Source organism: Trinickia dinghuensis (assembly GCF_003367175.1).
In the GTDB taxonomy this organism is placed as follows: Bacteria; Pseudomonadota; Gammaproteobacteria; order Burkholderiales; family Burkholderiaceae; genus Trinickia; species Trinickia dinghuensis.
In genome coordinates this window covers 288358-343431 of sequence record NZ_QRGA01000008.1, presented here as the reverse complement: position 1 = coordinate 343431, position 55074 = coordinate 288358, and the positions used below count along the sequence as shown (strand labels likewise).

General features: G+C 63.0%; 58 protein-coding genes and 1 tRNA gene (1 of these 59 only partly in view). 35 read left to right on the top strand and 24 right to left on the bottom strand.

Annotated elements, in window-relative coordinates; translation table 11 throughout:
- The first annotated feature begins 47 nt into the window (after positions 1–47).
- From DWV00_RS16230 to DWV00_RS16195, 8 genes are all read left to right on the top strand, one after another.
- Positions 48–527, top strand: a complete 480-nt coding sequence (locus tag DWV00_RS16230) for a hypothetical protein (RefSeq protein ID WP_115534595.1) — start codon at positions 48–50, stop codon at positions 525–527.
- Between the two features lie 77 nt (positions 528–604).
- On the top strand, positions 605–1378 hold the full coding sequence (sctJ, locus tag DWV00_RS16225) for a type III secretion system inner membrane ring lipoprotein SctJ (protein ID WP_115534594.1): 774 nt from the start codon (positions 605–607) through the stop codon (positions 1376–1378).
- A 43-nt stretch (positions 1379–1421) separates the two neighbouring features.
- The gene (locus DWV00_RS16220; RefSeq protein ID WP_115534593.1) at positions 1422–2147 is read left to right on the top strand and encodes a bcscK; all 726 of its coding nucleotides are present in this window, start codon (positions 1422–1424) and stop codon (positions 2145–2147) included.
- On the top strand, positions 2129–2776 hold the full coding sequence (gene sctL / locus DWV00_RS16215; protein ID WP_115534592.1) for a type III secretion system stator protein SctL: 648 nt from the start codon (positions 2129–2131) through the stop codon (positions 2774–2776). Before DWV00_RS16220 ends, sctL begins: the two co-directional genes overlap by 19 nt.
- Entirely contained in the window at positions 2773–4170 is a 1398-nt protein-coding gene (locus DWV00_RS16210) for a FliI/YscN family ATPase (protein WP_115534591.1), read from the top strand. Before sctL ends, DWV00_RS16210 begins: the two co-directional genes overlap by 4 nt.
- Positions 4133–4627 carry a hypothetical protein gene (locus tag DWV00_RS16205; protein WP_115534590.1) on the top strand — a complete coding sequence of 165 codons (495 nt, stop codon included), beginning with the start codon at positions 4133–4135 and terminating at the stop codon, positions 4625–4627. Before DWV00_RS16210 ends, DWV00_RS16205 begins: the two co-directional genes overlap by 38 nt.
- Before the next feature lie 2 nt (positions 4628–4629).
- The gene (gene sctT, locus DWV00_RS16200; RefSeq protein WP_245964904.1) at positions 4630–5418 is read left to right on the top strand and encodes a type III secretion system export apparatus subunit SctT; all 789 of its coding nucleotides are present in this window, start codon (positions 4630–4632) and stop codon (positions 5416–5418) included.
- Between the two features lie 39 nt (positions 5419–5457).
- Entirely contained in the window at positions 5458–6498 is a 1041-nt protein-coding gene (locus DWV00_RS16195; RefSeq protein WP_115534589.1) for an EscU/YscU/HrcU family type III secretion system export apparatus switch protein, read from the top strand.
- A gap of 121 nt (positions 6499–6619) precedes the next feature.
- On the opposite strand, the gene DWV00_RS16190 is transcribed toward DWV00_RS16195, so the two are convergent.
- Complete coding sequence (locus DWV00_RS16190; protein ID WP_115534588.1) at positions 6620–7516, bottom strand: helix-turn-helix transcriptional regulator; 897 nt, start codon at positions 7514–7516, stop codon at positions 6620–6622.
- A 299-nt stretch (positions 7517–7815) separates the two neighbouring features.
- Between DWV00_RS16190 and imuA the strand changes: the two genes are divergently transcribed.
- The 3 genes from imuA to DWV00_RS16175 are packed head-to-tail and all read left to right on the top strand — an operon-like array spanning position 7816 to position 13079.
- A complete protein-coding gene (gene imuA, locus DWV00_RS16185) occupies positions 7816–8520 on the top strand; it encodes a translesion DNA synthesis-associated protein ImuA (protein WP_115534587.1) in 705 nt (234 codons plus the stop codon).
- Positions 8450–9925, top strand: a complete 1476-nt coding sequence (locus tag DWV00_RS16180; RefSeq protein ID WP_115534586.1) for a Y-family DNA polymerase — start codon at positions 8450–8452, stop codon at positions 9923–9925. The genes imuA and DWV00_RS16180 overlap by 71 nt, the downstream gene beginning before the upstream one ends.
- Before the next feature lie 4 nt (positions 9926–9929).
- Positions 9930–13079, top strand: coding sequence for an error-prone DNA polymerase (locus DWV00_RS16175; protein ID WP_115534585.1), 3150 nt, complete (start codon positions 9930–9932; stop codon positions 13077–13079).
- Positions 13080–13103: 24 nt separating this feature from the next.
- Here DWV00_RS16175 and DWV00_RS16170 read toward each other — a convergent pair whose 3' ends face one another.
- Complete coding sequence (locus DWV00_RS16170) at positions 13104–14027, bottom strand: dTDP-4-dehydrorhamnose reductase family protein (protein WP_115534675.1); 924 nt, start codon at positions 14025–14027, stop codon at positions 13104–13106.
- 16 nt (positions 14028–14043) lie between these two features.
- Positions 14044–14259, bottom strand: coding sequence for a heavy-metal-associated domain-containing protein (locus DWV00_RS16165; protein WP_115534584.1), 216 nt, complete (start codon positions 14257–14259; stop codon positions 14044–14046).
- Positions 14260–14401: 142 nt separating this feature from the next.
- On the opposite strand from DWV00_RS16165, the gene cueR reads away from it, so the two are divergent.
- From cueR to DWV00_RS34605, 3 genes are all read left to right on the top strand, one after another.
- Positions 14402–14833, top strand: coding sequence for a Cu(I)-responsive transcriptional regulator (gene cueR, locus DWV00_RS16160; protein WP_115534583.1), 432 nt, complete (start codon positions 14402–14404; stop codon positions 14831–14833).
- Between the two features lie 204 nt (positions 14834–15037).
- Positions 15038–15184 carry a DUF3563 family protein gene (locus DWV00_RS16155; protein ID WP_115534582.1) on the top strand — a complete coding sequence of 49 codons (147 nt, stop codon included), beginning with the start codon at positions 15038–15040 and terminating at the stop codon, positions 15182–15184.
- A gap of 351 nt (positions 15185–15535) precedes the next feature.
- Positions 15536–15859 (top strand): hypothetical protein, encoded by a 324-nt coding sequence (locus DWV00_RS34605; protein WP_342766985.1) that lies wholly within the window; start codon positions 15536–15538, stop codon positions 15857–15859.
- 51 nt (positions 15860–15910) lie between these two features.
- On the opposite strand, the gene DWV00_RS16145 is transcribed toward DWV00_RS34605, so the two are convergent.
- The gene (locus DWV00_RS16145; protein ID WP_115534581.1) at positions 15911–16756 is read right to left on the bottom strand and encodes a 23S rRNA (adenine(2030)-N(6))-methyltransferase RlmJ; all 846 of its coding nucleotides are present in this window, start codon (positions 16754–16756) and stop codon (positions 15911–15913) included.
- A gap of 191 nt (positions 16757–16947) precedes the next feature.
- On the bottom strand, positions 16948–17919 hold the full coding sequence (locus tag DWV00_RS16140; RefSeq protein WP_115534580.1) for a potassium channel beta subunit family protein: 972 nt from the start codon (positions 17917–17919) through the stop codon (positions 16948–16950).
- Positions 17920–18127: 208 nt separating this feature from the next.
- Between DWV00_RS16140 and DWV00_RS16135 the strand changes: the two genes are divergently transcribed.
- Both DWV00_RS16135 and DWV00_RS16130 read left to right on the top strand, forming a co-directional pair.
- On the top strand, positions 18128–18925 hold the full coding sequence (locus tag DWV00_RS16135) for a 3-hydroxybutyrate dehydrogenase (RefSeq protein WP_115534579.1): 798 nt from the start codon (positions 18128–18130) through the stop codon (positions 18923–18925).
- A gap of 23 nt (positions 18926–18948) precedes the next feature.
- Positions 18949–20199: a DUF3734 domain-containing protein gene (locus DWV00_RS16130; RefSeq protein WP_115534578.1), complete on the top strand. Its 1251-nt coding sequence runs from the start codon at positions 18949–18951 to the stop codon at positions 20197–20199.
- 190 nt (positions 20200–20389) lie between these two features.
- On the opposite strand, the gene DWV00_RS16125 is transcribed toward DWV00_RS16130, so the two are convergent.
- Positions 20390–21589 (bottom strand): amino acid aminotransferase, encoded by a 1200-nt coding sequence (locus DWV00_RS16125; protein WP_115534577.1) that lies wholly within the window; start codon positions 21587–21589, stop codon positions 20390–20392.
- Between the two features lie 332 nt (positions 21590–21921).
- On the opposite strand from DWV00_RS16125, the gene uvrB reads away from it, so the two are divergent.
- The 5 genes from uvrB (at position 21922) to DWV00_RS16100 (ending at position 27497) form a co-directional block, all read left to right on the top strand.
- Positions 21922–24012, top strand: a complete 2091-nt coding sequence (gene uvrB, locus DWV00_RS16120) for an excinuclease ABC subunit UvrB (protein WP_115534576.1) — start codon at positions 21922–21924, stop codon at positions 24010–24012.
- Positions 24013–24283: 271 nt separating this feature from the next.
- The gene (locus tag DWV00_RS16115) at positions 24284–24832 is read left to right on the top strand and encodes an iron transporter (protein WP_115534575.1); all 549 of its coding nucleotides are present in this window, start codon (positions 24284–24286) and stop codon (positions 24830–24832) included.
- Positions 24833–24863: 31 nt separating this feature from the next.
- Positions 24864–25196 (top strand): cupredoxin domain-containing protein, encoded by a 333-nt coding sequence (locus DWV00_RS16110; protein WP_115534574.1) that lies wholly within the window; start codon positions 24864–24866, stop codon positions 25194–25196.
- 49 nt (positions 25197–25245) lie between these two features.
- The gene (locus DWV00_RS16105) at positions 25246–26088 is read left to right on the top strand and encodes an FTR1 family iron permease (RefSeq protein ID WP_115534573.1); all 843 of its coding nucleotides are present in this window, start codon (positions 25246–25248) and stop codon (positions 26086–26088) included.
- Positions 26085–27497 carry a 4Fe-4S binding protein gene (locus tag DWV00_RS16100; RefSeq protein ID WP_115534572.1) on the top strand — a complete coding sequence of 471 codons (1413 nt, stop codon included), beginning with the start codon at positions 26085–26087 and terminating at the stop codon, positions 27495–27497. The genes DWV00_RS16105 and DWV00_RS16100 overlap by 4 nt, the downstream gene beginning before the upstream one ends.
- Positions 27498–27775: 278 nt before the next feature.
- On the opposite strand, the gene hemP is transcribed toward DWV00_RS16100, so the two are convergent.
- The 4 genes from hemP to DWV00_RS16080 form a co-directional block, all read right to left on the bottom strand.
- Positions 27776–28039: a hemin uptake protein HemP gene (gene hemP, locus DWV00_RS16095; RefSeq protein WP_115534571.1), complete on the bottom strand. Its 264-nt coding sequence runs from the start codon at positions 28037–28039 to the stop codon at positions 27776–27778.
- 213 nt (positions 28040–28252) lie between these two features.
- Positions 28253–28735, bottom strand: coding sequence for an SRPBCC family protein (locus DWV00_RS16090; RefSeq protein ID WP_115534570.1), 483 nt, complete (start codon positions 28733–28735; stop codon positions 28253–28255).
- A 39-nt stretch (positions 28736–28774) separates the two neighbouring features.
- On the bottom strand, positions 28775–29200 hold the full coding sequence (locus tag DWV00_RS16085) for an OsmC family protein (protein WP_115534569.1): 426 nt from the start codon (positions 29198–29200) through the stop codon (positions 28775–28777).
- 251 nt (positions 29201–29451) lie between these two features.
- Positions 29452–30324, bottom strand: coding sequence for a pirin family protein (locus DWV00_RS16080; RefSeq protein ID WP_115534568.1), 873 nt, complete (start codon positions 30322–30324; stop codon positions 29452–29454).
- Positions 30325–30450: 126 nt separating this feature from the next.
- On the opposite strand from DWV00_RS16080, the gene DWV00_RS16075 reads away from it, so the two are divergent.
- Positions 30451–31455: a LysR family transcriptional regulator gene (locus DWV00_RS16075; protein ID WP_115534567.1), complete on the top strand. Its 1005-nt coding sequence runs from the start codon at positions 30451–30453 to the stop codon at positions 31453–31455.
- 428 nt (positions 31456–31883) lie between these two features.
- Here the strand turns inward: DWV00_RS16075 and DWV00_RS16070 are convergent, their stop codons facing one another.
- From DWV00_RS16070 to DWV00_RS16040, 7 genes are all read right to left on the bottom strand, one after another.
- A complete protein-coding gene (locus tag DWV00_RS16070; RefSeq protein WP_115534566.1) occupies positions 31884–32303 on the bottom strand; it encodes an ExbD/TolR family protein in 420 nt (139 codons plus the stop codon).
- Between the two features lie 17 nt (positions 32304–32320).
- Positions 32321–33049 (bottom strand): MotA/TolQ/ExbB proton channel family protein, encoded by a 729-nt coding sequence (locus tag DWV00_RS16065; RefSeq protein ID WP_115534565.1) that lies wholly within the window; start codon positions 33047–33049, stop codon positions 32321–32323.
- 33 nt (positions 33050–33082) lie between these two features.
- Entirely contained in the window at positions 33083–33913 is an 831-nt protein-coding gene (locus DWV00_RS16060) for an energy transducer TonB (protein WP_245964902.1), read from the bottom strand.
- A 177-nt stretch (positions 33914–34090) separates the two neighbouring features.
- Positions 34091–34333, bottom strand: coding sequence for a (2Fe-2S)-binding protein (locus DWV00_RS16055; protein WP_115534563.1), 243 nt, complete (start codon positions 34331–34333; stop codon positions 34091–34093).
- Positions 34334–34494: 161 nt separating this feature from the next.
- Positions 34495–35397: a glutamate racemase gene (gene murI, locus DWV00_RS16050; RefSeq protein WP_115534674.1), complete on the bottom strand. Its 903-nt coding sequence runs from the start codon at positions 35395–35397 to the stop codon at positions 34495–34497.
- A gap of 48 nt (positions 35398–35445) precedes the next feature.
- Positions 35446–35928, bottom strand: coding sequence for a bacterioferritin (gene bfr, locus DWV00_RS16045; RefSeq protein WP_115534673.1), 483 nt, complete (start codon positions 35926–35928; stop codon positions 35446–35448).
- A gap of 170 nt (positions 35929–36098) precedes the next feature.
- The gene (locus DWV00_RS16040) at positions 36099–37634 is read right to left on the bottom strand and encodes a fumarate hydratase (protein ID WP_115534562.1); all 1536 of its coding nucleotides are present in this window, start codon (positions 37632–37634) and stop codon (positions 36099–36101) included.
- Positions 37635–38082: 448 nt separating this feature from the next.
- Here DWV00_RS16040 and acs point away from each other — a divergent pair, with 448 nt between their 5' ends.
- The 10 genes from acs (at position 38083) to DWV00_RS15990 (ending at position 48676) form a co-directional block, all read left to right on the top strand.
- Positions 38083–40065, top strand: a complete 1983-nt coding sequence (acs, locus tag DWV00_RS16035; protein WP_115534561.1) for an acetate--CoA ligase — start codon at positions 38083–38085, stop codon at positions 40063–40065.
- 138 nt (positions 40066–40203) lie between these two features.
- A complete protein-coding gene (locus DWV00_RS16030) occupies positions 40204–40563 on the top strand; it encodes a DUF4212 domain-containing protein (RefSeq protein WP_115534560.1) in 360 nt (119 codons plus the stop codon).
- The gene (locus DWV00_RS16025; protein ID WP_115534559.1) at positions 40560–42578 is read left to right on the top strand and encodes a sodium:solute symporter family protein; all 2019 of its coding nucleotides are present in this window, start codon (positions 40560–40562) and stop codon (positions 42576–42578) included. The genes DWV00_RS16030 and DWV00_RS16025 overlap by 4 nt, the downstream gene beginning before the upstream one ends.
- A gap of 454 nt (positions 42579–43032) precedes the next feature.
- The gene (locus DWV00_RS16020; RefSeq protein WP_115534558.1) at positions 43033–43545 is read left to right on the top strand and encodes a gamma-glutamylcyclotransferase; all 513 of its coding nucleotides are present in this window, start codon (positions 43033–43035) and stop codon (positions 43543–43545) included.
- Positions 43546–43599: 54 nt separating this feature from the next.
- On the top strand, positions 43600–44802 hold the full coding sequence (locus DWV00_RS16015; RefSeq protein ID WP_115534557.1) for a pyridoxal phosphate-dependent aminotransferase: 1203 nt from the start codon (positions 43600–43602) through the stop codon (positions 44800–44802).
- Between the two features lie 63 nt (positions 44803–44865).
- The gene (locus DWV00_RS16010; RefSeq protein ID WP_115534556.1) at positions 44866–45468 is read left to right on the top strand and encodes a LysE family translocator; all 603 of its coding nucleotides are present in this window, start codon (positions 44866–44868) and stop codon (positions 45466–45468) included.
- A gap of 53 nt (positions 45469–45521) precedes the next feature.
- Complete coding sequence (locus tag DWV00_RS16005) at positions 45522–47324, top strand: NAD(P)/FAD-dependent oxidoreductase (protein ID WP_115534555.1); 1803 nt, start codon at positions 45522–45524, stop codon at positions 47322–47324.
- Complete coding sequence (locus tag DWV00_RS16000) at positions 47300–48019, top strand: GNAT family N-acetyltransferase (RefSeq protein ID WP_220274707.1); 720 nt, start codon at positions 47300–47302, stop codon at positions 48017–48019. Before DWV00_RS16005 ends, DWV00_RS16000 begins: the two co-directional genes overlap by 25 nt.
- A 12-nt stretch (positions 48020–48031) precedes the next feature.
- Positions 48032–48122, top strand: a tRNA-Ser gene (locus tag DWV00_RS15995).
- Between the two features lie 116 nt (positions 48123–48238).
- Entirely contained in the window at positions 48239–48676 is a 438-nt protein-coding gene (locus tag DWV00_RS15990; RefSeq protein WP_115534553.1) for a GNAT family N-acetyltransferase, read from the top strand.
- Between the two features lie 258 nt (positions 48677–48934).
- Here DWV00_RS15990 and DWV00_RS15985 read toward each other — a convergent pair whose 3' ends face one another.
- Positions 48935–49180 carry a hypothetical protein gene (locus tag DWV00_RS15985; RefSeq protein ID WP_245964901.1) on the bottom strand — a complete coding sequence of 82 codons (246 nt, stop codon included), beginning with the start codon at positions 49178–49180 and terminating at the stop codon, positions 48935–48937.
- On the bottom strand, positions 49180–49806 hold the full coding sequence (locus DWV00_RS34375) for a hypothetical protein (protein ID WP_147297911.1): 627 nt from the start codon (positions 49804–49806) through the stop codon (positions 49180–49182). The genes DWV00_RS15985 and DWV00_RS34375 overlap by 1 nt, the downstream gene beginning before the upstream one ends.
- Positions 49807–50722: 916 nt before the next feature.
- Between DWV00_RS34375 and DWV00_RS15975 the strand changes: the two genes are divergently transcribed.
- The 3 genes from DWV00_RS15975 to DWV00_RS15965 all read left to right on the top strand — a co-directional run bounded on the left by DWV00_RS15975 (position 50723) and on the right by DWV00_RS15965 (position 52092).
- Complete coding sequence (locus tag DWV00_RS15975) at positions 50723–51160, top strand: GNAT family N-acetyltransferase (protein ID WP_115534672.1); 438 nt, start codon at positions 50723–50725, stop codon at positions 51158–51160.
- A 296-nt stretch (positions 51161–51456) separates the two neighbouring features.
- On the top strand, positions 51457–51735 hold the full coding sequence (locus tag DWV00_RS15970) for a type II toxin-antitoxin system RelE/ParE family toxin (protein ID WP_181885478.1): 279 nt from the start codon (positions 51457–51459) through the stop codon (positions 51733–51735).
- Positions 51736–51789: 54 nt separating this feature from the next.
- Positions 51790–52092 carry a HigA family addiction module antitoxin gene (locus DWV00_RS15965; protein ID WP_115534551.1) on the top strand — a complete coding sequence of 101 codons (303 nt, stop codon included), beginning with the start codon at positions 51790–51792 and terminating at the stop codon, positions 52090–52092.
- A 93-nt stretch (positions 52093–52185) separates the two neighbouring features.
- Here DWV00_RS15965 and DWV00_RS15960 read toward each other — a convergent pair whose 3' ends face one another.
- From DWV00_RS15960 to DWV00_RS15940, 5 genes are all read right to left on the bottom strand, one after another.
- Positions 52186–52563, bottom strand: a complete 378-nt coding sequence (locus DWV00_RS15960; RefSeq protein WP_342766984.1) for a DUF4279 domain-containing protein — start codon at positions 52561–52563, stop codon at positions 52186–52188.
- A gap of 52 nt (positions 52564–52615) precedes the next feature.
- Positions 52616–52876: a hypothetical protein gene (locus DWV00_RS15955; protein ID WP_115534549.1), complete on the bottom strand. Its 261-nt coding sequence runs from the start codon at positions 52874–52876 to the stop codon at positions 52616–52618.
- 65 nt (positions 52877–52941) lie between these two features.
- Entirely contained in the window at positions 52942–53574 is a 633-nt protein-coding gene (yfcF, locus tag DWV00_RS15950; RefSeq protein ID WP_115534548.1) for a glutathione transferase, read from the bottom strand.
- A gap of 114 nt (positions 53575–53688) precedes the next feature.
- Positions 53689–54081 carry a response regulator gene (locus DWV00_RS15945; RefSeq protein WP_245964900.1) on the bottom strand — a complete coding sequence of 131 codons (393 nt, stop codon included), beginning with the start codon at positions 54079–54081 and terminating at the stop codon, positions 53689–53691.
- A protein-coding gene (locus DWV00_RS15940) for a response regulator (protein ID WP_115534546.1) crosses the window boundary here: on the bottom strand, positions 54057–55074 show its final stretch. It continues 1115 nt past the right edge of the window; only the last 1018 of its 2133 coding nucleotides appear in the window; its start codon lies off the right edge, out of view; it ends in the stop codon at positions 54057–54059. Before DWV00_RS15940 ends, DWV00_RS15945 begins: the two co-directional genes overlap by 25 nt.

Sequence of the window (55074 nt, the reverse complement as noted above, 5' to 3'; positions counted from 1 at the left end):
CGGCTTATTCGGCGCACGCCGCCGATCCACGATGAGGTGAGGTTCCCATGACCGTTCCAGCTGTCACGGCGGTTCAATCGTCGGTTGCTCAAGGGGCGAGCGGTGCGAATGCGGCCGTAGGCGAGGCTCAAGCGGCCCAGCGGGCGATGCCGGCCGCGCCCCGGCAGGAAGCGGACCCGGCGCAGGCGAGCGCTTTCGACGCGCAGATGAGCGGGCAGGCGGCGCAGGCCGCGCCCACCGGCACCGTCCATATGCATAGCGCGCAAGCGACGCACAGCCTCGATGCGGTGGTGACGCACATGCGCAAGGAAACGGCCGCGCTCGATGTGCGCTACCAGGAAGCGATGTCGCAGATGGAACATCCGGCCGCGCTGATCGACCCGAGCGATCCGATGATGACGATGGTGCGCTTGACCGATTTCACGCTGAGCACGTCGGTGACGCTGCAGCAGTATCAGTTCAGCATGGCCATGGCCGACGCGTCCAACGGCGTTACGCATTCGCTGCTGAAGAACAACGCGGAATGAACGGCGCCGGTTGAACGACGCTGCCTAGCCGGTTACGGCACGGCGCGCGCGACTGTCGCCGCGCGACGTGCAAGGGAATGACTATGAAAACGCTGCTGCGCGCATGCGTTGCGCTCGCGTGCGCCCTGCTGCTGGCCGGTTGCCAGCAGGAACTGTACATGGACCTGACGGAATCGTCGGCCAACGAGATGATCGACGCGCTCGCGAATGCCGGCATCGGCGCGTCGAAATCGGAAGTGCCCGATCACGGCTGGGAGTTGCTCGTCGACGGCTCGTCCATACCGGCCGCGTTGAATGCGTTGAAGGCCGTCGGCTTGCCGCGCCAGCCGACCGAAAATCTCGGCGAACTCTTTCGCAAGCAAGGGCTCGTCTCGACGCCGGCGGAGGAGCGCATCCGCTATATCTACGGCGCGGAACAGGAACTCGATCGGACGCTGCTCGACGTGAACGGCGTCATCGTCGCGCACGTGCATGTCGTGATTCCCGAGAACGACCCGCTGTCGGACAAGATCAAGCCGTCTTCGGCGTCGGTCTACATCAAGTATCGCCCCGGTATCGATCTGAAGATGATGGCGCCGATGGTCAAGGACCTCGTCGCGCACAGCATCGAGGGGCTGACGTACGACAACGTCTCGCTGTTCCTGCAGGCCGCGCCGCCGAAGGCGGCCGCGCAGAGCGAAGGGGTTCAAGGGGGCCCGCTCGCACGCGCGTTGTCGCTGGTCGCCCTTGCGCTCGTGCTGTCGACGATCGCGGCGCTCGGCGTGTTCCTGCTCCGGCGCGGTCAATTCAAGCCGGCGGCGCGAGGCGCGGGCGCGGCGAATCTATCGCAAGAGCAGACCCATGCGGGTTGACCGCAGTGACCAAGTTGACCGGGGCGGCGGGGTGGACGACCGGATGCAAGACGATCTCGACGACGGCGACGACGCACACGAATTGTGGCGCGCGCAGGCCAACCGCGGCCGCTTCGCGCGGCTCGTCGCCGAGTTCAATTTGCGTCCGGACCGGTATGTCGATCCCAGCTGGCCGCTCGGGATTTGGCCCGCGCCGTGGAACGAGATCGAGCGCTTCGGCGAGCGGGGCCGCCGCGTGCTAGCGCGGGCGCTGTTCGACACGGTGGGCTTGCACGAGGACGAGTCGGGCAGCGTGCCGGCCGACTACGATTTCGCTTCGCGGGACAAGCGTGTCGCGTTGTTGCCGAGCGACGTCTTCGAGCAGCTCGCGCATCTGTGCGGATTGTGTCTGCACAGATCGTGGCTCGTGAGCGGCGAGGTGACGCGCGGCGTCGAAAAGGCGCTGCAGCTCGGCTTCGGCGCGGAAACGATGGCGTTCGTGCGCAATGAGACGCCGCCGTTCGACGCGGTGAGCGAGACGCTCGAGCCGATGCGGCGCTATCCGAAGCTCGTCGTGCAGAAGATCGGCGCCCGCGGCGCGCGCCTGCTGCTCGATTTCATCGCGCCGGCGGGATTGCCCGTTTATGCCCGTACGCGGTTGAAGCTGCCGCGCATCGCCGACGTGCAGCCGGCATACTGCCTCGGCGACGCGCAGCGCGCGGAGTTCGCCGAGGTGCTGTTTTTGTGCCTCATTCCCGAGAGACTGCGAGCATGGGACTGGCTTTTCTGATCACGAGCGAAAACTTGCAGATGCTGTCGGAGCGCCGTGTGCTGAAGGAGCACGAGTACTCGGCGCTGCTCGACGCGAATTCGATCGTTCTGACCGCGAAGAAAGAGGCCGAACGCATCGTCGCCGACGCCGAGCGGCGCCGGGACGAAATGCGGCGCCAAGGCTACGACGAAGGCTTCGCGCGCGGCGAGCGGGAAGGGGCCGAGCGCGCCGTTGCCGCGACGCTCGACACGGCGCACGCGCTGGCGTTGTCGCGGGCAAAGATGGCGGACATGGTGGTGCGCGGCCTGCGGGAGCTCGTCGGCGAGTTCGAGCGAGAGCGCATTTTCGAACTCGCGCTTAAACGGATCGATGCGTTCGTTCGCGATGAGGCATTCCTCGTCGTGCGCGTGGCACCCGATGCCGTCGATGCGATGAAACAGACCGTGGCCGATCATCGGAATGCCATGACCGACGAGGCGCACGCGGCCGAGAGCGCGTTGCGCGCACAAGCGGTACGCGTGGTCGCGGACGCATCGCTCGGCAGCGGCGATTGCATCGTCGAGACGCCGGCCGGCAGTATCGATGCGCGGCTCTCGACGCAGATCGACGCGATCCGCTCGGCCATCGGAATGCGGAGGGGAGGATGAGCGAATCGGATTCGAGCTGGCGCGATGCGCTGTTCGCCGAGCTGCATGGCGATGCGAACGGCGACGGGTTCGCCAAGGCGCTCGAAAGCGTCAATCCGTTGCGGATGCGCGGACGCGTCACGCAGACGGCCGGCCTCTTGATTCACGCCTCGGGCATTCATGCGCGGCTCGGCGAAGTGTGCGAGCTGCACACGCCGGGGCTGGAGCCGATGTTTGCCGAAGTCGTGGGCTTCTCGCGGCAGACGGCCGTGCTCACGCCGCTCGGCTCGCTCGCCGGCTTGTCGAGCGCCACGGAAGTGTTGCCGACGGGACATGCGCATACGTTCGACGTTGGCGATGCGCTGCTCGGGCGCGTGCTGAACGGTCTCGGCGAACCGCTCGACGGCCGCGGCCCGATCGCGAAAGGCACGCGCGTGAGTGCATTCGCCGAGCCGGTCGGGGCGCTCGAACGCACACTCATCGACGATCCGCTGCCCACCGGCGTGCGCGCGATCGATGCCTTTCTGACGACGGGGGTCGGCCAGCGAGTAGGCATCTTCGCCCCTGCGGGCGTCGGCAAGAGCACGCTGCTCGGCATGATCGCGCGCGGTGCAGGCTGCGACGTCGCCGTCGTCGGCCTGATCGGCGAGCGCGGGCGCGAGGTGCGCGAGTTCATCGAGCACAACTTGTCGCCGGAAGCGCTCGCGCGCACCGTCCTGGTCGTATCGACATCGGACCGTCCGGCCATGGAGCGCGTGAAGTCGGCCTACGTGGCGACGGCCGTGGCCGAATATTTCCGCGACAAAGGGCTGCGCGTGTTGCTGCTCGTCGATTCGCTGACTCGCTTCGCGCGCGCGCAGCGCGAAGTCGGTTTGGCGTCGGGCGAGCCGCCGACGCGGCGCAGCTTCCCGCCGTCGACGTTCTCGGTGTTGCCGCAGTTGCTCGAACGCGCGGGGCAGGGCGTGCGCGGATCGATCACGGCGTTCTATACGGTGCTCGTCGAAGGCGACGACGAAAGCGATCCGATCGCCGAGGAAGTGCGTTCGATTCTCGACGGACACATCGTTTTGTCGCGCAAGCTCGCTCAAGCGGGGCATCACCCGGCGATCGACGTGCTGGCGAGCGCGTCGCGCGTGATGACGCGCGTGGTCGACGAAGCGCACGTGCGCCGCGCGACTCGTGCGCGCGAATTACTGGCGAAGTATCAGGAGATCGAGCTGCTCGTGCAGATTGGCGAATACCGCGCGGGCAGCGATGCGCTGGCCGATGCCGCGCTGGCCGCGCGCACCGCGCTGCGCGACTTCGCTTGCCAGTCGCCCGCGCGGCTGGAGACTTATGACGAGACGCTCGCGAAGCTCGTCGCCTTCGAGGATGCCTATGGACAAGATCATCGAGAAGCTCACGCGGGTGCGTGAGATGCGGCGCGACGTCGTGTTGACGCAAGTGCGGCGTCAGGAGGCCGTGCTCGAAGCGGCGCGCGAAGCGTTGCGGCGGGCCGAAGGCGAGGTCGCGCGCTTGCTCGGAGCGAAGGCCGCGGCGGGGCGTTCGCTCGCCTCGCGGATGCTGCAAGGACCGAACTCGGCTCGCGAACTCGTGGGGGCCGGTATCGACTGGCAGCTTTTCGACGATCGCATCGAGGCGGCTCGCGAGCGGACACTGCCGGCGCAAGAGCGCATGCGTGAGGAGGCGCAGCGTTTAGAGGCGTTGCGCGAGACGCTGCGGCGGGCCGATGCCAAGCGCGATCAAGCTGAGCGGACGGGCGAGCGCATCGAGCGCGCCGCGGCGCGGCGTGCCGAGGCGGCCGACGAAGCCCGCGCGGAAGAAGCGGCGCTGCGCACGGCGATCGCGCCGCTCGGCGCGCACGAGGGGTGACCGTGATTTCGAGCGAGGCGCTGGATGCGGCGGTTCGCGCGGTGCGCCCGGCCGTCATCGTGCTGCCGCGCGTGCTGCCGATCATGATGATCGTGCCGGCGTTCAGCTCCACCGTGCTGACGGGGCTCGTGCGCAACGGGTTCATGGCCGTCATCATCCTGTTCATCGGCCCGTCGATGGATCTGACTTCGCTGCAAGGCTTGGCGCCGCTCATGTGGGTCGGCCTCGTGGCGAAGGAGGCGCTGATCGGCATCTTGCTGGCCTATACGTTCGGCGCGGTGATGTGGGCGATCGCGACGGCCGGCTCGCTCATCGATTTTCAAACGGGCGCGAGCAACCAGTCGTTTTTCGATCCGATCGCTGAATATGAAACCGGCCCCTGCGCGGGATTTCTGAATTTGCTGGCCATTACGCTGTTCGTGACGAGCGGCGGACTGAACCTGTTGCTGTCCGCGCTGTTCGCGTCGTATCGGCTGTGGCCGGTCGCTTCGTTCGCGCCGAAATTCGGTGTGGCGCTGCTGCCTTTCATCGCGCGCGGCGCGACGAGCGTCATGATGTGGACGGTCAAGCTCGCGGCACCTGTGGTGATGGTGCTCGTGCTCGTCGAACTCGGGTTCGGGCTCGTGAGCCGCGCCATGCCGCAACTGAACGTGTTTCTGATGTCGCAGGCCGTGAAGAGCGCGGTAGCCGTGTTGATGATGGCGCTGTTCTTGCCGTTCGTCTATGCGTCGCTGCATGCGTATTTGGGCCCCGACAACACGCTGCTCGAATTGTTGAAATCGATGCTTTAACTGCTCGAGCTTAAAGGGCGTGAAACGACCGTTGCCGACATGAGCGAAAAGGATCAAGCCCCAACCGAAAAGCGGCTGCGCGACGCGCGCAAGCAAGGCGAGGTGGTGTTCAGCACGGAAGTTAGCACCGCGCTCGTCTTTCTCGTCGTGCTGGCGACGCTCGGCTCGCAGGGGCCGCGCGTGGTCGATACGCTGCGGGGATTGTTCGATGCGATCTTCGCGGCGGTGTCCTCGCGGGACCCCGCGCAGTCGATCTCGACCGTGCTCGTGCTCGCGATTCACGGATGGCTGACGCTCGGGATCGGCATCGTGGCGCTGGCGGGCGTGGCGGGCCTGGCCGCTTCGCTCGCGCAAGCGGGCGGGCTCGTCGCGTTCGCGCGCATCGCGCCGAGTTTGACGCGGCTCAATCCGGCCACGGGCCTGCAGCGCATGTTCTCGATGAGGAGCGTCGTCGTGCTGCTCAAGACGGCCTTGAAAACGCTCATTTTATGCGTGACGCTGTGGGTGCTGCTGCGCGGCTCGCTCAGTGCGCCGCTGGAGGCCGGCTACTTGCGGCCGGACGCGATCCTGGCCGTCACGGGCAGGCTGCTGTTGACGCTCGCGGGCTGGGCGGCGTTGATCTTCGTTGCTTTCGCGGCACTCGACTATGCCTACCAGCAGTACGAATTCACCAAGCAGCATCGGATGTCGATGGACGAAGTGCGCCGAGAATTCCGCGAGATGGAAGGCGATCCGCATTTGAATTCGCGTCGCCGCAGCATGGCGCACGAGATGGTCTTCAATCCGCTGCAAGACCGCGTGAAGATGGCTTCGGCCGTCGTGTATTCGGCCAATGCCGCGGTTGCGCTTTGCTACATGGGCAAAGGCAAGCTGCCGTGGGTCGCCGCGCGCGGCGAGGGCGAGACGGCGCGGCGCATTCTCGAATGGGCGGGGGAGTTTCTCGTTCCGACGACGGCGAACGGGCCGCTCGCCGATACGCTTTATGAAAGCGCGCGTGAATATCAGTACATCGATAGCGCGTTGTACGGCCGCGTGGCCGAAGTATTGCGCTGGGCCGACGGGGAGGATAAGCCGGCCTGATACGACCGGGCTTCGAAGCGAGTGGCGGGCAGTGCCGTGTGTCGTTGTAGCGCGAGGGCCGCGGGATCGAACGCGGCCCTCCGGCGATGCAGATGCAGATGCGCGATGTGTCGATCTTGTCTCAGACCGCTTGCATCTTCCCCGCGAGATAGGCGAGTTGACTGCGGTTGCGGGCGCCGAATTTTTCGCGCAACTGACGCAGGTGATAGTCGACGTTGTGGACGGTCGTGCCGAGCCGGGCTGCGATCGCTTTGTCCGACATGCCCACGACGACGGCGCCCAGGATGCGCTGCTGCAATTGCGACAGGCTGTTCGCGGCGTCCTGGCGGCAGATGGCTTGGACATAGGCGGCGCAGCGCTGATGCAGCGAGAGGCCGAGCCCGAGCGCTTGGGCGATGACGCTGTCGGTGATCCATTCGCAATGCTCGGGCGGCCCGGCAAAGAGAATGAGCGCGCGCAGCGGTGTACGCGCGATCGGCAGGCTGAACGCGAGCCCGCTTGAGAGACCGTTCTCGCGCATGCCGTCGAAGAAGTGCCGCAGCGGCGGATCGATACCGTCCTTGCGCGAGGCGTTCACGAGCGAGCGCATGTCCCACACGTGCGGCCGGCTCGATTCGAAGGCGCGCTTCATGTGCGGGTCGCGCAGCAGATAGCCGCCTTCGAGCGATTGCGGCAGCAAGTCCGACGCGAGGTAGTCGCGCAGCAGGTAGGCGTACTCGGGCTGCTTTTGCGCATCGAGTTTCAGCGCGGCATAGCCGAGACCGGAAAAACCGATGATGTTCAGGATGCCGCGGATCATGCGGATGCGTTCGTCGGCCGTGCGCGCCGCGCCGAGTTCGGCGGCGAGGAACGTCGCGTCGCCGGTTTCGTCGGCGCGCACGAGCGGGGCCACGTCCATTTCGTCGATATAGCGGATCTCGCAGGGCGCGCGAGGCTTCAGCTTGGGCGCCGGCTGGGGGGACGGCGCCCCGGTGCGTTGCAGATCTTCGCTTGCTTCGACCACGTCGAGGGTTGACATGGGGAGTCCTATCTGTCGTTGTTTTTGGAACACGGGTACGGCGCCAGTGTGCTTGCGAGAGGCGCGAATGGAGATAGGCGTGCGGGGGTGGGGAGCACCGGACGGTGGCACTACCTTATCTCCAGACGATTCTATTGATGCAGATCAAGGAACGCCGCTTGGCATTTCGTAGTCGGGGGTGGTGGCGCGATAGGCGGAAGACGGAGTTTTACGAAATGTCGTGGGCATAAAAAGTTCCAGTTCCTCAGTATGCGATTGCGTGTAAGATACTGTATAGATATACAGGTTTCAAGTCGCCGATGCTCGCTGCTTCCGTCCGTGCCGAAGAGATCCATCCGTCGCTATGGCGGGCCTCGCAGCTTGCGAGCGGCCGCGCGCACGTGGTGGAAACGGGGTATCCGGCGTTGTCCGCCGAGCTGCCCGGCGGCGGCTGGCCGCTCGGCGCGCTGATCGATCTGCTCGTTCAGCAGCCGGGGATCGGCGAGATGCGGCTGCTGCAGCCCGCGCTCAGCGTGCTCGATCGGCCCATCGCGCTGCTGCAGCCGCCGCAGGTGCCCAATGGCTTGGGGCTCGGCTATATCGGGCTACCGCTCGCGCGGCTGCTCCATGTCAAGGCACCCAAGACGGCCGATGCCTTATGGTCCGCCGAGCAAATCCTGCGGGCGGGAAGCTGCGGGGCGTTGATTTTTTGGGCGTCGTCCGCGCAGTCCTCGTCGCTGCGGCGTCTGCACCTGGCGGCGCAGGCCGCCGAAACGCTGTTCGTGATGGTGCGGCCGCTGGCGGCCGCGCAAGAGGCCTCGCCGGCCTTGCTGAGGATGGCGCTGCGGCCGTCGGCCGAAGGATTGATGGTCGATATCGTGAAGCGACGAGGGCCCCTGCGCGCGGAGCCCTTGTCGATTCCTCTTCAACCTACCCCCATTTTGCTGTCTCGCCATGCGCGTCTTTCTCGCCGTTCATTTGCCGAAACTGCCGCTCGAAGTTTTCCGGCCGAAGTGGCTGCCTGATCCGGCGGCCGGCAGCGTCGTGTTCGAGAAGGACAAGGCGGTCATTGCCGATGCGCCGGCGCGCGCGGCCGGCATTCGGATCGGCATGAAGCGCGGCGGCGTGCTCACGTTGTCGTCCGAGCTGGCCATGTACGAGCGCGACGCGGCGCGCGAGGCAGCGGCCCAGCGCGAAGTCGGCGTGGCGCTGATGCGGTTTTCGCCCGACGTGGCACTGGCCGAGGAAGCGACGGTCATCGTCGAAATCGGCGCGAGCCTGAGACTGTTCGGCGGCGTGCGGGCATTGTGCCTGCAGGCGCGCGCGATTCTCGACGCGCTCGGCTTCACGGCACGCATCGGTATCGCGCCGACGGGCCAGGGCGCCTGGCTGCTCGCGCGCTACCGCCGGCGGCGCGTGCTGCGGCTCGCCTCGCTCGAGCGCGTCTTGTCGCCGCTGCCGATGCTGTCGGTGCCCGAGATGCGGCCGTTCGCCGATTGGTTCGCCGGGCTGGGCTGCGCGACGATCGCTGACGTTCGCCGTTTGCCGCGCGCGGGGCTGCGGCGCCGCTGCGGCGAACACGTGCTCGATTCGCTCGATCGCGCATTCGGCTCGGCGCCCGAACTTTTCGATTGGCTCACGCTGCCGCCCACGTTTTCGGCGCGTCTGGAATTGCCCGATCGCATCGAGCATGCGGACGGCGCGCTGCACGCCGCGCATCGGTTGATCGTGCAGTTGTGCGGCTGGCTCTGTGCCAAGCAATTGGCGGTGACGGCCATCACGCTTTCGCTCGAGCACGAGCGGGGCAGGGAAGCGATGGCGCCGACGTCGATCGAAATCGCGCTTGGAGAACCGGCTTGGCAGGAAGTGCATCTGCTGCGTTTGTTGAAAGAACGGCTGCATCGCATCGAACTGGCGGCGCCGATGATCGCGGTGCGGCTCGACGCCGTGAAGGTGGAGGCGGCCGAGGCGCCGGCCGAGCAGCTTTTCCCGGAGCCCGGCGGATCGGCGCAAAGCCATGCGCGTCTGCTCGAACTGCTGGCGGCCCGGCTCGGCGAGGAAAACGTGCTGCGTCCTGCTCCCACGGCCGATTACCGGCCCGAGATCGCCAATCGCTGGGTGCCGCTCAGCGAGTCCCATACGAAGACGAAAGGCACGCTGCCCGAAGGTTTGCCTCGGCCTACCTGGATGCTTGCCACGCCCGTGCGTTTGCTCACGCGCGCGCACCGGCCGTTTTACGGTTCGCCGCTGCGTGTCGTGTCGCCGGCCGAGCGCATCGAGGCCGGCTGGTTCGACGGCGAACTCGTCACACGCGATTACTTCGTCGCCGAAGCCGACGACAAAAGCTATTACTGGATTTACCGCGAACGCGTGAGCAGCCGCGACGCGGACGAAGGGCCGCGCTGGTTCCTTCACGGCCTTTTCGGATGATGCGATGGTTCCCGGTTTCAATGGGCTGCCGGCGTACGCCGAGCTTTTTTGCTTCTCCAACTTCACGTTTCTGCGCGGGGCGTCGCATGCGCAGGAACTCGTCGCACGGGCGGCGCAGCTCGGCTATGCCGGTATCGCGATCACCGACGAATGCTCGCTCGCGGGCGTCGTGCGCGCCCACGATGCCGCGAAGGAAGCCGCTCTGCCGCTCGTCATCGGCTCGTATTTCCGCCTGTGTCATGCCGATGGCTCGCCGTCGTTCGGGATGATCCTGCTCGCGCAAAATCGCGAAGGATACGGCAATCTGTCGGAGCTCATCACGCTTGCGCGCACGCGCGCGCCGAAGGGGGCGTATCGGCTGACGCCACACGACCTTTCTCGACCGGAGCCCGACTACGCGCATTTGCGCGGGATGCCCGATTGCTTGGCCATCCTCGTGCCCGATTTCCCGGCCAAGGAAGAAGCGTTCGCCGCGCAGCTCGAATGGCTCGACGAGACCTTTCCCGGCCGGGCTTGGGCGGGGCTCGTTCTCCATCAGCGCGCGATGGACGACATTCACCGCGGCGCGATCGAATACGTCGCGCGTCGCCAGGGCGTACCGGTCGTCGCGCTCGGTCACGTCGTCATGCACGTGCGCTCGCGCAAGCCGCTGCAAGATACGATGACGGCCATTCGCGTCGGCAAGAGCGTGCACGAATGCGGCTACGAGCTCGCGCCCAATGCCGAGCAGCATCTGCGTTCGCGTCTACGTCTCGTCAATCTTTACCCCGACGAAACGTTGCGCGAGACAGTCAATATTTTGTCGCGCTGCACCTTCTCGCTCGAGGAGCTCCGTTACGAGTATCCCGACGAACTCGTCCCCGCGGGCGTCACGCCCACCGCCTATTTGCGGCAAGAGACTTACGCGGGTGCGCTGCGGCGGTTTCCGGCCGGCATCCCGCATACGGTGCAACAGCAAGTCGAGCACGAACTCGCGTTGATTGCGGATCTGCGCTACGAACCGTATTTCCTGACGGTCTACGATATCGTCCGCTATGCGCGCAGCCAAAACATCCTTTGCCAAGGACGCGGATCGGCCGCGAACTCCGCCGTTTGCTATTGCCTCGGCATCACGGAGGTGGACCCGGCGCGCGGCAATATGCTGTTCGAGCGGTTCATCAGCAAGGAGCGGGGCGAGCCGCCCGACATCGACGTCGATTTCGAGCATCAGCGGCGCGAGATCGTGGTGCAGTACATCTATCGCAAGTACGGCCGGCATCGCGCGGCGATCGCGGCGGCCGTGTCCACCTATCGGCCACGCGGCGCGCTGCGGGAAACGGGCAAGGCGCTCGGCGTCGATCCGCAGATCGTCGATGCCGTCGCGAAATCGCATCATTGGTTCGACACGAGCCGCGACCTGCTCGGGCGTTTCGAAGAGTTGGGCCTCGACCCCAGCCAGCCGCTGATCCAGGCCTGGGCGAAGCTGGCGGTGCAACTGCTCAACTTCCCGCGCCATCTGTCGCAGCATTCGGGCGGCTTCGTCATCAGCCGCGGCAAGCTGACGCGGCTCGTGCCGGTCGAGAACGCGGCGATGGCCGACCGCTCCGTCATTCAATGGGACAAAGACGATCTCGAATCGTTAGGATTGCTAAAGGTCGACGTCTTGGCGCTCGGCATGCTGTCGGCGATACGGCGCACGCTCGAACTCGTTTCCGAGCGCCGCGGCGAACGTTTCGACATGCAGGACGTACCGTCCGAGGACAAGAAGACCTACGAGATGATCTCGCGCGCCGATACGATCGGCGTCTTTCAGATCGAATCGCGTGCGCAGATGAGCATGCTGCCGCGTTTGCGGCCCGAGAAGTTCTACGATCTCGTGATCGAAGTGGCGATCGTGCGTCCCGGGCCGATTCAAGGCGGCGCCGTGCATCCGTATTTGCGCCGGCGCCAAAAGCTCGAGCCCGTGACTTACCCGAGCGAAGCGTTGAAGGCCGCCTTGGGTCGAACGGAAGGGGTGCCGATCTTTCAGGAGCAGGTGATGCAGGTCGCGATCATCGCGGCCGGCTTCACGCCGGGCGAAGCCGACGCGTTGCGGCGCGCGATGGCGGCGTGGAAGCGCAAGGGCAATTTGCAGAAATACTACGACCGCATCGTGAGCGGGATGCTCGAGCGTGGGTATGAACGAAGCTTCGCCGATGCGATCTTCGAGCAGATCAAAGGCTTTGGCGAATATGGCTTTCCCGAGAGCCATGCGGCGAGTTTCGCGTTGCTCGTCTATACGAGCAGCTGGCTCAAGTGCCACGAGCCGGAGGCCTTTCTCGCGGCGATGCTGAACAGCCAGCCGATGGGATTTTATTCGCCGTCCCAGCTCGTGCAGGACGCGCGCAGGCATGGCGTGAAGGTGCTGCCGGCCGACGTGATCGTCAGCGGATGGGATGCCGCGCTCGAACCGGTCGAAGGCGCGGCGCGTCCGGCCGTGCGCCTCGGCTTGTCGCAGTTGCGCGGCATGAAAGAGGACGTCGCCGAGCGGATCGAAAACGCGCGGGTCGTTCGCGCGTTCGAGAGTGTGCACGACCTGGCGCGCCGCGCGCAGCTCAATCGCCATGATTTGCACGTGCTGGCCGATGCGAATGCGCTATCGACACTCGCCGGCAATCGGCGCGAGGCACTTTGGCATTCCGTGGCCGCCGTGCCGGAAAAGGACATGCTGGCCGCGGCGGTCGGCGCGGACGACACCCCCTTGCTCGGCGCGCCGACGGAAGGGCAGAACATCGTGGCCGATTACCGCTCGGCGGGGCTGACATTGCGGCGCCATCCGCTGGCGCTGCTGCGCGAGCGTCTACTCGAAAAGCGGCTGATGCCGGCCTCGAAGCTGAACGGCTATCGCAACGGCCAGCCTGCGCGCGGCTGCGGCATCGTGACGGTTCGCCAGCGCCCGGGCACGGCCAAAGGGGTGATATTCATGACGCTCGAGGACGAAACGGGCAACGTCAACGTCATCATCTGGCCGAGCCTGCTCGAAAAACAGCGCAGGGAAGTGCTCGGCGCGTCGCTGCTCGCGGTGTACGGTGTGTGGCAGTGTCAGGGAGAAGTGCGGCATCTCGTGGCCAAGCGGCTCGTGGATTTGTCGCATCTTCTCGGCGGATTGCAATCGGAAAGCCGCAACTTCCACTGAGCGCGCCGCCAGGGGCCGCCGTCGTCAACGCGGCAGCGCCGGCACCGGCTCGAGCGAGCCGGCGAGCACATCGGCGATGGCGACGTCGAACGGTGTGCGCCGGCCGATCCCGAGCGCTTCGAGCCGGCTCGAGTCGAGATGGCAGTCGCGTGGACGAGGCGTGGCTTCCACACTCGCCGCCTGGGGTTCGAGCCGGGCGTCGATGCAGAGCGCACGCGCGATGCGCGAGGCGATCTCGAACTTCGTCATCGGCTCGTCGCCGGACCACTGCGCAATACCGCGGATGGTCTTGCCGTCGGCATGTTGCTCGAGCATGCCGCGGATCGCGTAGGCGACATCGGGCGTGTAAGTCGGATAGCGCGTCGCCCACGCGTCCATCGGGGCAGGGGATGCACCCGGCGCCTTCGATGCGACGATGGCGGGCACGAGGCTTGTGACGGCCGACTCCGACCAGTCGACGACCGGGCCGTACAGCAGAGGGAGTCGCAGCACGCAGCCGAAATCGGTCGACTCCGCGAGCGCGCGCTCTCCTTCGAGCTTGCTGTGTCCGTATGCGTTGAGCGGCGCGGGCGAGTCGTCGATCCGATAGGGCGGTGCGCTACCGTTGAACACGTAATCGGTCGAGATCGACAACACCCAAGCGCCGCATTGTCGAGCGGCCGACGCGATGGTTCGCACGGCGTCGACGTTCAGTGCACGCGCGGCTTGCGGATCGCGTTCGCAGATATCGGGCCGTCGCTCGGCGGCGGCAATGACGATCGCATCGGGCCGGACGCGATCGACGAACGAAGCGACGGCCGCGGAGTCTCGAATGTCGAGTGCGGTTCTCCGGGCCTGGGTTCGCCGGTGCGCCGTGGGCACCACGCGCCAACCGGCGCGTGCGTCGAGTTCACGCGTGACGGCTCGCCCGAGCAGTCCCGACGCCCCGATAACGGCAACGGTGAACATCGCGTCGTCCGGACGATCAGGCATCGACGATCGTCCGGGTGCCCTTCACCTCGTAGCCGGCCTCGACGATGGCGCTGCCGAGCCGATCAGCGCCCTCGCGCGATTGCACGCGCACGCGCCCCACGTCGAGATCCACATCGACGTGCGCACCCGCGTCGAGCGAGCGAATCGCTTTCGTCACGGCGCCTACACAGTGCTGACAGCTCATGCCTTCGACCTGGAATTCGATCATTGCAAGGTTTCCTTTTCTGAAAAAGTTGGGATGACGCTCGGCCGGGCCGCGGCAGCCTGTGCCGTCGGCCCACTTCCATGAAGCGTATACCTTCCTACCGTGGGAAGGTATACGCTTTCAGCCGTTAACTGTGGGGATGCCAATGAACATCGGGGAAGCGGCCCGCGAATCGGGCGTCACGGCCAAAATGATCCGCTACTACGAGAGCGTCGATCTGCTTGCGCCCAAAGGGCGTACGGACGCCGGTTACCGCGTGTACGGCAAGCAGGAAATCCATACGCTGCGCTTTATCCGCCAGGCGCGGCATCTCGGCTTCTCGGTCGACGATATCCGCAAGCTCCTGGGGCTCTGGCAGGACCACTCGCGCGCCAGCTCGGAGGTGAAGACGATCGCGCTTCAGCATGTGGCCGACCTCGAGCGCCGCATCGCCGAACTGTCGGAAATGCGCGACACACTGACCCACCTTGCCCACCACTGCCACGGCGACGCGCGCCCAGATTGCCCGATTCTGGAGAGCTTGGCGAGCACGGGTGACTGCCACGGTCACGCGCAAAGCCAGTCCCGGCAAGGCTGAGCGGCCGGCGTGATCGAATGTTTTGACTTGGTGCATTCATGACGTTTCGGCGGTGCCGGTGCACCATTCCAAATCGGAATGCACGTCATTCGAGCATTTCACTCGCAATTTAGGCCAAGGTCCTTATAATTCGGGTTAACCCTTTTACGGGAAATCCCTGAAGTAAGATTCACCGGGGACGAGACCCGACCCTTGGAGAACATCATGTTTGCGTACATCCTCGAAAAGCTCAGCAACTGGTTTGAATCGGCCGAACGTGCCCGCCGCGAAGCGTATCTCGCATCGTCGTCGGACGTCGTCGATCTGGAGCGCCGCCTGCGCTCGCTCGAAGCACACGGCTATTCGATCTAATCCGGGCGAGGCCTGACGGCGCTGGACTAGGCGCCCGCGGTCGCACGCGCGACGAAGTGACTGTTGAATGTTGCCAGCCTCGCTATTTCGGCGGGGCTTTGTCTTATCCGGCGCCGGTTCGGCAAAGAACGGCCGCCGCGCCCGTGAATCGGTACCGAGGCGACTAGCGCGAAGATCGCCGCCGCGTTAAGGTGTGATCATTCGTCGTAATCCATCTCGCGTCACGCGGTTTGCCCTTCGCATTTCGCACTTTCACGGACCGCTCCCATGGGCTTTCACCTCTTGCCTCGCTTGCGCACCGCCGTGCGCGCGGCGGCCTGTCTCGCTCTCGTGGGTGCTGCATCGCGTGCCATGGCGGGCGGCCAGCCGTTGGAGCTGGGGACGCAAACAGGCATCCAGGACGGCCAAAGCGGCGTGGAACTCGGTACGCAAACGGGTATCCATGACGGCAAAAGCGGCCTAGTGCTGCAAAACGCTCCGTTATCGCGCAAGCCGATGGTGCCCGCGCAGCAACTGCCGACGCTCGAACAATCGGATTCCGCGAGCGGACAGCCTCCGATCGTCGTCGCGCCGTATATCGCGTTGCCCGGCGCCAACGGGGCGGCGCCCGCCGCGGGAGTAGCCGCGCCCGCTGCCGGAACCGGATACCGGGTGTCCCCCGGGAGCCGGCAGTAATCGACGGTAACCGACGGTAGCTAGAGCTCTAGCGATGCCAATGGCGATCGCTTAAGCGATGCGCGACTCCAGCTTGAACTGCGCCGTTTCGTCCTGGCCGAGCGCGCCGGCGAGGTAGGGCAGGGTTTCCTTCAACGCGGCCGCGAGCGTGTAGGGCGGGTTCAAAATGAACATTCCGCTGCCGTACAGCCCATAGCCATCCTCCGGCGGCCGGCTTACCGTCAAGGTGGCGTGCAGCCAGTTTGTCTGCTGCAGCTCTTTCAATTGCTCGGGAAAGCGTTGCGATTCCAGGCGGGTGACTTGCGGATACCAGACCGCGTAGACGCCCGTCGCGAACCGCTTGAGGCTTTCCTCCAGGCAGGCGATCGTGCGCGCATAGTCGCGTTTGTCCTCGAACGAGGGATCGACGAGCACGAGCGCGCGCCGCGGCGGCGGGGGCAGCAGTGCTTTGATGCCGTCGAAGCCGTCTCCCGCATAGAGCATCGCCCGGCGCCCCGCATCGCGGAAGTTGTGCCGCAGCACGTCGATCTCGGTGCTGTGCAGTTCGAACAAGCGCATCCGGTCTTGCTCCCGCATCAAACGCCAAGCGAGATACGGCGAGCCGGGGTAGTAGCGCAACTGCCCGTCGGCATTCAACGCGCCGACCTGCTCCACGTAATCTTCGAGCGCGGCCGGCAGATCGGTGCGCTTCCAGAGCTTGGCGATGCCCGTTTCGAATTCGGCTGTTTTGGCGGCGTAACCCTCGGCCAGCGAGTACACGCCCGCGCCCGCGTGCGTGTCGATGTACCAGTAGGCCTTGTCCTTTTGGCCCAGATGGCGCAGCAACTGCACGACGACGGCGTGCTTGAGGACATCGGCGTGGTTGCCTGCGTGAAAGGCGTGGCGGTAGCTGAGCATACGGACAAGGAACGGTTCGAGACACGAGTGCGGCGGCGGCGTTGCACCGGAGTGCCGTGGGCACGGGCGGCAACGCATCCGCTCGAGCCAGCCTAGGCTCGAATGCACGAATGGGGCGCGTATTGTACGGCAGTACGGCGGCTGCGGTCGGTGCGGAGGCGCGCGAACGATGCCGCGCGCCTCTGCCGCGATCACCGCTCGACGTCGGCGACGATTTCCTCGATCTTGCGCTGGATCTCGGGCGTGATGCGCGCGGCCACTTCCGCCGCCTTCATGTTCTCCGTGATCTGCTCGACTCGGGACGCACCGGTGATGACCGTGCTGACGTGCGGGTTCTTGAGCACCCAGGCGATCGCCAATTGGCCGATGCTGCAGCCGAGCTCTTGCGCGATGGTTTCGAGCTGGGTCACGCGCTCGTTCTTCTCGGCATCGGTCAGATGCTTACGCAACCAATCGTAGCCTTCCAACTGGGCGCGGCTGCCCGACGGTACGCCGCTGCGATACTTCCCGGTGAGCAGCCCCGACGCGAGCGGGCTCCAGGTCGTCAGGCCGAGCCCGATGTCTTCGTACAGCCGCTTGTATTCCTGCTCGACGCGCTTGCGGCAAAAGAGGTTGTACTGCGGCTGCTCCATCACGGGCTTGTGCAGATGGTGGCGCTCGGCGATTTCGTAAGCGGCGCGGATCTCGTCGGCGCTCCATTCGGACGTGCCCCAGTACAGCGCTTTGCCGCGTGCGATCATGTCGCTCATCGCCCACACGGTTTCTTCGATCGGTGTGTTCGGATCGGCTCGATGGCAGAACACGAGATCGACGTAATCGAGCTGCAGGCGGGCCAGCGAACCGTCGATCGCGTTGTGCAGGTATTTGCGATTGAGCGTGTGGTATTGATTGGGCGCTTCGTGCAGGCCCCAGTAGAACTTCGTGGAAATCACGTAGCTCACGCGCGGCCAGGCGAGTTCCTTGAGCGCATGGCCCATGATTTCCTCGGACTTGCCGCCCGCATAGACTTCGGCGTTGTCGAAGAAATTCACGCCTGCGTCACGCGCCGCGGCGAGCGATTCGCGCGCGGCGCCGCGATCGACTTGATTGCCGTACGTTACCCACGAGCCCAACGACAGCTCGCTGACTTGCAGGCCCGAACGGCCGAGTCGCCGGTAATTCATGCATGTCTCCTCAGAGATTGAGAGCGCGGTTCAGAACAACGAGAGCTTAATCCGATTTGCGATGGGTCGCTCTCGCGCCGATCGTTGGGGCACAATAGCGAAGTCGTTCGTGGCGCGGAACTCGGCCGAAAGTGATATGAAATTCTGCCAGCTTGCCGCGTGCCACGGGCCATGGTGTCATTGTCCACGCACGCTTGAGAGGTGACGAATGTCGTCGTTGAATACGAGTCTGAACGGGAAGGTCGCGGTCGTGACGGGCGCGGCAAGCGGAATCGGCAAAGAAATTGCGCGTACGCTCGCGGCGCAAGGCGCGGCCGTGGCGATTGCCGATCTGAACTTGGCCGGCGCGCAGGCCGTTGCCGAGGAAATTCGCGCCGAGGGCGGCAAGGCGCTCGGCATCGCGATGGACGTCACGAACGAGGATGCCGTCAATCGCGGCATCGACGAAGTCGCCGCGCAATTGGGCTCCGTCGACATTCTCGTATCGAATGCCGGGATCCAGATCGTCAACCCGATCGAAAGCTACAGCTTCTCCGATTGGAAGAAGATGCAGGCCATCCACGTGGACGGTGCCTTCCTCACGACGAAGGCCGCGCTCAAGCACATGTACCAGGGCGATCGCGGCGGCATCGTCATCTATATGGGCTCGGTGCATTCGCACGAGGCGTCTCCGCTGAAATCGGCCTACGTCGCGGCCAAGCACGCGCTGCTCGGGCTATCGCGCGTTCTCGCGAAGGAGGGCGCCGCCCATAACGTGCGCTCGCACGTCGTCTGCCCCGGTTTCGTACGCACGCCGCTCGTCGACAAGCAAATCCCCGAGCAGGCGAAGGAGCTCGGCATCACCGAGCAGGAAGTGATCAAGCGCGTCATGCTCGGCCAGACGGTAGACGGCGTGTTCACCACGGTGGAGGACGTCGCGCAGACGGTGCTGTTCCTGTGCACGTTCCCGAGCGCCGCGTTGACGGGCCAGTCGTTCATCGTCTCGCATGGATGGTGCATGCAATAAGCAATAAGCAATAAGGAGGCAGCATGGGGGAGCGCAAGGCAACGCGTGCGCGCGCGAGCGCCACATCGGCTGAAATCGGTGAACAACACGCAGCAGGCGGGGCAGTCAGCGCCGCGGCAAGGGCCGCGCCGCCCCTGTCCTTGCCTCCCTATCAAACCGTCGCGCTTGTGTTGCAGGGCGGGGGAGCGCTCGGCGCCTATCAGGCCGGTGTGTATGAGGGGCTGCATGAAGCCGGTGTCGTGCCGAATTGGATCGCGGGGATTTCGATCGGCGCGATCAACACGGCGATCATCGCCGGCAATGCCCCGGAGCATCGCGTTGAAAAATTGAAGGCGTTCTGGGACATGGTCTGCCAGCCCGCCTATGGGTTTGCGCTGCCGCCGGCCGTCGAACACGCGTTCTTCGATTCGTCCGCGCCCGTGCGTACCGCCTTCACGACGATGCAGGCGCTCAGCGCGGTCGTCGATGGCCAAAAGGGTTTCTTCGTGCCGCGCCTGCCGCCGCCGCTGCCCTTCACGCAGGGTACGCCGGATACCGCGAGCTGGTACGACACGGGGCCGTTGAAGTCGACGCTCGAGCGCTTGTGCGATTTCGACCGGATCAATTCGGGCGAGACGCGCGTCTCGATCGCGGCGGTCAACGTCGGCACGGGCAACTTCGCGTACTTCGACAATCAGCATACGAAGCTTCGCGTCGAGCATTTCATCGCCTCCGGCTCGCTGCCGCCGGGATTCGCCGCGACCGAGATCGACGGCGAGTACTACTGGGACGGCGGGCTCATGTCCAACACGCCGCTGTCCGAAGTCATTCAGGCCAGCCCGCGCCGCGATACGCTCGCGTTCCAAGTCGATCTATGGAGCGCCCAAGGTCCGGTGCCGACGAATCTCACGGACGTGCAAGGGCGCATGAAGGACATCCAGTACTCGAGCCGCACTCGCTTGGTGACGGACATGATGCAGCACTCGCAGCGCTTCCGGCATGTGCTGCGCGAGGTGCTCGCGCGCGTCGCCCCCGAGCATCGGGACGACCGGTGGTGCAAATTGGCCGAGGAGCTGTCGTCGTCGCACCGGTACAACGTGTTTCAGCTGGTCTACCGCGACAAAGAGTTCGACGGCAACTACAAGGACTATCAATTCGGCTTGTCGACGATGGACGTGCACTGGACAAGCGGCCTGCGCGATATCCGCGACAGCTTGGCGCAACCGGGCTGGCTCGACATGCCCGAGAACGACGCCGGCTTCGTTACCCACGATATCCATCGCGACCGTCGCTGAACGTGAACGAACGCGGTTGAACGTGCGCATCCCGCCGAAAATCCTGCCGACGCGCGCAGCACGGTAGGCTCGGCGGCAAGCAGCCGCTTCTAGCCAAACGAAACGCAGCGGCACAAAAAGAAATAGCGCCCCCGAGAGAGGGCGCTATTCGTATCATGCGGCCGCGTGCGATACGCGGCTTACGCGTGCATTACTTCAGCACATGCGCGACGGCGCTTGCCACCACGTCGATATTGCGCGTGTTCAGCGCGGCCACGCAGATGCGGCCCGTGCCGACGGCGTAAATGCCGAACTCTTCACGCAGACGATCGACTTGGGCGGAATTCAGGCCCGAGTACGAGAACATGCCGCGCTGTGCGTTCACGAAGCTGAAATCGCGCGTGACGCCGGCGCTCTTCAGGCGCTCGACCAGGCCGCCGCGCATCGCGCGGATGCGATCGCGCATCTCGCCGAGTTCTTGCTCCCACATCGTGCGCAGCGCCGGCGTGCCGAGCACCGTCGCGACGATCGCGCCGCCGTGCGTCGGCGGGTTCGAGTAGTTCGTGCGGATCACGCGCTTCAATTGCGACAGCACGCGCACCGCTTCGTCCTTGCTGTCGGTGATGATCGACAGGGCACCCACGCGCTCGCCGTACAGCGAGAACGACTTCGAGAACGACGACGATACGAACACGTTCAGTTCCGCCGCCGCGAACAGGCGCACGGCCGCCGCATCGGAGTCGATGCCGTCGCCGAAGCCTTGATAGGCGATATCGAGGAACGGCACGAGCTGGCGAGCCTTCACCACTTCGACGATCTGTTGCCACTGCGCTTCGCTCAGATCGACGCCGGTCGGGTTGTGGCAGCAGGCGTGCAGCACGATGACCGTGCCGGCCGCGTAGCTGTTCAGCGCGCCGAGCATCGCGTCGAAATTGACGCCATGCGTCTGCGCGTCGTAGTACGGATAGGCGACCACTTCGAAGCCGGCGCTTTCGAACAGCGCACGGTGGTTTTCCCAGCTCGGATCGCTGATCGCGACCTTCGCGTTCGGGTTCACGCGCTTCAGGAAATCGGCGCCGATCTTCAGCGCGCCCGTACCGCCGAGCGCTTGCGCCGTCACGACACGGCCCGCGGCGATCAGCGGCGAGGCGTCGCCGAGCAGCAGCTTTTGCACGGCGGCATCGTAAGCGGCAATCCCTTCGATCGGCAGGTAGCCACGCGGCAGGGCCTGGTCGACACGCGCTTTTTCCGCTTCGCGAACGGCGCGCAGCAACGGGATCTTGCCTTCCTCGTTCGTGTAGACGCCGACGCCGAGGTTGACTTTGGTCGGGCGGGTATCGGCGTTGAAGGCCTCGTTGAGACCGAGGATCGGGTCGCGGGGAGCGAGTTCGACAGCGGAGAACAGGGACATGGTGTCTTTCGGCGGTAGTAGGAAACTGAAACGGGCGGGCACTGCATGCGCCGGGCGGATCCGCCGGTGAGGCTGGGCGGACGGCGGGCCAACGACGGTCGGATAGACGGATCGTCGGCTTTGGCAGGCGCGGAATATGTGATTGTAGCGAATCCCGCCCCCGTCTTCGCACGGTTTTGATGCGAATCGATCGAATGCGCATGAACGGTCGTGCACTTTTTTACCGGATTCTCGTAGTGGAGAATGAACCGGGGGCTACGTGGCGGCGCGCTGCTTCGACGGGCGCGAAACGCTAAAATAGTTGTTTTGTCGGCGAAGGAAGCGCCATTTCCATGTCCGAAGCTCAGCCCCATGCCGCCGAAGCCCTCGACGAATCGAAGTTCGTCGAGTTCGAGGGCTCGCCGTTTCATCTCTACCAGCCGTATCCGCCGGCCGGCGACCAGCCCGGCGCCATCGCGCAGTTGTGCGAAGGTATCGAGGACGGCCTCTCGTATCAGACGCTGCTCGGCGTAACGGGCTCGGGCAAGACGTTCACGATGGCGAACGTGATTGCGCGGCTCGGCCGGCCGGCGATCGTGTTCGCGCCGAACAAGACGCTCGCGGCGCAGTTGTACTCGGAGTTTCGCGAGTTCTTTCCGCGCAATGCCGTCGAGTACTTCGTCTCGTACTACGACTATTACCAGCCGGAAGCGTACGTGCCCCAGCGCGACTTGTTCATCGAGAAGGATTCCTCGATCAACGAGCACATCGAGCAGATGCGTCTTTCGGCCACCAAGAGCCTGTTGGAGCGGCGCGACGTGGTGATCGTGGCGACGGTGTCCGCAATCTACGGTATCGGCAATCCGAGCGAATACCACCAGATGATCTTGACGCTGCGCACGGGCGACAAGCTCGGCCAGCGCGAGGTGATCGCCCGCTTGATCGCGATGCAATACAACCGCAACGAGGCCGATTTCCAGCGCGGCGCGTTTCGTGTGCGCGGCGATACGATCGACGTGTTCCCGGCGGAGCACGCCGAGATGGCGGTGCGCATCGAGCTGTTCGACGACGAAGTCGAGTCGCTGCAGCTGTTCGATCCCCTGACGGGGCGCGTGCGGCAAAAGATTCCGCGCTTCACGGTCTATCCGTCGTCGCACTACGTTACGCCGCGCGAAACGGTCATGCGCGCCGTGGAGACGATCAAGGACGAATTGCGCGAGCGTCTCGAGTTCTTTTACGGCGACGGCAAGCTCGTCGAGGCGCAGCGCCTCGAGCAGCGCACGCGCTTCGATCTCGAGATGCTGCAGGAGCTCGGCTTCTGCAAGGGCATCGAAAACTACACGCGGCACTTTTCGCGTGCGGCGCCCGGCGAGCCGCCGCCGACGCTGGTCGACTACCTGCCGGGCGATGCCCTGATGCTGCTCGACGAGTCGCACGTGCTGATCGGGCAGCTCAACGCGATGTACAACGGCGACCGTTCGCGTAAGGAAAACCTCGTGCAGTACGGTTTCCGGTTGCCCTCGGCGCTAGACAACCGGCCGCTGAAGTTCCCCGAGTTCGAGCGCAAGATGCGCCAGGCGGTGTTCGTTTCGGCCACGCCCGCCGATTACGAAAAGAAGAAGACGGGGCAGGTCGTGGAACAGGTGGTGCGGCCGACCGGTCTCGTCGATCCGCTCGTGCAGGTGCGGCCCGCGCGCACGCAGGTGGACGACGTGCTCAGCGAGATCAACGCGCGCGTTGCCGTGAACGAGCGCGTGCTCGTGACCGTCCTGACCAAGCGGATGGCCGAGCAGCTCACCGAATTCCTGGCCGATCACGGCGTCAAGGTGCGCTATTTGCACAGCGACATCGATACGGTCGAACGTGTCGAAATCATCCGGGACTTGCGGCTCGGCGCGTTCGACGTACTGGTCGGCATCAACTTGCTGCGCGAGGGGCTCGACATCCCCGAGGTCTCGCTCGTGGCGATTCTCGATTCGGACAAGGAAGGCTTCTTGCGCGCGGAACGCTCGCTGATCCAAACGATCGGCCGCGCGGCGCGCAACGTGAACGGCACGGCCATTCTCTACGGCGACAACATCACCGATTCGATGCGTCGCGCGATCGACGAAACCGAGCGGCGGCGCGCGAAGCAAATTGCCCATAACCAGGCGATGGGCATTACGCCGCGCGGCGTCGTCAAGAAGGTGAAGGACATCATCGACGGTGTCTACAACGCCGACGAGGCGCGCGCGGAACTGAAGGAAATGCAGCAGCGCGCGAAGTTCGAGGACATGTCGGAGAAGGACCTCGCCAAGGAGATCAAGCGGCTCGAGAAGCAGATGATGGAGCACGCGAAAAATCTCGAATTCGAAAAGGCGGCCGCGGCGCGCGATCAACTGGCCGTGCTGCGCGAGCGCGTATTCGGTGCGAACGTCGGCGATTCCGTCGCCGGGGCGGACTAGGGCTTAGGACGCGCGGCGGCTCATCTCACGAGCGACCCTATGCGCGCTAGGGTCGCTTGGTCGTACTAATGCATTCGTGTACACTAATGCTTGATTGATAATCGTTCGCATTTGCGTTCGTGTTCTCTTCTCCAGCGAATCTTCTATTGAGCGCGGCGAGAGCACATCGAAAGGGCGTCGATCTATCAGCATTTTTGGGCGAACCGCATGCTTTGTCGTTCATTGCGCTTCGCCGTCCGATATCCGATCAAGGCAAAAAGAGGAGTTTTAGATGCAGCGTTCCACCTGGATTGTGAGTGGCGTGGCAGCCGTGGCGGCGATGACCGCAATCGCGGCGTCGGCGGCCGAATATCCGATCGGCAAGCCTCAGGTGCAGGGCGGCATGGAAATCGGCGCGGTTTATCTGCAGCCGATCACGATGGAACCGGAGGGGATGATGCGCAAGGCGTCCGATTCCGACGTTCACCTCGAGGCCGACATCCACGCGGTCAAGAACAACCCCACGGGCTTTGCCGAAGGCGATTGGATGCCCTATCTGCAAGTCCATTACGAACTCACGAAAGTGGGCGGCACGCAGACGCTCAAGGGCGATCTGATGCCGATGGTGGCAAGCGACGGTCCGCACTATGGCGACAACGTCAAACTGTTCGGTCCCGGCAAGTATCACCTGACGCTCGTGATCGAGCCGCCGATGCAAACGGGCCACATGGCGTTCGGCCGCCACGTCGACAAGGAAACGGGCGTCGGCCCGTGGTTCAAGCCGATCACCCTTCAATACGATTTCCCGTTTGCCGGCATCGGCAAGAAGGGCGGCTACTAAGCCGCGCGGCTCGGAAGAGGAGAGCATCAGCATGAAATTGCGTTCGAAGGCTGCATTGGCCGGTTTGCTGGCCGCCGCCGCGATGGCCGCGCACGCCGACGATGCGGTGACGGTCAAGCTCGACATGGCCGACGGCAAGCTGACGCCGGCGCGTATCGAGGTGCCGGCGGGCAAGCGCATCCGCATCGAGGTCAGCAACAGCGGCAAGGGTGCCGCCGAGTTCGAAAGCGTCGAGTTGCGCAAGGAGAAGGTCCTGGCGCCCGGTGCCAATTCGGTTGTCGTCATCGCCCCCCAAACGCCGGGCGAATACAAGTTCTTCGACGATTTCCACCAATCGGCGCGAGGCGTCATCGTCGTCAAGTAAGAGGCTTTTGCGCGCGGAGGTGGAACGCCGCGCGCTCGGAGAATAAGAGATGGGCCAGGTACTGTTCGTCGTATGGCGCGAAAGCGTCGAGGCTCTGCTCGTCGTGGGCATTCTTTACGCGTGGCTGAAGAATGGCGACGCTGACGCTCGGCGCGGGTTGCCGTATCTGTGGGCGGGCGTCGGCGTCGGAATCCTCGCGGCCATCGCGCTCGGCGCGGCACTCGTGGGCTTCAGCGAAGTGTTGTCGGGCGATGCGGCCGACTACTTTCAGACGGGCATGGTGCTGGTCGCCTGCGTGCTGATCGTGCAAATGGTGCTGTGGATGAAGCGCCATGGGCGCACGCTCAAACGCGACATGGAACGCTCGCTGCAGCAGAGCACGCGTAACGGCAACGGCTGGGGCGTCGCGGTTCTTGTTGCGCTCGCGATCGCGCGCGAAGGCAGCGAAACGGTCATCTTTCTCTATGGGCTCGGCTTCGGCCAATCGGGGCATGTGAGCCATGGCGACATCCTCGCGATCGTGCTCGGCCTCGGCCTCGCATTCCTGACGTTCTACGTCTTGCAACTGGGCGGCCGCGTGTTCTCGTGGCGCCATTTCTTCCGCGTCACCGAGATCATGCTGCTGCTGCTCGGCGCCGGTCTGCTGCAGACGGGTGTCGACAAGCTCATCGATAAAGAAATCTTGCCGCTCGGCATCTCGCAGGTATGGGATAGCTCCCGGCTGCTCGACGATTCGAGCACGGCCGGTTCGATGGTGGCCGCGCTGACGGGCTATCGTGCCCATCCGGCACTGACCAATCTCGTTGCCTTTGCGCTGTATTGGCTCGTCGTCGGGTGGCTTGCGCGGCGTGCCGGCCGTGCGCCCGCCGCGACGGCCGGACGTACGGTATGAGTTCGCCCGCGTTTCCCGCAGCCGGCCTCGGGCGGCTCGCGCGCGTGGGCGCGTGGATGCAGCGCAACGGCGCGATCATTCGCGCGATCCAGTGGGCTGTCGTTGCGGTCTACGCCTTTCTCATCATCGTGCCCGCGTGCCTGCCGTTGCCCGACGACACGGCGCATCTCTGGAACAATCTGACGCTAGCCGCCCAGTTCGTGTTTTGGGGCATATGGTGGCCGTTCGTCTTGCTGTCGATGGTCCTGCTCGGCCGCGTGTGGTGCGGCGTGCTGTGTCCCGAAGGCGCGCTGGCCGAATTCGCCAGCCGTCATGGGCGAGGGCGAGCCATTCCGCGCTGGATGCGTTGGGGCGGATGGCCGTTCGTCGCATTCGGCTTGACGACCATCTACGGCCAAATGGTCAGCGTCTACCAGTATCCGCGTGCCGTGCTCCTCGTATTGGGGGGCTCGACGGTGGGGGCGATGATCGTCGGCTATCTTTACGGACGCGACAAGCGCGTCTGGTGCCGTTACCTGTGTCCCGTCAACGGCGTGTTTGCGCTGTTGTCGCGTCTCGCGCCGTTTCACTTCCGCGTGAACGAGGCCGCTTGGCGGCGTTCGTACACGGCCGGCGAGCACGGGCATCGCGTGATTCCGATCAATTGCGCGCCGCTCGTGCCGTTGAGAAACATGAAGGGCGCGGCGCCATGCCACATGTGCGGCCGGTGCAACGGCCATCGCGATGCCATTGCGCTGACATGGCGTTCGCCCGCGCAGGAAATCGTCGAGCTGGGCCGCGATGCGGCCGACGGCTGGGACACGGCGCTCATCCTATACGGCCTGCTGGGCATCGCGATCGGCGCGTTTCATTGGACGGCGAGCCCGTGGTTCGTCGAGATCAAGCAATACCTTGCAGGTTGGCTGATCGACCACGACTTCACGTGGATGCTCGACACCAATGCGCCGTGGTTCCTTTTCACGCATTACCCCGACCAAAACGACGTCTTCTCCTGGCTCGACGGCACGTTGCTGATCGCCTACATCCTCGCGACGGCACTCGTGTACGGGACGGCGCTGCTTGCGCTCGTCGCCGCGGGTACGCGCGTGCTTGGCCGGTTCGATCGTGCGCGCCTGCATCACCTCACGCAAGCGCTCATTCCCGTGGCCGGAACCGGCGTGTTCTTGGGGTTGTCGGCCACGACGTTGTCGTTGCTTCGCGCGGAGCACGTCCCGCTCGATTGGGCGTCGACGGTTCGCATTGGTGTGCTTGCCATCGCGAATGCGTGGAGTGCCTGGTTGGCGTGGCGCGTCACGGGCCGGTACACGTCGCGCATCGCGCTCCGAATGGGCGCCATGACGTGCTTCGTCGCGGCTTTGGCCGTGGTGGATAGCGCATGGTGGCTGATGTTTTGGGGTTTTGCGCAGTAACGAGAGGGCAAGATCGAAGGCGAGGGCGTTCGCGCTCGCTCCATGCTGGATGCCGGCAGCGTTCTCCGGCATTTCAGAAGACGGAAGCGCAACTCAGAAGCTCAGCTTAGAAGCGAAGCGAGATAGGGGCGGAAAGGGGCGTTGAAAAAAACGGCATGGCTGGCTGCAACGTCGCTAAAGAGGGGGCACGCAGGGGTCTAGACTCACGTGCTTAACGTTGCGCTGGCTACTGCCTAACACCTCTCTTGGAGGTGGTCCCCACAATACACGGTGCCGACTTACTTCGTCAGGATCAGCTTTCCTAGACGGGTTTCGCGCAACTGGTATCGCTCGCCGTTGTGAGCGATGAAAATATGACTGCGCCCTTGCAATAAATGATCGCTCGACAGCGTGCGCTCGATCGCGCCGTCGCTGCCTTCCGCCTGCGTACCGGCGCGGCGTGTAGCCACCGCAGCGGTGGCCGCGTCTTTCGAACGGGAGCTAGCTAAGGAACTCATGGACGTTCTCAACGTGAGCGCAGGCTGGCGTGTGGGTTCACTCATGCTTGGGGGTATCGGTTATTCGATTCGATAAGACGAATTATAAATGAGAATCATTATCGATTGTAAAAAACAAATTCATTGAGATATGGCACCGATAGGGCGCAGCCATCGTGGAGCCGATGGCCGCCTTTAGGGTTCCGCGTCGCGTTGCGGCGCACAGAGCAACGCGGCAGCAGGGCCGCTGACGTGTCCCCAACCGACCGCGCACTCAGGTCAATGAAGCGGGTCCGGCTGCTTCGGATGGCGTGCATATTCGCGGATGAGCCGCACGGTATCGATGTCGGCCTCGCGATAGGCCGACTTCACGATCTCGCTCGTTTGGCGGTCGTCCTCGGTGTCGGGCGTGGGGAGCGTCGTCGCGTACTCGAACCGCAGAAAAAGCTGGAGTGCGTCGGGCTGCTCGATCGTCATCGTGAGCGTCCCGCCCACATAGGATTCCGTTGCGAGGATGTCATAGCGCACGGTTTCGTGCGGAATCAGCGTCACACGATCGCGTACGGTCGCATGGCCGTAGTGCAATTCGCGTTCGAGCGTGTCGGCCGTGCGCGAGAGGATCGTGCAGCTGTCGAGGCCCAGCACGAAAAGCTGCGGCTGTTCGGCGCGCAGCACGAGTCCTTCCCATAGCTGGGTGCGCGTGAGCGTTTCCGCGAGCGGGTTCAGCGGATCGTTGACCTGGACGAGATGTTCGAAATTCAAGGGGCATTCCTTCGGCTTCAAGTGCGGCGGTCGGGTACTTTACGCCTCGTCGGGCGTGGCCGGCAACGTTGCGACGAGCCCCGTGTTGATCGCGATCGGACGCGTCAGTATCTTGTGGACGGGACACGCGTTCGCCACTTGCAGCAACCGCTCGCGGTGCTCGTCGGTGAGTTCGCCGTGCAAGACGATCTTGCGGTCGATCGTCGAGCCTTGGTCGCCAGTGTGCATCGAGAGCGATACTTGCACGTCATCGAGCGGCCAGCCTTTGCGCTGCGCATACATTTTCAACGTAATGGACGTGCATGCCCCTAATCCGGAAAGCAAGAGCGATACCGGAGTGGGAGCGCGGTCGCCGCCGCCGAGCGATTCCGGTTCGTCGGCGTGCCACAAGTGATGGGCACCGTCGTCGAACGTGACTTGAAAGTTGGTTGCGCCGATGGATGCCGTAACAACGCGCTCGCTCATGCCTATCCTCCTGGTTGGGGCGCCGGGCTGCCCGCGAGCGCCGTGATGGCGCAGCGGGCGGCGGCAGCTGAGCGGCTATTGTGACGCAATTCGCCCACACCCGTCGCGCGGATCGGCGGGCGGGGGATCGGAACCTGCGCTCCTGCTTCGACGAGCCCCAACGAGCTTTTGGAGGCGCTTGGAGTAGCCTCAACGAGTCTTGGCGAGCTTTTCGACGAGCCTCGTCGAACTTCGAAACGCCTCAACGATCCTCAACGAGCGATTTCGCCCATCCGCCCGGCTTGATAGTCGACGATCGCTTGCCGGATCTCATCCTCCGTATTCATCACGAACGGGCCATGCCGCACGATCGGTTCGTTCAGCGGCACGCCGCCGATGAGCAGGACTTCGAGCGGCTCGGTGCCGGCCGTCAGCGTGACGGCGTCGCCGTCGTCGCCGAAGATCACCATGCGCTGCGCGCCGATTTCGCGCTGCTCGTCGCCGTACCGTCCCGCGCCGCTCAGCGCATAAGCGAAGACGCGATAGTCGCGCGGTACCGGCTGCACGATCGATGCACCGGGTTCGAGCGAGAAGTGCTGATACAGAATCGGCGTGCGTGTTTCGATCGCCGCCTTGACGCCGAGCGCTTCACCCGCGATGACTTTGACGCGTACCTTGCCGTCTTCGGTCGAGGCGATCGGGATACGCTCCGAGGGAATCTCCTGGTAGCGCGGCGCGATCATCTTGTCGCGGCGCGGGAGATTCACCCATAGCTGCAGCCCGTGTACGCGCCCGCCGGCGCGAGCGAATTCGGGATCGGGCATTTCACTGTGGACGACGCCCGCGCCGGCCGTCATCCATTGCACGTCGCCGGGGCGAAGCACACCGGAATGGCCTGCCGAATCCTCATGCGCGAAGCGGCCCGCGAGGGCATAGGTCACCGTTTCGAAACCGCGATGCGGGTGATCGGGCGCGCCCTTGGCCTGACCGGGCGCATAGTCGACGGGGCCCATTTCGTCGAGCAGCAAGAATGGATCGAAGTCCATTAACATTCGGGTCGGGAACGGACGATGGACGACGAAGCCGCCACCCTCCACGGTGCGGACGGCGGCGATCGTGTTGCGAATCGTGCGGGACGTAGTCATGAGCAGAACCTCGGAAGGACGCGGTGTGTGCGTCGCGTAAGAATGTGAGGTCTATTATATGGACGGGCCCGGGCCCCTTTTAGCCGTCCAAAGAGCAATGGATTGTCCTACCGTTGGAACGATGAGATGCAACTCGACTCGCAGAATCTGAATGACTTGATGTACTTCGCGCAGGTGGTCGAATACGGTGGCTTTTCTGCTGCCGAGCGCGTGCTCGGCGTGTCGAAGTCGCGATTGTCGCGGCGCGTGGCCGAACTCGAAACCTCGCTCGGTGTGCGATTGTTGCAGCGATCGACGCGCAAGCTCGCGCTGACCGAAGCGGGCGAGCGCTTCTTTCAGCACTGCAAAGTGATGCTCGCCGAGGCGCAGGCTGCGATGAATGCGGTGCAGGAACTGCGCTCCGCGCCGCGCGGAACCGTGCGTGTCAGCGTACCCGTGACGGTATCGCAGACGCTCCTTTCGGGCATCCTCTCCGAATTCCTGCTGCGTTACCCTGAGGTGCGGGTCTCGATTCGTGTGACCAATCGTGTGATCGATCTCTATGAAGACTCGGTCGACGTCGCGCTTCGCGTGCGCTCCGATCCTCCGGACAACGCGAATATCGTCATGCGTCCGCTATGGCGCACGGAGCAGATGCTCGTCGGTGCGCCGAGCCTGCTCGCGCAAAACGCGCCGCCTGTCACGCCCGCCGATCTCAATCGCTTTCAGACGCTCGATACGCCGAGCTTCGACGGCCGGCACGTCTTTCATTTGACCGCGCCCGATGGGCACAAGCACGTTCACGAGCATGAACCACGCCTCGTGACGGCCGATTTGGCGACGATACGCGAAGCGGTGCTCGAAGGCGTGGGGATCGCGGCATTGCCCGAGATGATGTACGGCGCCTCGTTGCGCGCGGGGTTGCTGTCGCCCGTCATGCCCGGGTGGACGTTGCCGACGCCGCAACTTTCGGCTGCTTTCATATCGCGTCAGGGCATGGTGCCGGCCGTGCGCGCATTCGTCGATTTTCTCGTCGAGAAGCTCGACGTGGCGAACCATACGATGATGGAATGCCCGACGAAAGAGCAGGTGAAAGCGCTGCAAACGGCGAACACGGCCGTGCCCGCGGCGGTGGCCGATACGGTACGTTGACGCGGGTGGCCCCTGCCATTGAGGGGCGGCTCAATACGGGGCGGCTCAATATGTGAGCCGGTGCGCGAGCAAGCGAATCGCTTTTGCCATTTGAAGCCGCCGGGACGATCGGTAGATTCAATGGCCGGTGTCTTGAAGCACCGAGCGCTGGGGCCTATAGTGAAGTGCCTTTCGCGTTGGGGCGTCCAGCGCGAAAACAAAACGGCTGCTCTTATAGCAAGCCGGATAGGGCTGAAAGCGTGGTTCGTGCAAAGCACGGCGATCGCATGTGGTGCTCGAACCAGTCCGATGGGATGTGAGCCCGCCGCCCGAAGGCGCCGTGTGCGCACGAAAAAAGGCCCTTATCGCCCGATAAGGGCCTTTTACTATGGGCAGAAGCGATGTGGCCGCGGCCCGAACTACCCGATACGCCCGTGACGCCGAGAGCGCTAGCGCGGACGTGGTTCGGTAACGAATCCGATCTGCGTCAGCCCGCTTTCCTGGGCCGCCGACATGACGTCGGCGACACGCTCGTAGGGCACTTTGCGATCGGCGCGCAATCGCAACTGAGGCTGCGGATTCGCCTTCGCCGCGCGTTCCAGCGCCGCATGCAAGCCCGCATCGTCGATGTTCGTGCCATCCCAGGCGAGCGTGCCGTCGGCCCGCACCGCCACGTCCACATGCGGGGGCTTGATGTCTTGCTGCTGACTGCCGACGTGCGGCAGATCGAGCTTGATCGCGTGCTCGATAGCGGGAATCGCAATGAGAAAAACGATTAGGAGTACCAACATAACGTCGATCAGCGGCGTCATGTTGATTTCGCCTATCAGCCCTTCGTCCGCTTCGTCGTCGAATAGCGATATCGCCATGTTTCGCTCCCGATCGATTAGCTTGCGCGCGTTGCCACGCGCAGCGTCGGATTCGCCGCCGGCGCGACGCGCGCTCCCGTGACGAAATAGGCGTGCAGGCTATGCGCGAACCGGCGCAGGCTGCCCACGATCGCGCGGTTCGAGCGCGTGAGTGCGTTGTAGCCGAGTACCGCCGGCACGGCGACGACGAGGCCGAATGCCGTCATGATCAGCGCTTCGCCGATTGGGCCCGCGATGCGGTCGATCGATGCTTGACCGCTTTCGCCGATGGCGATCAGCGCGTGATAAATGCCCCATACGGTGCCGAACAATCCGACGAAAGGCGCGGTACCGCCGATCGATGCCAGGACGGCGAGCCCTCGCTGCATGCGCGCGATGCCGTCGTCCATCGTGTCTTTCAGGCAACGCGTGATCCAATCCGACACGTCTAGCCGGTCATGCAGATGCGGACGCGTGCGTTGATGGTGGTCTGCCGCTTCCTGGCCCGACAAGGCGAGCGCGAGGAACGGATTGCGCTCGCGAGCCGGCAGCGCCTGAGCCAATGCATCGATGCCGTGCGAGAAATCGTCGGAATGCCAGAACTGCCGTTCGGCGTTTTTCGTCAGCCTCCCGAGGCGGACGATGTTCCAGCCCTTGATGACGATGACCGTCCACGACAGCACCGACATCGTCAGCAGCGTGAGTGCAATGGCGCGCGTGACGAGATCGCCTTGAGCCCAAGCATGGGCCAGACCGTAGCTTTGCATAGGTACGTCCTTTTCTTTTTGGTAAATAGGCGTTCAGTCGTCGTCGAGCCCGAACTTGAACGCTTGCGTGTAGGAAACGCGGATAGGTGAGCCGTTTTCAACGAAAGGCTGGCACGTGCTTTGGCGCAGCGCCGCGATGGCGGCATCGTCGAGCCGCGCGAAACCGCTGCTCTTGACGAGCGTGACTGTTTCGACGGCGCCGGTCGTGCCGATGACGAATCGCACTGTGGCCGTACCCGTTTCCTCGCGGCGCCGCGAGAGTTCGGGGTAGTCCGGTTTGACGATGTGGCAATCGGCATGCTCGACGTGCTTCGGTGCCGCGATCGCCATCGTTTCGGGCGCGGCGGGTGCCTTTGATGACGATGCGCCGGTCGCGGCGGCAGCCGTCTGCGTTGCGGTAGTTGGCGCGCTTGTGCTTGCGGTTGCCTGGCTCGGCGGCGCCGGAGACACGGCCGGGGCGGGTGCCGGGGCGATCGACCGGGTCGCTGCGGGCACCGGCACGCGCGGGTGCGGCGCAGGTGGTTTTGGCGCGCTCACATGCGGCCGAACGGGCTCGGTATGGGCCGGCTTGGCCGGCGGTTGAGGCGCCGATTGCACGGCCACGGGGGGCGCGTCGGATTGCGGACTGAGCAGTTGGGCGACGATGGCCGTCGACTGAACGGGGCGCGGAGCCGGCGCACTATTGGACGTCAGGAAAACGGCGATGAGCACGGCATGAGCGAGTGCTACGCCGAGCAAAGCGGGGACGATACGCGAACGCGACATGCCGAGCGGTGCTGCCGGGCGGGCGCCGGCCACGACGGAAGACGAGGCTTGCATGTTAGCGTGAATCTGAGGCGGCGCTGCGAGCGCGTTGAGTGACACGATGCCGCTTCATGAGCGGCAGACCAGCACGGAGATACACAGGGTCGCAACGAAACCAATGAGCAGTTCCATCTCGGGCTCCTCGAGCAAAACGAGCGGCTGCTGGCTGAAGCGAACTGGCGTGCCGACGAAAAAAGCGGGTAAGGGCGAATAATTCGGGCGAATGACGCCGGAAACTTAGGCGGCCTTGCGTTCGTAGAAGGTCACGTGCATCGGCTGCGACGGGATGTGCCGCTCGACGCCGCATTGGCTTTCACAGACACCGCACTGGGCCATGACATCGCGCACGGACTCTTCGCATTTGCCACAGCAGGTGGCAACGCCGAGTTCGAACTGCAACTCATCGAACGTGTCCGCCCCCTCCGCGATGGCAGCGCGGATCTTGCGGTCGGAAACGGACTTGCACACGCAGACGATCATGACTGAAGAGAAACCAGAACGTTAATGCGAACTATTATCATTACGTTTCGTGAGCTTGGCAAGCGGAGTGTCTTATTTTTTGTAACAAGCGAGCAGCGGTGGTCGTGCCCCTTATCGGGATAGAGGCGAAGCGGATCGGCCGCGCACGGCGGGCCGTTGGCTCAAGCGGCGTGAGAGCGGCCCGGCGCCGTGCCGCACGACGCCGTGATCGATACCCGTTCGACGGGAACATCGAGGCCGAGCAGCGTCGACGCGAGCGTGCGCATGTGAGCGCCTTCGTCGGTCGAGCAAAGCCGTGGCTGCGCGGGCTGCCCGTCGGCCGGCGCACGCAGGCCGCTCGCCTCCAGCACGCGTTCGAGTTGGCGCGCGATGGCCACGCTCGTATCGACGAGGGCAAGGCGCCCGGCGGCAATCTCGCGGATCGCGGCATCGAGAAACGGGTAGTGCGTGCAACCGAGCACGAGCGTATCGGCACCGGCCGCGAGCATCGGATCGATGTAGCGCGCGAGCAGGGCGCGCACGTCGATCGTGTCGATTTCGCATCGCTCCACCGCTTCCACGAGCCCGTGGCCCGGTTGGCAAATGAATTGGCAATCGGCCGCGTAGCGTTCGATCAACGACCGGAACCGTTCGCTGCGAAGCGTGACCTGCGTGGCGAGCACCCCCGCGATCCGCGACTTCGACAGGCCGGCCGCGGGCTTGATGCCGGGCTCCACCCCAATGATCGGGATCGACAGCCGGCCGCGCGCGAGCGCGATCGATTCGGCTGTCGCTGTGTTGCATGCGACGACGAGCGCCTTCGCCCCTTGCGAGACGAGCCATTCTCCGATTGCCAGCGTGCGCGCCGAGATGAACGCGTTATCGCGCAGCCCATAGGGCGCATGTAGCGAATCGGCGACGTAAAGCAGCGCCTCACCGGGCAACTGCGCCCGGATCGCACGCAGCACCGATAGCCCGCCCAGCCCCGAATCGAAGATGCCGATGGGTGCGGGATTGCCGCCCGGCGACGAGGGCGCCGTCGAAGGCTCGGATTCGGGCAAGGACACGTCGTGCAGTGCGATCATGGCCGGCAAGAGGAGAGGCGAGAGGAGCGAGCGGGCAGCGTCGAACGATCAGGAGTCGGAGGGCGAGCCCATTGCAGATTGCTGATAGTTCTGGATCCCGATCTTGTCGATGAGATCGAGCTGCGTTTCGAGCCAATCGATGTGCTCTTCGGTATCGTCGAGGATCGTCGAGAAGATGCCTCGCGAAACGTAATCTTGCACCGACTCGCAATAGGCGATCGCCTCTTTGCAGGTGGCTTGCGAGCCCTGCTCGAGCTTCAGGTCGCATTCGAGGATCTCTTTCGTTTCCTCGCCGATCAGCAGCTTGTGCAAGTCTTGCAGGTTGGGCAGGCCGTCGAGCATGAAGACGCGTTCGATCAGCATATCGGCGTGCTTCATTTCGCCGATCGATTCGTCGTACTCGTGCTTGCCGAGCTTGTCGAGGCCCCAATGCTTGTACATCCGTGCGTGCAGGAAGTACTGGTTGATCGCCGTGAGCTCGTTCTTGAGCTGTGCGTTCAAGTATTCGATGACCTTCTTGTCGCCTTGCATTTTGATTCCTTCTTCGTGGGGCATTGAACGCAAACGATAAACGCTGAAAGCGCAAAAGCCAAGGCTTCGAGCCCAATATCAGCTGTTCGGCGGAGGCTTGCCCATCGTTCGTCCCATAGAAAAAGCCGGACACGCGGCCCGGCTTTCATCGCTGCGAACCTAGCGCGGCTTTAGGCCGTCACGACGGGCAGCTTGCCGATCTTGGCTTGCCATTCCTTCGGTCCCGTCTGATGAACCGACGTGCCCGTCGAATCGACGGCCACCGTCACCGGCATATCCGAGACGTCGAATTCGTAGATCGCTTCCATGCCCAGATCTTCGAACGCGAGCACCTTAGCACCGCGAATCGCCTTCGACACGAGATAGGCGGCACCGCCGACGGCCATCAGGTAAGCCGCCTTGTGCTGCTTGATCGCCTCGATCGCGACCGGGCCGCGCTCGGCCTTGCCGATCATCGAAATGAGGCCCGTTTGCGCGAGCATCGTCTCGGTGAATTTATCCATGCGGGTGGCCGTGGTCGGGCCGGCCGGGCCGACGACTTCGTCGCGCACCGGATCCACGGGGCCGACGTAATAGATCACACGGTTCGTGAAATCGACGGGCAGCTTTTCGCCCTTGGCGAGCATGTCGGCGATGCGCTTGTGCGCAGCGTCGCGGCCCGTGAGCATCTTGCCCGAGAGCAGCAGCGTTTGGCCCGGCTTCCAGCTAGCAACTTCCTCGGGCGTGAGCGTGTTCAGATCGACCCGCTTGCTCGTCTCCGTGTTCGGCTCCCACTGCACCTTCGGCCATGCGTCGAGCGAGGGCGCTTCGAGATGGGCCGCGCCCGAGCCGTCCAGCGTGAAGTGCGCATGGCGTGTGGCCGCGCAGTTCGGGATGATCGCGACCGGCTTGGACGCCGCGTGCGTGGCCGTAGCCATGATCTTGACGTCGAGCACGGTGGCCAGGCCGCCGAGCCCTTGCGCGCCGATACCGAGCGCATTCACCTTTTCGTGCAGCTCGATGCGCAGCGCTTCGATCCAGTCGCGCGGGCCGCGGGCGATGATGTCCTGGATGTCGATCGGATCCATCAGCGATTCCTTCGCCATCAGCATCGCCTTCTCGGCGGTGCCGCCGATGCCGATGCCGAGCATGCCCGGCGGGCACCAGCCGGCGCCCATCGTCGGCACGGTCTTCAGGATCCAGTCGACGATCGAGTCGGACGGGTTGAGCATCGCGAACTTCGATTTGTTCTCGGAGCCGCCGCCCTTGGCCGCGACCTGCACGTCGACTTTATCGCCGGGCACGACTTCGTAGTGGATGACGGCCGGCGTATTGTCCTTCGTGTTCTTGCGCGCGCCTTCGGGCGGATTCACGATCGATGCGCGCAGAACGTTGTCGGGGTTCAGATAGCCGCGGCGCACGCCTTCGTTGACCATGTCGGTGACGCTCATCGTCGCCGGGCCGCTTTCGCTGCCCCAGCGCACGTCCATGCCGATCTTCAGGAAGATGGTGACGATGCCCGTGTCTTGGCAGATCGGCCGGCGGCCCTCGGCGCACATGCGGCTATTCGTCAGAATTTGCGCGATCGCGTCTTTCGCGGCCGGGCTTTCCTCGAGCTCGTACGCGCGGCCGAGGGCCTGAATGTAGTCGAGCGGATGGTAGTAGCTGATGTACTGCAGTGCGTCGGCGACGCTCTGGATGAGGTCTTCCTGTTTGATGACTGTCATGGCTGAAGGCTGTGGGGACGGAGCGGCAAGTCGAAAACGTATGCGCAAAGACGCGCGCGAAAAAAATCGCGCTATTGTACCGCGCGTGCCGAGCGGGCGTCGGGAGCGCCGGGCTGGGCAACTCGCCGATAACAGCGTAAACCCGAATGCGATGAAGAAGCGCATGCAGGTTCGGCTAGCATTGTAGAGGGCCGTATGCTGTCGCATGAACCCGGGGCGCCGCGCCGAGAGAACGAGATCGAACGAACGAACGGCCAATGCAATGGCGCACCATGTAAGAACCCGGTAAGTTGATGGCGGTACTGTGCAACGGCTATTGCGAACGCGATGGGTCGCGCCCGTCGTTGTTGCAATGCGGCATTCCATACGTCCTCGCGCGGCTTTGCGCTCTATGTGCGCGGCCGGCGCGCCGGATTCGAGTTTCATCTTGTCCATAAGGGAGTAGTCGATGTCTGCGATTGAATCGGTTCTTCACGAAGGCCGTGTATTCCCGCCGTCCGCGGAAGCGGTGGCCGGAGCGACGATTTCGGGAATGGACGCATATCGGGCGCTCATGGCGGAGGCCGAGCGGGATTACGAGGGCTTTTGGGCCAAGCTGGCGAAGGAGACGCTCTCCTGGCGCAAGCCGTTCACGAAAGTGCTCGACGAGTCCAACGCGCCGTTTTACAAGTGGTTCGAAGACGGCGAGCTGAACGCGTCGTACAACTGTCTCGACCGCCACGTCGAGGCCGGCAACGGCGATCGCACGGCCTTGATCTTCGAGACCGACGACGGTACCTCGACGAACATCACCTATAAGGATTTGCTCGGCCGCGTTTGCCGCTTCGCGAATGCGCTGAAGCGGCGCGGGGTGAAGAAGGGCGATCGCGTCGTCATCTATATGCCGATGTCGGTCGAGGGTGTCGTCGCGATGCAGGCCTGCGCCCGCATCGGCGCGCCGCACTCGGTCGTGTTCGGCGGCTTCTCGTCGAAATCGCTGAACGAGCGGCTCGTCGACGTCGGCGCGGTCGCGCTCGTGACGGCCGACGAGCAAATGCGCGGCGGCAAGGCGCTGCCGCTCAAGAACATCGCCGACGAAGCATTGGCCATGGGCGGATGCGAAGCCGTCAAGAGCGTGTTCGTCTATCGCCGCACCGGCGGGAGCGTCCAATGGGACGCATCGCGCGATCTGTGGATGAACGAGGCCGCCGGGAAAGAGGCCGATACATGCGAGCCCGAGTGGCTGAGCGCCGAGCATCCGCTGTTCGTGCTGTACACGTCCGGCTCGACGGGCAAGCCCAAGGGCGTCCAGCACAGCACGGGCGGGTATCTGCTGTGGGCCGCGCAGACGATCAAATGGACGTTCGACTGGAAGCCTTCGGACGTGTTCTGGTGCACGGCCGACATCGGCTGGGTCACGGGCCACAGCTACATCACGTACGGGCCGCTCGCGCTCGGCGCGACGCAAGTCGTGTTCGAGGGCGTGCCGACCTACCCGAACGGCGGCCGCTTCTGGAGCATGATCGAGAAGCACAAGGTCAGCGTCTTCTATACGGCGCCGACGGCCATCCGTTCACTGATCAAGATCGCCGAAGCCGATTCGAAGGTGCATCCGAAGAGCTATGACTTGTCGAGCCTGCGGATCATCGGGACGGTCGGCGAGCCGATCAATCCCGAAGCCTGGGTCTGGTATCACGAGAACGTGGGCGGCAAGCGTTGCCCTGTCGTGGATACGTGGTGGCAGACCGAGACGGGCGGCCATATGATTTCGCCGTTGCCGGGCGCGACGCCGCTCGTGCCGGGCTCGTGCACGCTGCCGCTGCCGGGCATCATGGCCGCGGTGGTCGATGAGACGGGGCAGGACGTGCCGAACGGGCAGGGCGGCATTCTCGTCGTGAAGCGTCCGTGGCCGGCGATGCTGCGTACCGTGTGGGGCGATCCCGAGCGCTTCAAGAAGAGCTATTTCCCCGCCGAGCTGGGCGGCAAGCTGTACCTCGCCGGCGACGGCGCGGTGCGCGACAAGGACACGGGCTACTTCACGATCATGGGCCGTATCGACGACGTGCTCAACGTATCGGGCCACCGGCTCGGGACGATGGAGATCGAATCGGCGCTGGTGTCGAATCCGATCGTGGCCGAAGCGGCCGTGGTGGGCCGGCCCGACGAGACGACGGGCGAAGCCGTCGTGGCGTTCGTCGTGCTGAAGCGCTCGCGCCCCGAAGGCGAGGAAGCGGAGAAGCTCGCCAATGAGCTGCGTGCTTGGGTCGCCAAGGAGATCGGGCCGATCGCCAAGCCGAAGGACGTGCGTTTCGGCGACAACCTGCCGAAGACGCGTTCGGGCAAGATCATGCGGCGCCTGCTGCGCTCGTTGGCTAAGGGCGAGGCGATTACCCAAGACGTCTCGACGCTCGAGAATCCCGCGATCCTCGAACAGCTCGCACAGGTGCGTTGACGGCCGTTGCGTCACGCTCGCCACCGGCATTGGGCGAGTGCGGCGCGCGGCATCTTCGCCTCTTTGAGCGGCGCCTTCCGAAGGGGCGGCGCGGACAATCCCAATTGCCCGCGCCGTCCCTTTTTGATAAATAGGCGCATGGCCGCGCCACGTGCTCTCGATCCCGTCGCTCAACGCTCGCTCGAACCGCCTCCGGTTTCGAGTGCGATGGCGCTCGCGCATCGCCGCTACTGGCGCTTCAATGTGACGTTGATCGGCGTGTTGATGCTGATCGGCTTCGTCCTCTCGTTCGTCGTGCCGCTCTTGGCGCGAAGATTATCGAGCGTGCGTGTGGCCGGGTTCAGGCTGCCGTTTTATATCGGCGCGCAGGGGGCGATCGTCGTCTACCTGCTTCTGATTGCGGTTTATATCTTTGCCATGGCGCGCGCCGATCGGCGCTTGCAACAGGCCGCCCAGGCCGACGCCGGGAGCGATGCCGTCCGCGAGGCGGCTCCATGACGCTTGTGAACCGGCTGGTTCGCGCGTATGTGCTCTATACGCTCGGCTTCTTTTTGTTCATCTATACGATGTGGCGGGTCGAGCGAGCGACGGGGCCAGGCGTCTGGGTCGGCTACGTCTTCTTGTTCGTGCCCATCGCCGTCTATGCCGTGATCGGCTTGCTGTCGCGCACCTCCGATCTCGTCGAATACTACGTGGCGGGACGGCGCGTGCCGGCTGCCTTCAACGGCATGGCGACGGCGGCCGATTGGCTGTCGGCGGCTTCGTTCATCGGGTTGGCCGGGTCGCTCTATGCCACGGGCTACGACGGACTCGCGTACCTGATGGGGTGGACCGGCGGGTATTGTCTAGTTGCATTCCTACTTGCACCTTACGTTCGCAAGCTCGCGCGCTACACGATCCCGGATTTTCTCGGCACGCGCTATTCGAGCAACGTGGTGCGCGGCATCGCCGCGGCGGCTGCGATCCTATGTTCGTTCGTTTATCTCGTCGCGCAGATTCAAGGCGTGGGGATCATTGCGACGCGCTTTATCGGTGTCGATTTCGCGATCGGCATTGCTTGCGGCTTGGCCGGCATTCTCGTCTGCTCGTTTCTCGGCGGCATGCGTGCGGTGACTTGGACTCAGGTTGCGCAGTACGTCATTCTCATCAGCGCGTTCTTGATTCCGGTATCGATGATCGCGCACAAGGACGGGCTCGGATGGGTGCCGCAGTTGACGTACGGCCGATTGATGGCGCGCATGGAGAAGCTCGATGCCGTCGTGCGCGATTCGCCGCAGGAGCAGCGCGTGCGCGTGTCGTATCGGGAGCGGGCAGCGCATATCGATGCGCAGATCGCCGCGTTGCCGGCCTCGTATATCGAGCAGAAAACGCATTTGATGCGTGAACTCGACGACTTGCGCCGTCACGATGGGCCGTTGCGCGACATCCATGAACGCGAGGCCGAGCTATCGGCGTTTCCGCGCGATGCGGCTGCTGCGCGCGTCGTCTGGACGCAGGCGCGCGACGATCTGCTTGCGCGGGCGACGGATCCCGTGCCGATGTACGAACCGTTTCCTGCTTCGAACGACGCAGAGCGGATGACGCACGAGCGCAATTTTCTGTCGCTGCTGCTGTGTTTGTCGCTGGGGACGGCGAGCTTGCCGCACATCTTGACGCGTTACAACACGACCACTTCGGTTAGCTCGGCGCGGCGTTCCGTTGCGTGGACGCTGTTTTTCGTGGCGCTGTTTTACGTCACCGTGCCGGTGCTGGCCGTCCTGATCAAGTATGAAGTGATGACGCACCTCGTTGGCCATTCGATGAACGATTGGCCAGCATGGGTGACGCAATGGCATCGCGCGGAGCCGGGCTTGATCGGGATCGATAGCAGCAGTGGAGACGGCATCATCCGATGGTCCGCGATTCGAATGCAGCCTGATGTGGTGGTGCTGGCCGCGCCGGAGATCGCGGGGCTGCCGTATGTGATTTCAGGGCTCGTTGCGTCGGGAGCGCTGGCGGCGGCGCTGTCGACGGCGGATGGGTTGCTGTTGACGATCGCCAACGCGCTGTCGCACGACATCTACTACCACATGATCGATCCTGCGGCGTCTAGCCAAAGGCGGGTCACGATTTCGAAGATCTTGCTGCTGGGCGTGGCGCTATTCGCTTCGTATGTGGCGTCGCTCAATACGGGGAATATTTTGTTTCTCGTGGGCGCGGCGTTTTCGTTGGCGGCTTCGAGCTTTTTTCCGGTGCTCGTATTAGGGGTGTTCTGGAAGCGGACGACCAGGCATGGGGCTGTTGCCGGGATGGTCGCCGGGCTGGGCGTGTGCGTGTATTACATCGTGTCGACTTATCCGTACTTTAGGGAACTGACAGGGTTTGTCGGGCCGCAATGGTTCGGGATCGAACCGATCAGTTCAGGCGTGTTCGGGGTGCCGGCAGGGTTCGTGGCGACGATCGTCGTGAGCTTGCTCGATCGGGTGCCCGATGCTTATACGAAGGCGCTCGTCGATTACATTCGGCACCCGTGAGAAGAGGGCGGGCGCGGCTCCGTCCTGTCTTGCGACATTGACTACCGGTGCGCCGCGATTAAGCGTTGTTTGCGTAGCCATGTTTCAAGTGGGGTGACTTGAATCATATGCTTTTATCGTCAACGACTCGAAGTCGGTTCCTTCCTTTTTTCGCGAAATCGTTTCCACAATAAATTATTATTCGCGACGTAAAAATTATTTGTTGGTGTAGCTGTCCCTAATGCATTAATTTTCGTCTTGGGCCGTGTGACGATGTTGCTATCGCCTCGTCAAAATCGTTTCGATCAAATAGAAAAATATCTCCTGAGAATGAATCTTTTCCCTTCGTCGATTGATCGGCGAAATTAAGAAAGCGCAGACAATCTGCGTATTGCATCCGCGCCTCGGCGATCCCTCGATCGTGATCGCCGAGGCGTCGCTTCGAATTCCATTTCGCTGAAACTGCGGAAATATCATGAGTGATGATGTGCGTGATTCGGTTTGGTATTTTGCTTACGGATCGAATATGGATCCTGCTCGCTTGATCGATGCTCGCCTCGTTCCAGCGGGGGCGGCTTGTTTCGAGCGCGTGCTGGGGCGGCTCGACGATTGGGCGTTGACGTTCGACAAGCCGTCGGCTTATTTCCCCGGCGCGGCAGCCGCGAATTTAACGGAAAGCGGCGGTGCGCATGTTTTCGGCATCCTAAACCGTATATCAGCGGACGGGCTCGATGTGCTCGACCATTATGAGAACGTCGCGAGCGGTCAGTATGAACGCGTTGTCGTGCGAGTTTTGCGTCCCGACAACGATGAATACGTCACCGCGACCACGTATGTTGCTCGCAATAACCTCGACTCACAGCTGAAACCGCGCGCCGCGTATCTCGGTCATCTTCTCGCCGGACACGACATTCTTCCCGCGGCCTACGTCGAGCAACTCAAGTCGCTTCCGGTATGTGCTGAAGCCGAAGATCGTTTGCCGGCGTGAGCGCCGTGCGTTAGCAAGTTCGTTCAACTGTTAACCGTTTCACCCAGGATTCCCATGTCATTTCTAGCCGAACGTTTGTCTTCCGTGAAACCGTCCGCGACGCTCGCCATTACTCAGAAGGCGCGCGTTCTCCGCGCGGAGGGCGTCGATGTGATGTCGTTGTCGACGGGGGAGCCCGATTTCGATACGCCCGACAACATCAAGGAAGCCGCGATCGCAGCAATTCGGCGCGGGGAGACCAAGTACACGACGTCGGCGGGCATTCCCGAGTTGCGGGAGGCGATCGTGCATAAGTTCGAACGCGAAAACGGCCTGATCTACAAGCCGTCGCAGACGATCGTGAGCACCGGGGCCAAGCACGTGATTTTCAACGCGTTGCTGGCGACGCTCGGGCCGGGTGACGAAGTCCTCATTCCAAGCCCTTACTGGGTTTCGTACCCGGAAATGGTGTCCCTGTGCGGCGGTACGCCGGTCGCGGTGCCTACCCACAAGCGTCATGCATACAAACTGCAGGCGGAAGACCTCGATCGCGCGATTACGCCGCGTACCAAATGGATCATTCTCAACTCGCCGTCGAACCCGTCGGGCGCTGCGTACACGCGTGACGAACTGAAGGCGCTGACCGATGTTCTGGTCCGCCATCCGCACGTATGGATTCTCACGGACGATATGTACGAGCACCTCGTCTACGACGATTTCGAGTTCGTGACGCCGGCACAGATCGAACCGTTGCTGTACGACCGCACCTTGACGATGAACGGCGTGTCGAAGGCCTACGCGATGACCGGTTGGCGGGTTGGTTATGCCGCCGGCCCCAAGGTGTTGATCGACGCGATGGACCTGATCCAAGGCCAGCAAACGTCGGGCACGTGCTCGATCGCGCAGTGGGCTGCGGTTGAAGCGCTGAATGGCCCGCAGAGCCATCTTCCTCAATTCAGGAAGGCGTTCAAGGCGCGTCGCGACCTCGTGATCGGGCTGCTCAATCGGACGCCGCATCTGCAGTGCGGCACGCCGGAAGGGGCGTTCTACGTTTATCCGTCATGCGAAGGGGCAATTGGCAAGCGCACGCCGAAAGGCAAGCTGATCGCCACCGACGAGGACTTCGTCACGGCGCTGCTCGAGGACGAGGCGGTGGCCACCGTGCATGGCAGCGCATTCGGTACCGGTCCGAATTTCCGGATCTCGTACGCGACGTCGACGCAAGTGCTCGAAGAAGCTTGCGGCCGCATCTATCGGTTTTGCGCCACCCTGCGGTGAGCGTTTCCAACGCTGCTGCGGTTTCCCGCGCGGCATCCGGCATCCAATGAGAACAACCACAACATGATAAGTCCCCCCGCAATCGCCGTCGTGCCGCTGGCGACGTACTACATGATCATGTCCATTACGCCCGGGCCCAACAACGTGATGTTGACGACCTCCGGTGCCACCTTCGGCTTCGGCAGGACGTTGCCGCACGTGAGCGGCATCGTCTCCGGCTGCGCACTCCAAACGTTCTTGCTCTGCATCGGCTTCGGCGTCGTATTCGTTTACTTCCCTTGGCTTCAGGGCGTGCTGAAATGGTGCGGCGCGGCTTACCTGATTTATCTCGCGTACAAGCTCGTTGGCGCGAGAGTTGCGAAGGCCAAGGCGGTAGCGAAGCCGCTGACCTTTTTCGATGCCGCGTTCTTCCAGGTCGTCAATCCCAAGGCATGGGTTAAGGCGATCACGACCGCCACGTTGTTCCTTCCGCCGGGAACGTCGGCTTGGGCGGCAGGCGTTCGGATTTTCACGATTTGCGCGCTGGTGAATTTCGTGTCCGGCTCGATCTGGACGTCGTTCGGCGTGGGGATCGGCAAGCTATTGACGAACGAGTTCCGGCTGAGCGTGTTCAACGCGGCCATGGCGCTGCTGTTGATCGGGACGGCCATCATCGTAGTTGTCTGAAGCGGGCGGCCGTCAACGTGTGTATCAATACAAAATAAAGAGAGACCCCCACCGTGCGAATTCTGATACTCGATCCCCTCGATGAAAATCTGGCGAATCACGTTTTGGCCAAGAACGTGATCTATCGGCCCGACGTGCTCCGCAAAGGTCAAACGGTGCTTCGCCGCGTTCTGATCGAAAGCGATGTCGATGCGGTTGTGACGCGCGCCGCGTTGCCGGGCGACATTGTTTCCGCCTGGGCCGGCGGCCGGTCCGAGCCCTGCTACTACGTCTCGATCGGAGAGCCGGGCGATAAGGGCGGCCCTGGTGAATTCGGAGGCGCGGTGGTGTTGAGCATCGCCGAGAACGGCGGCGAAAGCGCGTACATCGCGGCGCTCAAGGCGTTGGAATGCGCTTTCACGACTCAGTACGACGAGCGTTACCACGCGGGTAGCCGTCGGGCGTCCGCGTCTCGACGTGTTACGTTGATTGGCGGTGGCCTCGTCAACCTCATTACGGCGCACTACCTTTCGCAGCGCAACTACGAGGTCGAGATCGTCGATGCCCGGCCCGATCCGCGCACGGAAGCCGACTGGACATCGTTCGGGTGCAGCCGCGGTGGCGATGACGCGCGGATGTTCACGTTGTCGGAGATGGATAACTACAACTCGCGCGAAATTCACGAAACGATGAACACCGCGTTTCAGCGCTCGGTATCGGAATACGGGTGGGCAACGCACCATGCCGGCAGCTTGTCGCAAGAGGAACATGCTTGGGTGGCGGAATTCGAAAGCATTCCGACCTGGCTGGCCGATAGCTACAACGACGACATCTTTTCGCTGACGCGCGAGAGCAGCGGGCTGTGGGATGCGTGGATCGAGAGCGATCCGCTGCTTTTCGAAGACAGCTTGATCCGCGAAGGCGTGTTGCGGATCTATTCGGATATGGACAATCTCGCATCGGCTGTCGCGCGGCAGAAGCGCATCGGTGCGGCCCGCGCGATATTCTCCGGCTCGGACGTCGCGCGTGAACAACCGGCGCTCGCTGAGGCAGTCGAAGGCGGCCATATCGCCGGGGGCGTGGAAGTCGTCGGATTTACGATCAACGCGCACAAGTTCATGCGGCTGCTGATCGACCGGCTGGAGGCGAAGGGCGTTCGCACGCACTGGAACCGGCGCGCCCAGCATCTGGTGTTCGACGGACGCGGCAAGGTGGCTGGGGTGAGGCTGGCGGATGGCATGTTGACTACCGAGAATGTCGTCATCTCGCCGGGCGCGTACGGCGGCACGTTGCTGAAGGGCACCGCTTCGGAAGGCAAGATCAATGGGGTGCTCGGCGCTTGGCTCAGGTTGCCGAATATTGATTCGTCGCTGCGCAATTCGCTCAAGCTCGCGCGCAAGGGCCATGTGACGGAGGACGCGAATATCACAGTGGCCACCGACGAGAACGGCGAGCCCATCATGATCATCGGATCGGGCTACGGCTACACCGGTGTCGATGCGACGAATATCGATGGGCGTCTCCTCAAGGTCATGTACGAGGGGCTGATCGACACGGCACAGAAGTATTTCCCCGCAGCCTATCGTGCAGCGATCGCAAAGGGCGATCTCGAGAGCGAACTCAGGTACTGCGTTCGTCCTTGGACGTCGTCGAGCCTTGGGATATTTGAAGCGATTCCGACCGCGGGTTCCGGGCATTGCATCATCACTGGTGGCCACAACACGGGCGGATTCGCGCAGGCGCCGGCTGTGGGACAGGCCGTTGCCGCGCTGTTGAATGGCGAGACGCATCCGATGCACGCGCTGTATCACCCTAATCGTGCGACGGCGTTTCTTGCTGGTGCCCCGACGGAATGGGCCATCTTGAGATCTGCGTGACGGGTGGGATGAAGCAGTGTTCGGGCGGGGGCGAAGCGGTGGCGCTGCGTGGGCGTTATGTCAGCTTGATTCCGCTCGATCCCGCTGTTCATGCCGAGCGTTTGTATGCTGTTTGCCACGGCCCCGGACACGAGGACTCGTGGCGCTTCCTTCGTGACGGTCCGTTTGCCGATGTGCCAGCGTACCGCGCGCATCTCGAAGCCTTCGCGGGTTTGGAGGGGGTCTTGCCGTTCGTCATCATGCACAACGGCTCTGGTGATGTCGTCGGTAAAATGAGCCTGATGCGCTACAGTCCCACGCATCGTTCGGTGGAGATCGGGTATGTGCTGTTTGTGCCGGTTCTGCGGAACAGCCGGGGTGGCACGGAGGCGATTTATCTTGCTGCTCGATATGCCTTCGAGGATCTGGGCTGTCGTCGCTGCGAATGGCGGAGCGATGCTGCGAATCAAGCCTCCGCTCGCGCAGCGCTGAGGCTCGGGTTCCAGCGGGAGGGCGTTCTTCGACAGCATATGGTCGTCAAGGCACGGAGCCGCGATACGGCGGTATTTTCGCTTCTCGACGCCGAATGGCCCGCGCGCAAGGCGGCGCTCGATGCCTGGCTCGAACCCTCGAACTTCGATGCGGAAGGGCGGCAGATCGCGGCGCTCAAACGTTCGGATGCGAGTGCACCCCCAAGCGCCCAGACTCTGCTATAATGCGCGGCTCTCGGAGAGATGGATGAGTGGTTTAAGTCGCACGCCTGGAAAGCGTGTATAGGTTAATCGCCTATCGGGGGTTCGAATCCCCCTCTCTCCGCCAGGACACTACAGAAACGGGCCCTTGGGCCCGTTTCTCGTTTGTGCGCCCGAGTTGTCCGTCGCTGTGTCTCGATTCATGATGCTAAATTCCGAGCGACGACATCCTCACTTATCAAAATGGACTTGACCTTCGCGCCCACTAGTCAGTCCGACGCCGACACTTTGGTGGCGATTCGCATAGCAGCGATGCGGGAGAGCTTGGAGCGCATCGGACGCTTCGACCCGCAGCGCGCGCGGGAGCGCTTCTTAGCTGCATTCGCCCCAGCGCTTTGCCGCTTCATCGAAGCCGATGGTGTTCAGGTGGGCTTTGTCTTGATTCGCCCTCAAGATGATCACTGGCTCCTCGACCATTTATACGTCGCTCCTGAGCATCAGCGAAAGGGCATCGGTGCAACGGTCCTGCGAAGGATCTTCGCGGACGCTGATGCTCAGCGAATGCCCATTCGCGTAGGCGCTTTGCGTGGCAGCGATTCGAATCGTTTCTACCGGCGATACGGCTTCGTGCAGACCGACGAAGCGGAGTGGGACATTTACTACGTGCGCCAGCCGAGCTAACCAGAGACGAAAGAAAAGCTCAGCGACAAAACGGCCACGGTGGTTACTTGACCGCAACACCGCGACGTGAGCTTCTTGTCGATCGTCGCGACAATATTGCTGAATGGGCCTCGCGGAGCGGTGCTTCCCTGCTCGGACGTGTGGTCCGATGATTTTTCGGTGGACTTTGCTCGGTGAGCACGCGCCTGGCTTGTCTTGCAAAGCGTCGTCGATGCTTCGCGCGCGCCAATGCTCAGTTCCGGTCGCCCGCATCGCAGATCAAGCGTCCGATGCTAGGCTAAGCCAGATCGAATCACACATGACAGCCACTTTCGCACCACAGGACGGCTCAAGAACAAACAACGCCTTCCGTCCTGCAGCGAAATCGGCGATGCGTCGATCGATTTCCTTTTGATCCCCCCTCGCTTCGTAATCGTCTCTGCTGTCCACCCACCGCAACCATTGCTCGACCTCGGCAGCGGAAATGCAGGATATCGGCGCAATCGCCACGTGCATTTCGCCCATTACTCCCACTGCGTGAGCGGAATCCAATTATCGCTTCGGCTACGCACATCCAGCCTCTTGAACTCGGTGTGTATTGCCGTTCCGACGAGGATTTCCAACCTCGCCGCGGGCACATCTGATTTCGTGCGTAGCGCCCGAAAGTCCGCCATGTCCTGCTCGAGGCCGACCACGTCAACTCGGCGCACCCGTAGCACGACGATCGAAGATGGACTGCGAAGTTTGGTGTAGTCCTTGTACCCACCTTCGAAAATGAGCCGCTCGAGCGCCGTGTTCAGGAAGTACACGTGGCAAGCCGTAATCGCGGCCTCGACACCGAAGTCATAGTTCGCGCATTGAATAGCCAGCTTCGTGAGGTAATGGTCGGGATTCCCGACGAGCGTATCGCGAAGCGCGATCGTCCCCGGCTTTTTTGCGATGCCAACGGTACCTTTCGGCTTCAACGTGAATTTATCGCCTTGGATTTGCTTGCCGAACCGCGATAATGCGGCGTCTTCGAGCGCACTCAAGGACATATAGTCGTCGTTACTTCCTGTCGCTGCGTGCACGAAGGGCGTGTAAGCCATCACAGCATCGCGCCACGCATCGCCGCTGTTCGCGTTGGCTAAACAGACAACCAGATATTTCATGATGCGTCCTTCGATCGCGGCGTTGATCCGATTGACTCGATCAAGCGCGAACGAGCCGTTCGGGTCGGGCGCGATGCTTCCCGTCCGTCTAAAGGCGGACTGAATCCCCCCTCTTTTTATCGAGCGTGCGATCGTCATGCTCGTGACGTGATAAAGCCAATCCGTTTCCACGAATGGAGCGACCACCACCGGCGGGGGCGCCAAGTCGCGCTGGAGCGTGCGCACGATCGTCCTGCAATAAGGACACGCGCGGGGTATCCGCGCAGTGGCGAAAATGGACACCTTCATACACGAAAAGCACTTGTAAAGAAGCAGCGGCTCGCGGGTCGCGCTTGTGCAGTAAGGGCATGAATACCGTTCAGCGTTCTGTACGTTGGGGACGGTCGTGTAGTGGTTGCATTTGGGACAGGTGGTCGTCGGCATTCGCTGGTCTCCTTCCTTGCGCGTCTATCGTTCCGACCGGCTCGATCGTGGGACGCTTATTTGCCGACCGATTGTGGACGATCCGAGTCGTTGTGTCTAATGTATGTAGGCTTTTCCCGTTACGATCCAGAAGGAGACGGGCAGAGCGAGCCTGTTTCTCGCAGCCGTCGCAATCTTCGGCGAGCTTCGTCATATCATGCGGGGAGACGGTATCGGCGACTCGCTTACCGGACAGAGGAACTGCTATGACCGCGAAGAGGAAGGAACTGTACGGGGTAGAACTCAAGCCCCGAACTATCATTCGCCCGAAGACGGAGGTTAGGGCATCGACTGAAGCTGAACGGCGCGATGTGCTTAAAGCTGCCCGCAAGGTCATAGCCGAGCATCGAGCGGTACTGATTGCGCTCAAGGATCGCTGAGTCGGTGGACCTCGGACCTCTCGTCACGTTTCACGATGGGACACATTCCAAGTGACTACTTCACACTTATCCAAATGGACCTGACCTTCGCGCCCACTAGTCAGTCCGACGCTGACACTTTGGTGGCGATCCGCATAGCAGCGATGCGGGAGAGCTTGGAGCGCATCGGACGCTTCGACCCGCAGCGCGCACGGGAGCGCTTCTTAGCTGCATTTGACCCAGCGCTCTGCCGCTTCATCGAAGCCGATGGTGTTAAGGTGGGCTTTGTCTTGATTCGCCCTCAAGATGATCACTGGCTCCTCGACCACCTATACGTCGCTCCCGAGCATCAGGGAAAGGGCATCGGAGCAACGGTCCTACGAAGGATCTTCGCGGACGCTGATGCTCAGCGAATGCCCATCCGCGTAGGCGCTTTGCGTGGCAGCGATTCGAATCGTTTCTACCGGCGATACGGCTTCGTACAGACCGGCGAAGCAGAGTGGGACATTTACTACGTGCGCCAGCCGAGCTAACTAGAGACGAAGAAAGTGCTCGGCAACAAAGCGGCCACGGTGGTTACTTGACGCACAATGTCCCGATGCGAACTGCTTCGTCTGCGACGTTAGCGTTGTTGCGGACTAAGTAAAAATGGACCACTCTACAGGGCTGCGCGCTTTTGGGGCTTGTGATCCAACCCACCCGTCAAACAGTCGCCGCAGCAAGGCATCCGACCGGCGCGCTGCGAGTCGCCGAAATCCTGTTTCGGCGGGGGCCTCGCACATGTTAGTAACGCTTGACGTTAATAACGAGATGCGTTACTATCGATTTCATGATCACATCGTTCAACTGTCGCGATACGCAGACGCTCTTCGGCGGCACGAGGGTTGCGCGGTTCGCCAACATCGAGAAGGTCGCGATCCGCAAGCTACAGCAACTGCACGCCGCGGCCGATCTGAGCTTCCTGCGCATCCCACCGAATAATCGGCTGGAAGCTTTGAAGGGAGATCGGATCGGGCAATACAGCATCCGGATCAACGATCAGTGGCGCGTCTGCTTCGGGTTCGCGAACGGCACTGCGACGAACGTTGAGATCGTCGACTACCACTGAGCAATGCTCAGGGTGTCAGTTAATAAGGCCTCGAATGGGGCCGTGGAGCTAGGCATGACACGAGAAATCGCGCTGGCCACGCCGGGAGAGATCCTCGCGCTGGACTGGCTTGAGCCATTGGGCATTTCGCAATACGCGCTCGCCAAGGCGATCGGCGTACCTGCGCGCCGCATCAACGAAATCGTCAAGGGCGAGCGCGCGATCACAGCTGACACAGCCGTGCGGCTGGGTGCGTACTTCGATACCGATCCGCAAAGCTGGATGAACCTACAGACGCACTACGATACTGAGATGGCGAAAGAAAAGATCGGTTTCGAGAAAATCGAAGAGATCCGCCATCACGCGTACGCCGCGTGATGGCCGTCCAAAATTCGGGTGACTCGACGTCCTGGTAGATCGCGAAACTTGCGTGCGCGCGTTGGTGCTTCGATGACCTGCGCTCGCCGTGACTCAACGATATTCGTCGATTTCGACGGAGCCGCCGAGCGACTCGATGAGCATCTGGACGTCGTCCGGCACATCGGGCACCCGGTCTCCCGTCTCGTTGTCCCAGTAGCACCAAAAGCGAGCTTTTACGCTCATGCTCGACAGCAGTTCGGGAAGACCAGACCGAGTTAGGTCCAATCGCGTAACGAGGTAACGCAGATGAGGTTCTAGCGAATCGCTTCGGACGAACTTCTTGCTATCTAGCCCCCACAGCCCAACCCGACCCGGCGCACGATTCGGGCGGCCCGAAGGCGTTGTGAATGGCTTCCCTTTGGCGATGGTGGTGTCAGGTTGGACCCCGAAGTATGCAGTCCAGAACGCTGGCACCAACGAGTCGCCCATTACATGAAACGTTGCGTGTGCCAGTTGACGGACTCCGATTGTCATCGCTCGCTCAATCCTCTGTCGGCGTGAACTTTAGATGAGGTTTCAGTTCCGGATTCGATAGCGCCAGCAAATTCAACGTTGCGCCGCCAAACCGCCGTGCGAATTCATCGTCGAGTTGATTACCGTAGTCCGCAAGCGGAAGCTCCAAAGGAAACAAGCGCTGGGTAACGGCCAGCGCCCGGTCTACCTCCAAGGTATAAGAGATCAGCGCCTGCTTTTCCTCCGACCACATCACGACCACGCACTTTCTTTCGGGATGCTCCGTCATCGGTAGCCTCTGAAGTGATTCCTTTGTGAGCGAATCCGCGGGTCTGCGCAGTTGTAGGCGATCGTCTAAACAGCCGGCCGCTTCAACCCCACCCAACGTTGAACCGACGCACGTTGCCACTGATGCGTCGCATAGTCCACCAGGCGCTGCGGCACCGCGTCCCGATTCAGCACGAGCCGATTCAACATCACGGCGAGATCCACATCGGCGATGCTCCATTCGCCGAAGAGGTTCTCGTTGCCGGAGGGGAGAAGCGCCTCGGCCATCGAAAACAGCTTCTGCGCGGCCGCTTGCGCAGCATCGGAAAGCGGCTCCGTCGTTGGCCGATAAAAAATCACCATAGTCGATCGTTCTTCTCGGATCGGCATCAGATCGCTGCGCAACCATGCCTGTACCTGTCGTGCACGAGCGCGCAAGCGAAGATCCCGGGGATACAGCGCTACTCCCGGAAAAGCTTCATCGATGTACTCCGTGATCGCCGAGGATTCCGATAGCGAAAAATCCTCGTGCACTAACGTCGGAACCCGCTGCGTCAACGACTTTGCCGCGAAGTCGGCCTCTTTGTTTTCCTTCTTCGCGAGGTCGAGCGTCAACAGTTCGAACTCGAGCCCCTTCTCCTGCAGCGCCACGAAGGCAGACATGGCGTAGGGGCTGGAAAATTGAGTATCCGCATAAAGCTGAATCTTCGTGTTCTGCAAAATCCTCTCCTTCTCGTGATGGGCGAAAGGCAAAAAGTAAAAGGCTGAAGCTTCATGTCGGTGACAGGGGCTCGTCACCGCGAGGGCTTTGAAGTCTATCACCCGTGTCGCCCACTACAGCTTCAACGCACCATCGATTTCTTTGAGAAAGGTGCCAACGCTGATCGGCTTGGTGATATATCCATCGAAGCCGCTTCCAAATATCTTCTCTCTGTCGCCCTTCATGGCCAGTCCGGTGAAGGCATAAAGCGGGATATCGGATGTTCTAGCGCTGGATTTCAGACAGCGAGCGGCTTCCAGCCCATCCATCCCGGGCATCTGGATATCGAGCAGGATCAAATCGGGGCGCGCGTCATGGGCCAGCGTAATGCCTGCTTCAGCGCGGTCCGCCTCGAGCACGGCGTGTCCAGCGTTGTTCAACAAGAAGCGGGCGAGCTTCATGTTGGCCGGGTTGTCCTCGATGACCAGTATCGTCGCCATCCTTACATGGCCCGGATCGGCAGCCACACGATGAATTCGGACCCGCGGCCCACGCAGCTGTCGACGGCCAATGCGCCCCCATGCAGTTCGACCAATTGCTTGACGAGCGCAAGCCCAAGACCCGTGCCGTTGTAGCGGCGCGCCAAGCTGCTGTCGAGTTGGACGAACGGTTGGAACAGCCGGGGCAACGCCGTCGCTTCAATGCCGATGCCCGTGTCGATCACGGCGATTTCCACGAAGCGTGCAGCATCGGATGCCAAGGCGTCTCCGCTGCCGACGCGTCGCGCCCGTGCCGGTCGAGATCGATCGACTTGTCGTGCGCGCAGCGTGACCGTCCCCGCGTCGGGGGTGAACTTTACCGCGTTGGAAAGCAAGTTGTAGACGATTTGCTTCGTCTTTCGTCGATCGACGCGAATGGTGCCGATATCGTCGATCTCGGTCTTGAGCGTCAGTTGATTCGCCATCGCTCTTTCCTTGATGATGACCAAACTGCCCTGCAACAAGGGGCCGATATCGGTCGGCTCCAGCTCGAGTGCCATTTTGCCGGCCTCGATCTTCGATAAATCGAGAATGTCGTTGATCATCGACAGCAGGTGCTTTCCGCTTTCATGGATGTCCCCGGCGAACTCCACTTGTTGAGCCGTCATAGGTCCCGCCATGCCGCTCGTCATGACTTCGGAAAAGCCGATGATGGCATTGAGCGGCGTCCGCAACTCGTGCGACATGTTGGCCAGGAATTCGGACTTGAGATTATTGGCGGCTTCCAATTGCCGGTTCTTTTCCGCGATGTGGCGTTGGCTCTCTTCCAACGTCTCGTTGGCTGCCGCGAGGTCGCGGTTCTTCTGTTCCAGGATCGATAGCAGTTCCGCGCGGCTTTCGGCTAGTGCGCGCGCGGCACGCGCTTCCGCGGCTTCCAGCTCTTTGCTCATCAGTTCGGATCGAATGGCGCGATTCTGATCTTCCAGCTGTTTGCGCCGCAATTGAACACGCACGCGCGCCTTCAGCACTTCGATCTCGCTC

Excerpts from the sequence above, each read along its gene's own strand:
- DWV00_RS16155 (WP_115534582.1), top strand. The coding sequence starts at position 15,038 with ATGTTTGCGTACATCCTCGAAAAGCTCAGCAACTGGTTTGAATCGGCC.
- DWV00_RS15985 (WP_245964901.1), bottom strand. The coding sequence starts at position 49,180 with ATGGGCGAAATGCACGTGGCGATTGCGCCGATATCCTGCATTTCCGCT.
- DWV00_RS16065 (WP_115534565.1), bottom strand. The coding sequence starts at position 33,049 with ATGCAAAGCTACGGTCTGGCCCATGCTTGGGCTCAAGGCGATCTCGTC.
- DWV00_RS34375 (WP_147297911.1), bottom strand. The coding sequence starts at position 49,806 with ATGAAATATCTGGTTGTCTGTTTAGCCAACGCGAACAGCGGCGATGCG.
- DWV00_RS16000 (WP_220274707.1), top strand. The coding sequence starts at position 47,300 with ATGGGCCATCTTGAGATCTGCGTGACGGGTGGGATGAAGCAGTGTTCG.
- DWV00_RS16080 (WP_115534568.1), bottom strand. The coding sequence starts at position 30,324 with ATGACTACGTCCCGCACGATTCGCAACACGATCGCCGCCGTCCGCACC.
- DWV00_RS16130 (WP_115534578.1), top strand. The coding sequence starts at position 18,949 with ATGGGGGAGCGCAAGGCAACGCGTGCGCGCGCGAGCGCCACATCGGCT.
- DWV00_RS16180 (WP_115534586.1), top strand. The coding sequence starts at position 8,450 with ATGCGCGTCTTTCTCGCCGTTCATTTGCCGAAACTGCCGCTCGAAGTT.
- sctJ (WP_115534594.1), top strand. The coding sequence starts at position 605 with ATGACTATGAAAACGCTGCTGCGCGCATGCGTTGCGCTCGCGTGCGCC.
- DWV00_RS15960 (WP_342766984.1), bottom strand. The coding sequence starts at position 52,563 with ATGGGCGACTCGTTGGTGCCAGCGTTCTGGACTGCATACTTCGGGGTC.
- DWV00_RS16025 (WP_115534559.1), top strand. The coding sequence starts at position 40,560 with ATGACGCTTGTGAACCGGCTGGTTCGCGCGTATGTGCTCTATACGCTC.
- DWV00_RS16165 (WP_115534584.1), bottom strand. The coding sequence starts at position 14,259 with ATGATCGAATTCCAGGTCGAAGGCATGAGCTGTCAGCACTGTGTAGGC.
- DWV00_RS16070 (WP_115534566.1), bottom strand. The coding sequence starts at position 32,303 with ATGGCGATATCGCTATTCGACGACGAAGCGGACGAAGGGCTGATAGGC.
- sctL (WP_115534592.1), top strand. The coding sequence starts at position 2,129 with ATGGGACTGGCTTTTCTGATCACGAGCGAAAACTTGCAGATGCTGTCG.
- bfr (WP_115534673.1), bottom strand. The coding sequence starts at position 35,928 with ATGCAAGGCGACAAGAAGGTCATCGAATACTTGAACGCACAGCTCAAG.
- cueR (WP_115534583.1), top strand. The coding sequence starts at position 14,402 with ATGAACATCGGGGAAGCGGCCCGCGAATCGGGCGTCACGGCCAAAATG.
- DWV00_RS16055 (WP_115534563.1), bottom strand. The coding sequence starts at position 34,333 with ATGATCGTCTGCGTGTGCAAGTCCGTTTCCGACCGCAAGATCCGCGCT.
- DWV00_RS16205 (WP_115534590.1), top strand. The coding sequence starts at position 4,133 with ATGGACAAGATCATCGAGAAGCTCACGCGGGTGCGTGAGATGCGGCGC.
- DWV00_RS15965 (WP_115534551.1), top strand. The coding sequence starts at position 51,790 with ATGACACGAGAAATCGCGCTGGCCACGCCGGGAGAGATCCTCGCGCTG.
- DWV00_RS16075 (WP_115534567.1), top strand. The coding sequence starts at position 30,451 with ATGCAACTCGACTCGCAGAATCTGAATGACTTGATGTACTTCGCGCAG.
- DWV00_RS15975 (WP_115534672.1), top strand. The coding sequence starts at position 50,723 with ATGGACCTGACCTTCGCGCCCACTAGTCAGTCCGACGCTGACACTTTG.
- hemP (WP_115534571.1), bottom strand. The coding sequence starts at position 28,039 with ATGAGTGAACCCACACGCCAGCCTGCGCTCACGTTGAGAACGTCCATG.
- DWV00_RS16105 (WP_115534573.1), top strand. The coding sequence starts at position 25,246 with ATGGGCCAGGTACTGTTCGTCGTATGGCGCGAAAGCGTCGAGGCTCTG.
- DWV00_RS16195 (WP_115534589.1), top strand. The coding sequence starts at position 5,458 with ATGAGCGAAAAGGATCAAGCCCCAACCGAAAAGCGGCTGCGCGACGCG.
- DWV00_RS16115 (WP_115534575.1), top strand. The coding sequence starts at position 24,284 with ATGCAGCGTTCCACCTGGATTGTGAGTGGCGTGGCAGCCGTGGCGGCG.
- DWV00_RS15990 (WP_115534553.1), top strand. The coding sequence starts at position 48,239 with ATGGACTTGACCTTCGCGCCCACTAGTCAGTCCGACGCCGACACTTTG.
- DWV00_RS15955 (WP_115534549.1), bottom strand. The coding sequence starts at position 52,876 with ATGACGGAGCATCCCGAAAGAAAGTGCGTGGTCGTGATGTGGTCGGAG.
- DWV00_RS16190 (WP_115534588.1), bottom strand. The coding sequence starts at position 7,516 with ATGTCAACCCTCGACGTGGTCGAAGCAAGCGAAGATCTGCAACGCACC.
- DWV00_RS16145 (WP_115534581.1), bottom strand. The coding sequence starts at position 16,756 with ATGCTCAGCTACCGCCACGCCTTTCACGCAGGCAACCACGCCGATGTC.
- DWV00_RS16020 (WP_115534558.1), top strand. The coding sequence starts at position 43,033 with ATGAGTGATGATGTGCGTGATTCGGTTTGGTATTTTGCTTACGGATCG.
- DWV00_RS16230 (WP_115534595.1), top strand. The coding sequence starts at position 48 with ATGACCGTTCCAGCTGTCACGGCGGTTCAATCGTCGGTTGCTCAAGGG.
- DWV00_RS16110 (WP_115534574.1), top strand. The coding sequence starts at position 24,864 with ATGAAATTGCGTTCGAAGGCTGCATTGGCCGGTTTGCTGGCCGCCGCC.
- DWV00_RS16210 (WP_115534591.1), top strand. The coding sequence starts at position 2,773 with ATGAGCGAATCGGATTCGAGCTGGCGCGATGCGCTGTTCGCCGAGCTG.
- imuA (WP_115534587.1), top strand. The coding sequence starts at position 7,816 with ATGCTCGCTGCTTCCGTCCGTGCCGAAGAGATCCATCCGTCGCTATGG.
- acs (WP_115534561.1), top strand. The coding sequence starts at position 38,083 with ATGTCTGCGATTGAATCGGTTCTTCACGAAGGCCGTGTATTCCCGCCG.
- DWV00_RS16030 (WP_115534560.1), top strand. The coding sequence starts at position 40,204 with ATGGCCGCGCCACGTGCTCTCGATCCCGTCGCTCAACGCTCGCTCGAA.
- DWV00_RS16125 (WP_115534577.1), bottom strand. The coding sequence starts at position 21,589 with ATGTCCCTGTTCTCCGCTGTCGAACTCGCTCCCCGCGACCCGATCCTC.
- DWV00_RS16170 (WP_115534675.1), bottom strand. The coding sequence starts at position 14,027 with ATGTTCACCGTTGCCGTTATCGGGGCGTCGGGACTGCTCGGGCGAGCC.
- DWV00_RS16135 (WP_115534579.1), top strand. The coding sequence starts at position 18,128 with ATGTCGTCGTTGAATACGAGTCTGAACGGGAAGGTCGCGGTCGTGACG.
- DWV00_RS16100 (WP_115534572.1), top strand. The coding sequence starts at position 26,085 with ATGAGTTCGCCCGCGTTTCCCGCAGCCGGCCTCGGGCGGCTCGCGCGC.
- murI (WP_115534674.1), bottom strand. The coding sequence starts at position 35,397 with ATGATCGCACTGCACGACGTGTCCTTGCCCGAATCCGAGCCTTCGACG.
- DWV00_RS34605 (WP_342766985.1), top strand. The coding sequence starts at position 15,536 with ATGGCGGGCGGCCAGCCGTTGGAGCTGGGGACGCAAACAGGCATCCAG.
- DWV00_RS16040 (WP_115534562.1), bottom strand. The coding sequence starts at position 37,634 with ATGACAGTCATCAAACAGGAAGACCTCATCCAGAGCGTCGCCGACGCA.
- DWV00_RS16010 (WP_115534556.1), top strand. The coding sequence starts at position 44,866 with ATGATAAGTCCCCCCGCAATCGCCGTCGTGCCGCTGGCGACGTACTAC.
- DWV00_RS16175 (WP_115534585.1), top strand. The coding sequence starts at position 9,930 with ATGGTTCCCGGTTTCAATGGGCTGCCGGCGTACGCCGAGCTTTTTTGC.
- DWV00_RS16085 (WP_115534569.1), bottom strand. The coding sequence starts at position 29,200 with ATGAGCGAGCGCGTTGTTACGGCATCCATCGGCGCAACCAACTTTCAA.
- DWV00_RS15970 (WP_181885478.1), top strand. The coding sequence starts at position 51,457 with ATGATCACATCGTTCAACTGTCGCGATACGCAGACGCTCTTCGGCGGC.
- DWV00_RS16140 (WP_115534580.1), bottom strand. The coding sequence starts at position 17,919 with ATGAATTACCGGCGACTCGGCCGTTCGGGCCTGCAAGTCAGCGAGCTG.
- DWV00_RS16220 (WP_115534593.1), top strand. The coding sequence starts at position 1,422 with ATGCAAGACGATCTCGACGACGGCGACGACGCACACGAATTGTGGCGC.
- DWV00_RS16015 (WP_115534557.1), top strand. The coding sequence starts at position 43,600 with ATGTCATTTCTAGCCGAACGTTTGTCTTCCGTGAAACCGTCCGCGACG.
- uvrB (WP_115534576.1), top strand. The coding sequence starts at position 21,922 with ATGTCCGAAGCTCAGCCCCATGCCGCCGAAGCCCTCGACGAATCGAAG.